Source organism: Ferrithrix thermotolerans DSM 19514, assembly GCF_900128965.1.
Taxonomy (GTDB): domain Bacteria; phylum Actinomycetota; class Acidimicrobiia; order Acidimicrobiales; family Acidimicrobiaceae; genus Ferrithrix; species Ferrithrix thermotolerans.
The window spans coordinates 1-57,671 of record NZ_FQUL01000011.1; the positions used below are offsets into that span (position 1 = coordinate 1).

The 57,671-nt window shown below is 50.7% G+C and carries 53 protein-coding genes and 1 other RNA gene; 29 read left to right on the plus strand and 25 right to left on the minus strand.

The features are described 5' to 3' along the window. Positions 1-374 precede the first annotated feature (374 nt). Positions 375-602, plus strand: a complete 228-nt coding sequence (locus BUA24_RS05000; protein ID WP_143146392.1) for a hypothetical protein — start codon at positions 375-377, stop codon at positions 600-602. A gap of 247 nt (positions 603-849) precedes the next feature. Here the strand turns inward: BUA24_RS05000 and BUA24_RS05005 are convergent, their stop codons facing one another. The 3 genes from BUA24_RS05005 to BUA24_RS05015 all read right to left on the minus strand — a co-directional run bounded on the left by BUA24_RS05005 (position 850) and on the right by BUA24_RS05015 (position 6,361). Then, positions 850-2,382, minus strand: coding sequence for a phytoene desaturase family protein (locus tag BUA24_RS05005; RefSeq protein ID WP_072789470.1), 1,533 nt, complete (start codon positions 2,380-2,382; stop codon positions 850-852). Positions 2,383-2,497: 115 nt separating this feature from the next. After that, positions 2,498-4,435 (minus strand): 1-deoxy-D-xylulose-5-phosphate synthase, encoded by a 1,938-nt coding sequence (dxs, locus tag BUA24_RS05010; protein WP_072789473.1) that lies wholly within the window; start codon positions 4,433-4,435, stop codon positions 2,498-2,500. Between the two features lie 96 nt (positions 4,436-4,531). After that, on the minus strand, positions 4,532-6,361 hold the full coding sequence (locus BUA24_RS05015) for a hypothetical protein (RefSeq protein WP_178138710.1): 1,830 nt from the start codon (positions 6,359-6,361) through the stop codon (positions 4,532-4,534). Between the two features lie 183 nt (positions 6,362-6,544). Between BUA24_RS05015 and BUA24_RS05020 the strand changes: the two genes are divergently transcribed. Continuing rightward, complete coding sequence (locus BUA24_RS05020) at positions 6,545-7,471, plus strand: NADP-dependent oxidoreductase (protein WP_072789479.1); 927 nt, start codon at positions 6,545-6,547, stop codon at positions 7,469-7,471. Between the two features lie 146 nt (positions 7,472-7,617). Here BUA24_RS05020 and BUA24_RS05025 read toward each other — a convergent pair whose 3' ends face one another. Beyond that, entirely contained in the window at positions 7,618-8,325 is a 708-nt protein-coding gene (locus tag BUA24_RS05025; RefSeq protein WP_072789481.1) for an SOS response-associated peptidase, read from the minus strand. Between the two features lie 806 nt (positions 8,326-9,131). Here BUA24_RS05025 and BUA24_RS05030 point away from each other — a divergent pair. Then, on the plus strand, positions 9,132-10,412 hold the full coding sequence (locus BUA24_RS05030; protein ID WP_072789484.1) for an MFS transporter: 1,281 nt from the start codon (positions 9,132-9,134) through the stop codon (positions 10,410-10,412). Here BUA24_RS05030 and BUA24_RS05035 read toward each other — a convergent pair. From BUA24_RS05035 to BUA24_RS05045, 3 genes are all read right to left on the minus strand, one after another. Beyond that, positions 10,402-11,652 carry an EAL domain-containing protein gene (locus tag BUA24_RS05035; protein WP_072789487.1) on the minus strand — a complete coding sequence of 417 codons (1,251 nt, stop codon included), beginning with the start codon at positions 11,650-11,652 and terminating at the stop codon, positions 10,402-10,404. The two genes, BUA24_RS05030 and BUA24_RS05035, sit on opposite strands and share 11 nt — an antisense overlap. Positions 11,653-11,886: 234 nt before the next feature. Beyond that, the gene (locus tag BUA24_RS05040) at positions 11,887-12,111 is read right to left on the minus strand and encodes a hypothetical protein (protein ID WP_072789490.1); all 225 of its coding nucleotides are present in this window, start codon (positions 12,109-12,111) and stop codon (positions 11,887-11,889) included. A gap of 17 nt (positions 12,112-12,128) precedes the next feature. Further along, complete coding sequence (locus tag BUA24_RS05045) at positions 12,129-12,884, minus strand: COG4280 domain-containing protein (protein ID WP_072789493.1); 756 nt, start codon at positions 12,882-12,884, stop codon at positions 12,129-12,131. A gap of 376 nt (positions 12,885-13,260) precedes the next feature. Between BUA24_RS05045 and BUA24_RS05050 the strand changes: the two genes are divergently transcribed. Continuing rightward, positions 13,261-14,964, plus strand: coding sequence for an Nramp family divalent metal transporter (locus tag BUA24_RS05050; RefSeq protein ID WP_084660213.1), 1,704 nt, complete (start codon positions 13,261-13,263; stop codon positions 14,962-14,964). Between the two features lie 118 nt (positions 14,965-15,082). Here BUA24_RS05050 and BUA24_RS05055 read toward each other — a convergent pair whose 3' ends face one another. The 3 genes from BUA24_RS05055 to BUA24_RS05065 form a co-directional block, all read right to left on the minus strand. Continuing rightward, entirely contained in the window at positions 15,083-16,372 is a 1,290-nt protein-coding gene (locus BUA24_RS05055) for a magnesium transporter MgtE N-terminal domain-containing protein (RefSeq protein WP_143146394.1), read from the minus strand. Between the two features lie 193 nt (positions 16,373-16,565). Then, on the minus strand, positions 16,566-17,075 hold the full coding sequence (locus BUA24_RS05060) for a methyltransferase family protein (RefSeq protein WP_072789499.1): 510 nt from the start codon (positions 17,073-17,075) through the stop codon (positions 16,566-16,568). A gap of 169 nt (positions 17,076-17,244) precedes the next feature. Continuing rightward, positions 17,245-18,276: a YncE family protein gene (locus BUA24_RS05065; protein WP_072789502.1), complete on the minus strand. Its 1,032-nt coding sequence runs from the start codon at positions 18,274-18,276 to the stop codon at positions 17,245-17,247. 303 nt (positions 18,277-18,579) lie between these two features. Here BUA24_RS05065 and BUA24_RS05070 point away from each other — a divergent pair, with 303 nt between their 5' ends. From BUA24_RS05070 to argF, 4 genes are all read left to right on the plus strand, one after another. Next, positions 18,580-18,816: a hypothetical protein gene (locus tag BUA24_RS05070; RefSeq protein ID WP_072789505.1), complete on the plus strand. Its 237-nt coding sequence runs from the start codon at positions 18,580-18,582 to the stop codon at positions 18,814-18,816. Positions 18,817-18,933: 117 nt separating this feature from the next. Then, positions 18,934-19,083 (plus strand): hypothetical protein, encoded by a 150-nt coding sequence (locus tag BUA24_RS12440; protein WP_178138711.1) that lies wholly within the window; start codon positions 18,934-18,936, stop codon positions 19,081-19,083. 977 nt (positions 19,084-20,060) lie between these two features. Then, positions 20,061-20,738 (plus strand): 7-cyano-7-deazaguanine synthase QueC, encoded by a 678-nt coding sequence (gene queC / locus BUA24_RS05080; protein WP_072789512.1) that lies wholly within the window; start codon positions 20,061-20,063, stop codon positions 20,736-20,738. Positions 20,739-20,818: 80 nt separating this feature from the next. Further along, on the plus strand, positions 20,819-21,817 hold the full coding sequence (gene argF, locus BUA24_RS05085; protein ID WP_072789515.1) for an ornithine carbamoyltransferase: 999 nt from the start codon (positions 20,819-20,821) through the stop codon (positions 21,815-21,817). An 11-nt stretch (positions 21,818-21,828) separates the two neighbouring features. Here argF and ygiD read toward each other — a convergent pair whose 3' ends face one another. From ygiD to rnpB, 3 genes are all read right to left on the minus strand, one after another. Next, the gene (ygiD, locus tag BUA24_RS05090; protein ID WP_218587409.1) at positions 21,829-22,614 is read right to left on the minus strand and encodes a 4,5-DOPA-extradiol-dioxygenase; all 786 of its coding nucleotides are present in this window, start codon (positions 22,612-22,614) and stop codon (positions 21,829-21,831) included. Position 22,615: 1 nt separating this feature from the next. After that, positions 22,616-23,152 carry a MarR family winged helix-turn-helix transcriptional regulator gene (locus tag BUA24_RS05095; RefSeq protein WP_072789517.1) on the minus strand — a complete coding sequence of 179 codons (537 nt, stop codon included), beginning with the start codon at positions 23,150-23,152 and terminating at the stop codon, positions 22,616-22,618. Between the two features lie 41 nt (positions 23,153-23,193). After that, positions 23,194-23,530: RNase P RNA component class A (rnpB, locus tag BUA24_RS05100), an RNA gene on the minus strand. Between the two features lie 124 nt (positions 23,531-23,654). On the opposite strand from rnpB, the gene BUA24_RS05105 reads away from it, so the two are divergent. The 3 genes from BUA24_RS05105 to BUA24_RS12445 all read left to right on the plus strand — a co-directional run bounded on the left by BUA24_RS05105 (position 23,655) and on the right by BUA24_RS12445 (position 25,391). Further along, positions 23,655-23,879, plus strand: coding sequence for a hypothetical protein (locus BUA24_RS05105; protein ID WP_072789520.1), 225 nt, complete (start codon positions 23,655-23,657; stop codon positions 23,877-23,879). Between the two features lie 280 nt (positions 23,880-24,159). Further along, positions 24,160-24,753, plus strand: a complete 594-nt coding sequence (locus tag BUA24_RS05110; RefSeq protein WP_072789523.1) for an RNA polymerase sigma factor — start codon at positions 24,160-24,162, stop codon at positions 24,751-24,753. Continuing rightward, entirely contained in the window at positions 24,750-25,391 is a 642-nt protein-coding gene (locus tag BUA24_RS12445) for a hypothetical protein (RefSeq protein ID WP_072789526.1), read from the plus strand. The genes BUA24_RS05110 and BUA24_RS12445 overlap by 4 nt, the downstream gene beginning before the upstream one ends. Before the next feature lie 303 nt (positions 25,392-25,694). Here the strand turns inward: BUA24_RS12445 and purE are convergent, their stop codons facing one another. Beyond that, on the minus strand, positions 25,695-26,174 hold the full coding sequence (gene purE, locus BUA24_RS05120; RefSeq protein WP_419187298.1) for a 5-(carboxyamino)imidazole ribonucleotide mutase: 480 nt from the start codon (positions 26,172-26,174) through the stop codon (positions 25,695-25,697). Beyond that, entirely contained in the window at positions 26,174-27,337 is a 1,164-nt protein-coding gene (gene purK / locus BUA24_RS05125) for a 5-(carboxyamino)imidazole ribonucleotide synthase (RefSeq protein ID WP_072789529.1), read from the minus strand. Before purK ends, purE begins: the two co-directional genes overlap by 1 nt. Positions 27,338-27,610: 273 nt before the next feature. On the opposite strand from purK, the gene BUA24_RS05130 reads away from it, so the two are divergent. Continuing rightward, entirely contained in the window at positions 27,611-28,018 is a 408-nt protein-coding gene (locus BUA24_RS05130; protein WP_084660215.1) for a DUF805 domain-containing protein, read from the plus strand. A gap of 80 nt (positions 28,019-28,098) precedes the next feature. Here the strand turns inward: BUA24_RS05130 and BUA24_RS05135 are convergent, their stop codons facing one another. Both BUA24_RS05135 and BUA24_RS05140 read right to left on the minus strand, forming a co-directional pair. Further along, positions 28,099-29,568: an FGGY family carbohydrate kinase gene (locus tag BUA24_RS05135; protein ID WP_072789532.1), complete on the minus strand. Its 1,470-nt coding sequence runs from the start codon at positions 29,566-29,568 to the stop codon at positions 28,099-28,101. Between the two features lie 44 nt (positions 29,569-29,612). Further along, positions 29,613-31,274, minus strand: a complete 1,662-nt coding sequence (locus tag BUA24_RS05140; RefSeq protein WP_072789535.1) for a glycerol-3-phosphate dehydrogenase/oxidase — start codon at positions 31,272-31,274, stop codon at positions 29,613-29,615. Positions 31,275-31,376: 102 nt separating this feature from the next. Between BUA24_RS05140 and BUA24_RS05145 the strand changes: the two genes are divergently transcribed. The 5 genes from BUA24_RS05145 (at position 31,377) to BUA24_RS05165 (ending at position 35,575) form a co-directional block, all read left to right on the plus strand. Further along, positions 31,377-31,811 carry a Fur family transcriptional regulator gene (locus BUA24_RS05145; protein WP_178138712.1) on the plus strand — a complete coding sequence of 145 codons (435 nt, stop codon included), beginning with the start codon at positions 31,377-31,379 and terminating at the stop codon, positions 31,809-31,811. Between the two features lie 66 nt (positions 31,812-31,877). Further along, on the plus strand, positions 31,878-32,297 hold the full coding sequence (locus tag BUA24_RS05150) for a rubrerythrin family protein (protein ID WP_072789541.1): 420 nt from the start codon (positions 31,878-31,880) through the stop codon (positions 32,295-32,297). An 87-nt stretch (positions 32,298-32,384) separates the two neighbouring features. Continuing rightward, complete coding sequence (locus BUA24_RS05155) at positions 32,385-33,677, plus strand: heterodisulfide reductase-related iron-sulfur binding cluster (RefSeq protein WP_072789543.1); 1,293 nt, start codon at positions 32,385-32,387, stop codon at positions 33,675-33,677. 60 nt (positions 33,678-33,737) lie between these two features. Next, positions 33,738-34,328 (plus strand): DUF3501 family protein, encoded by a 591-nt coding sequence (locus BUA24_RS05160; protein ID WP_072789546.1) that lies wholly within the window; start codon positions 33,738-33,740, stop codon positions 34,326-34,328. Positions 34,329-34,399: 71 nt separating this feature from the next. Then, positions 34,400-35,575, plus strand: a complete 1,176-nt coding sequence (locus BUA24_RS05165; RefSeq protein WP_072789549.1) for an acyl-CoA dehydrogenase family protein — start codon at positions 34,400-34,402, stop codon at positions 35,573-35,575. A gap of 95 nt (positions 35,576-35,670) precedes the next feature. Here the strand turns inward: BUA24_RS05165 and BUA24_RS05170 are convergent, their stop codons facing one another. Both BUA24_RS05170 and BUA24_RS12450 read right to left on the minus strand, forming a co-directional pair. Next, positions 35,671-37,068 (minus strand): MFS transporter, encoded by a 1,398-nt coding sequence (locus BUA24_RS05170; protein ID WP_072789551.1) that lies wholly within the window; start codon positions 37,066-37,068, stop codon positions 35,671-35,673. 700 nt (positions 37,069-37,768) lie between these two features. Further along, positions 37,769-37,924: a hypothetical protein gene (locus BUA24_RS12450; RefSeq protein WP_178138713.1), complete on the minus strand. Its 156-nt coding sequence runs from the start codon at positions 37,922-37,924 to the stop codon at positions 37,769-37,771. A 317-nt stretch (positions 37,925-38,241) separates the two neighbouring features. Here BUA24_RS12450 and trpD point away from each other — a divergent pair, with 317 nt between their 5' ends. Beyond that, positions 38,242-39,321, plus strand: coding sequence for an anthranilate phosphoribosyltransferase (gene trpD, locus BUA24_RS05180; RefSeq protein ID WP_178138714.1), 1,080 nt, complete (start codon positions 38,242-38,244; stop codon positions 39,319-39,321). Between the two features lie 119 nt (positions 39,322-39,440). Here the strand turns inward: trpD and BUA24_RS05185 are convergent, their stop codons facing one another. Together BUA24_RS05185 and BUA24_RS05190 are read right to left on the minus strand one after the other, a co-directional pair. Then, entirely contained in the window at positions 39,441-40,928 is a 1,488-nt protein-coding gene (locus BUA24_RS05185; protein ID WP_072789557.1) for an exonuclease domain-containing protein, read from the minus strand. Positions 40,929-41,179: 251 nt separating this feature from the next. Further along, positions 41,180-42,727 (minus strand): DUF885 family protein, encoded by a 1,548-nt coding sequence (locus BUA24_RS05190; RefSeq protein ID WP_072789560.1) that lies wholly within the window; start codon positions 42,725-42,727, stop codon positions 41,180-41,182. Between the two features lie 23 nt (positions 42,728-42,750). Here BUA24_RS05190 and BUA24_RS05195 point away from each other — a divergent pair, with 23 nt between their 5' ends. From BUA24_RS05195 to BUA24_RS05235, 9 genes are all read left to right on the plus strand, one after another. Next, entirely contained in the window at positions 42,751-42,954 is a 204-nt protein-coding gene (locus BUA24_RS05195) for a hypothetical protein (RefSeq protein WP_218587410.1), read from the plus strand. Positions 42,955-43,029: 75 nt separating this feature from the next. Next, on the plus strand, positions 43,030-43,836 hold the full coding sequence (locus tag BUA24_RS05200) for a ferredoxin reductase (protein WP_084660218.1): 807 nt from the start codon (positions 43,030-43,032) through the stop codon (positions 43,834-43,836). Between the two features lie 9 nt (positions 43,837-43,845). Beyond that, positions 43,846-44,118, plus strand: a complete 273-nt coding sequence (locus BUA24_RS05205) for a DUF4031 domain-containing protein (RefSeq protein WP_072789565.1) — start codon at positions 43,846-43,848, stop codon at positions 44,116-44,118. Positions 44,119-44,139: 21 nt separating this feature from the next. Then, positions 44,140-45,195, plus strand: a complete 1,056-nt coding sequence (queG, locus tag BUA24_RS05210; RefSeq protein WP_072789567.1) for a tRNA epoxyqueuosine(34) reductase QueG — start codon at positions 44,140-44,142, stop codon at positions 45,193-45,195. Between the two features lie 77 nt (positions 45,196-45,272). Beyond that, complete coding sequence (locus BUA24_RS05215; RefSeq protein WP_084660219.1) at positions 45,273-46,424, plus strand: glycosyltransferase family 4 protein; 1,152 nt, start codon at positions 45,273-45,275, stop codon at positions 46,422-46,424. A gap of 57 nt (positions 46,425-46,481) precedes the next feature. Then, positions 46,482-46,931, plus strand: a complete 450-nt coding sequence (locus tag BUA24_RS05220) for an SRPBCC family protein (RefSeq protein WP_072789570.1) — start codon at positions 46,482-46,484, stop codon at positions 46,929-46,931. A 26-nt stretch (positions 46,932-46,957) separates the two neighbouring features. Next, positions 46,958-47,794: an ROK family protein gene (locus BUA24_RS05225; RefSeq protein ID WP_072789573.1), complete on the plus strand. Its 837-nt coding sequence runs from the start codon at positions 46,958-46,960 to the stop codon at positions 47,792-47,794. A gap of 38 nt (positions 47,795-47,832) precedes the next feature. Then, positions 47,833-49,023 carry an aminotransferase class I/II-fold pyridoxal phosphate-dependent enzyme gene (locus BUA24_RS05230; protein WP_072789576.1) on the plus strand — a complete coding sequence of 397 codons (1,191 nt, stop codon included), beginning with the start codon at positions 47,833-47,835 and terminating at the stop codon, positions 49,021-49,023. A gap of 146 nt (positions 49,024-49,169) precedes the next feature. After that, positions 49,170-49,814 carry an ACT domain-containing protein gene (locus BUA24_RS05235; RefSeq protein ID WP_072789579.1) on the plus strand — a complete coding sequence of 215 codons (645 nt, stop codon included), beginning with the start codon at positions 49,170-49,172 and terminating at the stop codon, positions 49,812-49,814. 23 nt (positions 49,815-49,837) lie between these two features. On the opposite strand, the gene BUA24_RS05240 is transcribed toward BUA24_RS05235, so the two are convergent. Then, a complete protein-coding gene (locus BUA24_RS05240; protein WP_143146396.1) occupies positions 49,838-51,316 on the minus strand; it encodes an FGGY-family carbohydrate kinase in 1,479 nt (492 codons plus the stop codon). Between the two features lie 252 nt (positions 51,317-51,568). Between BUA24_RS05240 and BUA24_RS05245 the strand changes: the two genes are divergently transcribed. After that, positions 51,569-52,078: a GNAT family N-acetyltransferase gene (locus BUA24_RS05245; protein WP_143146399.1), complete on the plus strand. Its 510-nt coding sequence runs from the start codon at positions 51,569-51,571 to the stop codon at positions 52,076-52,078. Positions 52,079-52,119: 41 nt separating this feature from the next. Here BUA24_RS05245 and BUA24_RS05250 read toward each other — a convergent pair whose 3' ends face one another. Continuing rightward, entirely contained in the window at positions 52,120-53,031 is a 912-nt protein-coding gene (locus BUA24_RS05250; RefSeq protein ID WP_072789586.1) for an NAD-dependent epimerase/dehydratase family protein, read from the minus strand. A gap of 192 nt (positions 53,032-53,223) precedes the next feature. Between BUA24_RS05250 and BUA24_RS05255 the strand changes: the two genes are divergently transcribed. Next, positions 53,224-53,712, plus strand: a complete 489-nt coding sequence (locus tag BUA24_RS05255) for a GtrA family protein (protein WP_084660220.1) — start codon at positions 53,224-53,226, stop codon at positions 53,710-53,712. A gap of 366 nt (positions 53,713-54,078) precedes the next feature. Here BUA24_RS05255 and BUA24_RS05260 read toward each other — a convergent pair whose 3' ends face one another. Both BUA24_RS05260 and BUA24_RS05265 read right to left on the minus strand, forming a co-directional pair. Then, the gene (locus tag BUA24_RS05260; protein ID WP_072789590.1) at positions 54,079-56,796 is read right to left on the minus strand and encodes a glycosyltransferase family protein; all 2,718 of its coding nucleotides are present in this window, start codon (positions 56,794-56,796) and stop codon (positions 54,079-54,081) included. Then, positions 56,789-57,598, minus strand: a complete 810-nt coding sequence (locus BUA24_RS05265; protein WP_072789592.1) for a glycosyltransferase family 2 protein — start codon at positions 57,596-57,598, stop codon at positions 56,789-56,791. The genes BUA24_RS05260 and BUA24_RS05265 overlap by 8 nt, the downstream gene beginning before the upstream one ends. Between the last annotated feature and the right edge of the window lie 73 nt (positions 57,599-57,671).

Sequence of the window (57,671 nt, forward strand, 5' to 3'; positions counted from 1 at the left end):
CAAATCAATTCACTCGTGGAATTTGCACAACTATCGGGACACAACCAATCTTAAGGCTAAGAACCTCTTCATGCCCGTCGGTTAAGGCTGGTGCGATAACGCTAAGAGTAATGAACTGAAGCGTAGTTGGTGTGAGAGACTTCGTAACTGTGTTGGGCGTATAGGGTCTCTTAGGTTTGTTCTCGCCGGCTTTCTTCGCCGACATGGTCGCTTCGCCTTGAACATCGAAATGCGCAGAGCGGTTTATTTCGATGTGGGGTTTATCTGCTTTTGGGGCGAGAACTCGAGTATGTCGTTCAAGCGTTCGGTACCTCTTAGTTACAATTTGCTAGGATTTTCTTTAATTCATCTGTGTGTTTATGGCTAACAGCCCCATGGCTAAACCCTGTGTTGTAGATGGATCTTTGGTAACTAATCAGCCAGTACTGGAGAAGGGTTTTAGCGTAATTGTTGTGGTCTATCCTGTCGAGGACCGTCCTTATGGTTTACTTGATCGTCGAGCACCTCTTAGACGTGTATCGATGATGTTAGTAGCGCCCGCTCTTGGTTTGTATGAGGTTCAGATCTTCTCAAATTTTGCTCGCTGGGTGCTCAGGTTATAAAGCATCCTTTTCTTTGTCCAGTAGAAAATAGATTGAACTGTGAGCGTATTGAGGGATGAAAGGACTCAGCTTTCAAGATGATAATGGCGAGATCTTCGTCGGGCTTGTCTCATATGTAAGCTGTGCGAAACCTGGTTATCTACCTTTGCGTGTAGGAGATAGTGATCATTAGGCTTATGTTATCTATCCGCAGAATCATAAGGCTATGGATCGATGAAAGTACAGAAAGTGCGTATCTGTTGCCTTCCTAGCGTTTCTTTGAGTCCCTCAGCACTGCCAAAGCAGCCATCTTCCCTGGTGTTCCTGCGATTCCACCGGTAGGAGCTGTCCCTGCGCCTGAGATGTATAGTCCTGAAATCGGAGTCCTGTGTTGGCCGAGCGTGCGAGTGGGACGAAAAATGCCAAGCTGGCTCGGAGAAATGTCGATATGCATAGGATGGGCTCCGGGCCAGAGTCCATCTATGTACATCTCCTCGGGAAGATAAGTGTTTACATCGACGATAGTGTCGCTAAAGCCGGGAGCTCGACTCTCGATCGTTGAAATAGCTCGCTCGATAAACTGCTGTTTCTGGCCATGCCAGCCGTCTCGGACGATATAGGGGGCAGCCGGGCATGCGAGATAGATAGTGTGATGGTGACTAGGAGCAAGAGACGGGTCTAATGCAGAAGGGGTGAATATATAAAGGGGGAGTTTGCTAGGCATGTATCCGGCCTCTGCTTCCTTCCATGCTTGTGTAAGGTCGCTAAGGCTATCGACGTAGCTTTGAAGGCCATTCCAGTCTTCAACACGACCTTCTCTATACTGTGGTAGCCTGTCGACCGCTATGTGCAACAGGGACTGAACTACATTCCCTCTTTGAACGCCGCTCAGCTCAGCTCCAGATTTTCCCGACAGCGATGGTTTCAACAGCTCCAGTAGTGCCGTCTTTGGGTCTATGGCTGTTACGACAGTGCGGGCGTAGATCTTCTCGCCTGTCTCCAGCACCACCCCACGCACTTGAGAGCTGTCTCTCTCGATAGCAGCCACTCGTGCGGAGCATCTGAGAGTTCCTCCTAGTGTCTTGAGTCTTAGTACTAAAGCGTCGATAAGCGCCTGTGAACCGCCGATCGCATGCCATTGTCCGAATCGGTGGTAGGCGGCCTGCCAGAGAGCAAAGATAGCTCCTCCACTTACAGAAGGTCCGATTCCTCCGTGAGCTGCAAAGGCGGCTATTGGTCCCCTTGTGAGGTCACTTCTGAGATACTTCGTGAGTAAAGACTCGTAGGGCAAAGATAGATCGTAAATACTTTCAGCCAAGGAAGAACGTCTAAGCTGATTGATTGACTTGATGACTCGGTAGAGGTCTTTTAGCTGGGTTCCACCGCGCATGGCGGGCAGGATCAGCTCGATGTAGGGAAGGGCACGGTCCATGAACTCCTTATAGGCGTGAGCCTCAGCGATATCGACCTGAGCGATAGAGTCTACCGTCTTTTCGATTGAACGGTAGAAGCGAACGATCTCACCCGTCTCTCTTACTGCGACGGAGAAGGGATCCATCTCCATGTAGGTGAGCCCAGCGTCTCTTAGTCCGAGTTCAGAAGGGATTGAGGTCATGTTGATTATGTTGTGCGCTGCGGAATGAAGGTTAAATCGGTATCCCGGAATCCGCTCCTCTGTGCGGGAGCCGCCACCTGGGCGGTCTAGCGCCTCTAACACCGTCACTTGTCGTCCAGACATGGCTAGGTAGCACGCAGCGATCAGACCGTTATGACCGGCACCTATAACTAAGACGTCTTCCATGTGCAACTCCTCTATGGGCTATGTACCTCCCACGTAGGTTTTCGACGCAGATCGCATTGTGGATTAGAACTAGCTAGATCGATATTGGCGTTGTAGTCAGAGGGAATGCGGTCAGCTATAGCAGCGGGGGAAACTTCTCGGATGTGTGCTTCACTAAGGCGGACTCATAGGCGGCCCATATGGTATCTGCAATCCCGTTCTTGTCGAGTTTTAGAGCGCTAAGTATTCCCTCTGGGTCTCCTTGGGCGATAAATTCGACCGGTACTCCGTAGTTGAATACATCCACCTCAGGTGCGACCTCTCGCAGACTGTGGCCGATAAAGTCGCCTGCTCCTCCGTTTACGAACCCATCTTCAAAGGTGAGCACGAGGCGGTGGTTACTAAGGTCTTCGAGCAGATCTTGATCTAGTGGCCTAATGCATCGAGGATCCCACAGGGTAACCGACACGCCCTTAGATGCAAGATCTATTGCAGCCTGATATGCAGGTAGCACCATCTTGCCGACTCCGACGACTGCGATCTCACCCGACCCTGAAATGAGTTTGCGCGCACGCAGTCCTTCTCCTGATCCTGATGCAATCTGAAGCGGTCCGGGCGTCTTGGGAAACCTTATGGACGATGGTCCGGGCAGTGTTAGTGCCGTATCGATCATCCTTTCCAGCTCTTCAAGTGAGCTTGGGGCAAAGACACAGAGATCTGGAACAGACAGCATCTGCACTAGATCCAAAACTCCGTGGTGCGACGGACCGTCGTCCCCAGTGATGCCGGCACGGTCAATTACGAAACACACTGGGAGTCTGTGTAGAGCGACGTCAAGGTTGACTTGGTCGAAGGCACGAGACAGAAACGTCGAATATATTGCAACCACCGGCCTGAGCCCGCCCATCGCCATTCCAGCTGCACCTGTGACCGCGTGTTGTTCTGCGATTCCTACATCAAAGAATCTATCTGGGTAAGACTGTGAAAACGGCAAAAGACCTGTTGGAGCCGGCATCGCAGCGGTTATCGCAACCACCTCAGGACGACTCTCAGCGACCGCAAGAAGGTGCTTGGAGAAGGTTTCTGTGTAGGAGCCACATTGCTCTTCGTTACAGTTCCCTGATGGCTTGCGAACCTTTAGGTCATGGAGGCGGTTTATCTCGTCGTCCTCAGCGGGAGCGTAACCCCGACCTTTTTGGGTAAGGACGTGAACTACGATCGGACCTTGCCACTCTTTTGCTCCTTGTAGAGCGTACTCAAGCTCTGCTACATCGTGGCCATCGACCGGACCGGTATATCTAACTCCAAGTGCTTCGAAGAAAACCCGTGGCTCGATCGCCTCTCTAAGGGCTGCTGTGAATCCAGACCAGGATGTGGCAGCCAACCCTCCTACCGCCGGTATCTCAGATATGACCTTACCAAGGCGGTTTCTCGCCTGCATATAGGAGGGGTGAAGTCGAATCTTGGTGATTGACTGGGAGAGCCTCGAGATGGTGGGCGCGTACGATCGCCCATTATCGTTCCAAATAATTATGATGTTCGACTGAGCGTGACCTATATTGTTTAGCGCTTCATACGCCATTCCACCGGTCAGGGCACCGTCTCCCACAACTGCTACAACCCTGCGGTTGGGGTCTTTGGACTCAGCTCTTAGAGCCTCTCCGGTCATGGGTCCTCGCCCTAACTTCATGGAGGCAGCGAGTCCGTACGCATAGCTTAGCGCAGTCGAGGCATGTGAGTTTTCAATCCAGTCGTGTTCGGACTCAGCCCTCTTGGGATAGCCTGACAGACCATCTTGAGTTCTTAGGGTCTCGAACTCCGAGGCTCGTCCAGTTAGTAGCTTATGGATATAAGCCTGGTGGCCAGTGTCAAATAACAGTATGTCCTTGGGAGACTCAAAGACTCTGTGAAGGGCAACGGTTAGCTCTACTACTCCAAGATTTGAGCCGAGGTGACCTCCGTGGGTGGTTACGGTATCCACAAGGAACTCCCGGAGCTCCTGGCATAGTTCAGAGATCTGCTGATACTCTAAGTTCCTGATATCGGATGGGGACGATATCTTCTCAAGCCACATAAAAACTCCTACTGCCCGGAACTTTCCTTCAAAGCACTCCAAGGCTATATGGTTATCTTAACTCTTGGTGGCGCATTAGTGACAACCTAGACCTTACTAACCTCTACAGCTCAAGTTACTTGTCACGCCCAGACTGTATCCGATAGCGCCCAAGAAGCGTCTCCACGTAAAGCTAAAGTGCAACGAGTCGACACCAACTTTAGGGTTGTGCCATAGCGTTAGTCCACTTTGGCTCTTCGTGAGGCATCCCGACGAAGGGACGAGGAAAGGGGAGAAGTTTATAGATACCATGAGGGTCTTTGTACTATAGACCTTTGTGACTATGGTCTCTAAGCCTACCCTTACAACCTTTGTATTAGGACTTACTATAGGGAGGGGGTATGGCACCCTATAAATTGTGATGTCTTGGCTGCGATAGACCTCTTTGAGGGCTGACTCCTTAGAGGCGAGAAGAGTCGCTTCTTTCACGGCTGAGAAGTCATAAGGTCCCTTTGTAAGGACTACGTAAGCGGCTGACGTGTTGTGCAGCCAAGACAGATATTTCTTATCTGAAAGATTCGACCGATACAGCAGCTCGTTGTTGGGAAAGTCAGCCTGCCGGAACCATCCGCGAACGATCGGAATCTGTGCTGCTGGAAGAAAGTATGCCTCTGCGTGAGTTGGCGTGTCTACGACCTCGACCCTAAATCCTGGCTTTAGATGAGCCCGTAGAAAAGAGATGGCGGGTGACCAGTAAGAAGGTTGGCTCTGTCTATACGCCTGACCAGCGTCTAAGAGTGGTCCTGAGACCTCTGAGTAGGTCCAGTATGCCGAGAGCACCAACAACGCAATCGAACCCACAAGATACGGTCGTACAGTTCTATTCGTATAGGCGTTGTCTCGCAGGCGCACCTTTTTCATCACTTTGGTGGCGATGTAGAGTGAGACGGGCAGGGATATCTCTGAGAGTTTGTTCATATTGGCGCCAACGGGGGTTGGTATGACCATAAGAACGACCGAGATTGCGAGATATAGTGCGAATCCGACGGCTAGGGGATGAATGAAGGGGTGCTTGGATTTACTATCGTCCTGGAGTCCCTTTAGGGAAAGGACTATAGATAAAAGAGAGAAGACGATGATGATTGCGGCGTCAGAGGCAAAAAACGGATAGAAGTTAGAGCTCGCAAAGGCAAGCTCTAAGATGAACACGACTACTACCTGAACCTCCAAAACCACTATGTAATAGGAGCGTGTCAAGACCGCAGTTGCTGAAGCAAAGACGTTGGCCAAAGCCCTATTCCCCTCTTTTTTGCATGAGAAGGTTCTATGGATCTCGATGCTGAATACAGCTATAGCCAAGAATCCTGTCGCCAGAGGAGAGGAGGTTATGGACAGAGCCGTAGTGATGAGGTAAAGGACCCTTTTTTTACTGTAGTATGCAAAAAGTGATACCGCAGCGAATGCAACTCCACTGAGGTACGCGAGATCGCCGCTTTCGACCGAAAACGGCCAAATCACCAAGAAGGTCACAAAAAAGTACCGCTGGTCTTGAGAGTCTCCATTTGGCAACGAAAATAAAAACCCAACACTAAGTGTTACAAGAGTCACAAGGAACTCAGTGATCTTTAGCCCCAATATCTGACCGATAAGGTATGGGGTGATCGAGTAGTTTGCAAATAGATAGGTGCCTTCGTACCAGAAGTTGTTCCACAGTACTATACCATGGTGGCTCAATACGTCTAAGTAGTAGTAGTGAGCAAATACGTCCGTGCCCGGAGGGCCCTTGAATATAAGGACAAGCGTTTCTAGGATGCTGAACCCAAAGGAAAGTACCAACAACCGCAATGCTCTGTTTGATGGTGTTTGTGTCAGGGGTTTCATCTTATAGAGAGCTTTAAAAAAGGAGGTCTTATGCTCCACCTTTGACCTCCTAAATCGCTGTTTCAAGCCAATTGCGCACCTATTGTAACTGATTTGGAGTGACTTGAACCACCCATTAAGCCTACCTATATGGGCTAAGTGAGATGATTAGTATGTAAGAAGAAGGGGTTCTTTAGGTCGCTCCTCAATGATGTGGTTGTAACTTGTTCGATCTTTACTTAGTGAGCCAGTAGTTAGGAAGTGCTATCTATGCGCGCTGTCTTTTATGAAACCTTTGGTGATCCCGATGTGCTTCAGGTGGGTGAGATCGCTGATCCAAAGGTTGGACCCGATTCAGTGTTGGTTAAAGTACACGCTACTTCAGTCAACCCTGTGGATTGGAAGATAATGAAGGGTTATTTACAGTCTCGGATCGACTGTGTTTTACCTATAGTCCCCGGATGGGATCTTTCAGGAGTCGTACAAGAGGTTGGAGCATCTGTATACGAGTTTGAAGCCGGTGACGAGGTTTATGGCTACGTGCGTATGGACTACGTAAAGCACGGAACCTATGCATCTTACGCCTCTGTCCCGGTTAGGACCTTGGCCAAAAAGCCAAAGTCGCTCTCGTTTCTTGAAGCTGGAGTGTTTCCCTTAGCGGGCCTAACCGCCTATCAGGGTCTTGTCCGTCACCTCGCTCTAAGGCAAGGAGAGACGGTTTTGGTCTCCGGAGGAGCGGGTGGTGTTGGGGTATTTGCGATCCAGATCGCCCAAAAATTGGGGGCAAGAGTCGTTGCAACAGCATCAGAGCACAACTTCGATCTACTACGATCGCTTGGCGCAGCGCCTGTTCCTTATGGTGAGGAGTTTGTAGGAGCTATGGCAGATCTAGGGGTTGACAGGGTGGACGCATTCTTTGATCTTTATGGAGGTCAGGGTCTACAGGCTGGACTATCATTCTTGGGCGATAAGAGTAGGGTTGCATCTGTTGCAGACAGTTCCGTGCGAGAGCATGGGGGGCGTTATGTATTTGTTCGACCCTCTAAAGACGATCTTGACGCCCTATCTGTACTGAGTGAATCAGGGGACCTAAAGGCGTTAGTCTCGCATAACTTTCCTTTCGAGAAAAGCGCTGAAGCCTTTGAACTTTCGATGCAAGGGCACGTGTCGGGGAAAGTTGGAATCACCCTGGTCTAGAGCTTTGACCTATTGATGGGTGTTGAGTGCCGATCTCCCTCCACTTTGTCAGTCCTGGACCGTAAAGAGTAAGGAGTTTGGATGTCCAAGACCCAAGGTATCGTTTTGGTACGGTAGATGGCTCGCCTCACATCTCTAAGCCGCATCTAAAAGAGTCTGAGCTGTTCAGTGTACTCGCTGGTGCTAGCTTCGGCTAATGAGACCTCTCTGTCTCCTAAGTAGGACGAGGCTATCTGAGTGGGGTGTAACTTGACCTGATCGGATCTTATAAGCATGTTGGAGATATCCTTAGTCGATGTTTCTCTGGAGAGCCACATCCTTGTCTCTTGTTGGCTTAGATGCAGCGGCTGACGATGATGGATATGCGATACACTCTGCGATGCGTCAGTGGTAATCACTAATACGCCTTCACCGCCAGAAACCGCATCTCGAAGCAGTATGCCAGCCAACTTGGCGATTTGGTTACCTTGGGGATGTATGAGATAGGGAACTCTCTTTCCACCATGTAGTTCGCTCCACTCGTAGTAACCGCTGACCGGAACAATGCATCTTCTTGTCATCAGGGATTTATGGAACAGCGGCTTATCGAGCGCTGTCTCAGCTCTTGCGTTTATCAATAACTTTGGGCTGGAGTTCCCGCCTAGCTTTACTTTTGCGCCAAAACGAGCGATCGATGCTGATGCCTCTTTAGATGACGACTCAGTAGTAAAGACAACGCAGGGCTGCGTTGGACGAATCTGCTTCTCGGAGAGGTACTTATTAACTTCATTGATATTGGTCAACGACAAATCACTGATAAGGCCGGAGTCGACAAGCTCCTCTAGTTCAATTAGCTGCGCAAATCTTCCACACATGGTTCCACCTCGATCCCTAATACAAAGTAGCACACCCCTTTTGTTGCTGGGCGTATGTGAATTTAGAAGATCTGGTAGCGTAGATCCATAAACCAGACGCAAGCTTTGCTGCGTGATTTTCGCCAATCTTCGATCTTGAGCACGGTGTGCGTGGCCTCGTGCATAAAGATACCTCAACATATTTGCTAACAGCGTATTGGTCCTACTTGCGCCACCGTCAAAGCGGGAGTGGTGAGCGATCGATCGATCTTGCGTTACTAGCGTCTAGATACATCTGTGAAGCGTTTGTGATGTTAGGGACCTCATTGCCTGTATCGCCACGCGCTCTTAGTCCCGTTTTTGCTATGCGGAAGCGATTTGGCACCTCTCTTGGCCTGGTCTTAGGATCCATAGCGCTTTGAGCCTAGACGTGATAGTGAGAGCCGAAGCTATACTTAGCAGGACTTGGTCGGATGTGCGCTATTTATACGATCCCGTGATCCTTCAGCGAGAAACCGATGATCATCCGTGCTCGGGTTCTTGAGCCAAGAGGAGTTCGATTGGACTGAACTGTTGTGCAACTCTTCGAAGACACTGGTTTTTTGCTGGTGGTGGTCGTTGGTCGGCTCTGTCATGGAGTTCGAGGGAGTGCCTGCTCTCTGACTTGATCGGTTTGACTTTCGATTCATATTGAAGCTCTGTGGCGACAGACCTTGCTGAGTGCAGTAGATCACAGTAACTGTTTAATATCCATTAATTTGCTTGTAATATGAAACTAAAAATAGTTAGGCGTCGTTGGATCAGGTGCGGGAAAGGGAGGCTCAGACATGGAGGTCGCGCGTTCTCGACTAGGTATTAGCAAGACGTTCAGCTCCCTTGCGATTAGGAACTTTCGGCTTTACCTCTTTGGACAGATCGTTTCTACGACCGGTACTTGGATGCAGTCCGTAGCGATGGCTTGGTTGGTACTCAGACTTACTGGTAGTGGTGTAGATCTCGGTCTTGTTACAGCCGTTCAGTTTCTTCCCGTATTGGTGCTGGGGGGCTTTGCTGGGACTTTGGTAGACCGTTTTGACAAGAGAAAGATCTTGATCGTCACCCAGTCCTTATTTGCCTCTCAGGCTGCCCTGCTTTATATCCTCGTGACCCTTGGCGTTATCCGTGTGTGGATGGTGTTCGCCCTCTCTTTGTACTTTGGGTTGGTGAACGCGGTTGATCCCACAGCTCGTCAGAGCTTTGTTCAGCAGATGACAGGTCCTGACAACCTCCAAAACGCCGTTAGCTTGAACTCGGTAACGTTTAATGTCTCAAGAGCCTTTGGTCCAGCACTTGCCGGCGTTGTGATTGCATCGGTTGGCGTGGGTCCGGCCTTTGGATTAAACGCTCTCTCATACCTTGCGGTAATCGTTGCACTGATGATGATGCGAAGATCTGAGTTCTTCCCATTTCCTAAGGGTTCAAAGGCTAAGGGCCAGTTCAGGGAGGGTCTTGGGTACGTTAAGCGGTCTCCGATTCTCCTACTTACACTTCTTGGTGTTATGGTTGTCGGTACCTTTGCCTACAACTTCAACGTCTCTCTTCCCCTTTTGGCCAAGTTCACCTTTCACGGAGGTCCGGAGACCCTAGGACTTATGAGTTCGTTCATAGGAGCGGGAGCGGTTGTAGGGGGGCTCTGGGTTGCCTCAACTTCTCAGGTAACGCTGAAGAAGCTAGCGAAAATCGGGACTTTTTTCGCTGTGGCCCTTACTCTTTCGTCGATTATGCCAAGCCTGAAGGTCACGTTATTATTCTTGGCGGTCATGGGAGCATTCTCAATAGCGTTTATGTCCCTAGCCAACTCTCTTTTACAGCTCAACTCTCCAACGGAGATGAGAGGCAGGGTCATGGCTCTGTATTCAGTTGGATTTTTGGGAAGTACTCCTATCGGCTCTCCTATAACGGGATACGTAGCCCAACACTTAGGACCGAGAGTTGCTCTTCTAATGGGCGCTTCTTCAGTGGCACTGGTAGCTTTGCTACTCGGCGCCTACATATACGTAGAGAGGCGACCTAAAAGTAAGATCAACTCAGGTGGAGATGTGGCTTCAGCGGTTGCGCCTAGTGCCTGAGATGCCTTTGCTTCTCCGCAATCTCCTCGAGCCGCCTTGCTATCTCCGCGAAGAGGTCGGGGATCTCGATGACGCAGTCCCATTCCCCGGTGGGACCCAAGCACAAGGCTGGATCAAGGCGCGTCTCCTCGTTGCGCTGTAAGAGCCTTTTTGCAACCTGATGGGACTCTTCGTCTGGGCTTATCAGTGCTGAGACTGGGAACTGCTCCCACCTGTTATCCTTTGTTCTTCGATGCAGGCTGTGAGGTTGTCCTTCTTCGTCTACTGTTACCACGTATCTCGCTGAGGAGTCTATACCTTCCGTAGGGTTCAGCGATGGGCTCAGGGAAGCCCTCTTTGCGATGTTTCGTAACGATATATGGTTCGTTGAGTTATAGAGACTTCGACTGGTGGATGAGATGTAATTAGAAAGATCCGAACTCATTGGAGCAAGCTCGTCTTTGGGCTTCCCAAGAGCCCATCCTTGACCGAGCGGCACATTTAGATCGATTAACTGCGTGATCTCGGCTTGAGTCTCTATTCCTACTGCCAGCACCCATCCGCCTATGTCGTCGACGACCTCACTTACCATCTTTACTAGTGCCACTTTGATGGGGTCTTTATCTATTCCGCTAACTAGTGATCGAGTCAACTTTACGATCTCAGGCTTTAGGGCCTCTAATGTCTTCAGTCCTTTATAGTCCACTCCTGTATCGTCGAGGGCTACGATTGCTCCGTGGGACCGCAGCTCCGTGAGGGCAGATGCGACATCGGGTAGTAGATCTTCGGGTATCTGTCCGGTGAGTTCGATAGCGATTCTTGTCAAGTCGCCATCTAGCGACTCACGGACCTGGCTTGATAGCAGTGCCTTAGGTGTGACATTGATCGATAGAAAGTTAGAGGAAGGAAGTTCCATAATCTTCTTCCTAGCCTGCAGGACCGCCGTTGCCTCTAAAGCAGAGGACATCCCGGAGTGATCTGCCGCCCTGAATAGTTCTTCGTAGCTTATCGAGCTGCAGCTGGGGAAGCGTGAAAGAGCTTCATAGCCAACGATTTCGCCCTGAAGTAGATCTACTATCGGCTGCAAGTGAATAATGAGCAAAGAGGGTTCGGCAACTACATCAAAAACACTTAGACCACAGGGCCACTTTTGTCTTGGTAGATGGGTGTTATCTGTGCGATCCGTGGACCCCAAGGTGGCTGGGCTATCGGCTGGTACCTGGCCTGTCACGGTAGCGTCGTCGTGGCAGTGGTTAGTCAAGAAGGTTACTCCCCATATTCAGTCTTTTCGGATCTGGGGGTGTAAACCTTTAGCGTTGTTATCTGTCGAATCAAATCAGAAAACAATCAAGGAAGGTTACTAACTCTCATACAGACGGGTTAGTCGAGCGCTCTGGACCTCTTAGGAGCCGTCTCCATGGCGATGGACGTAGAGGTGGGAGAATGCATGGCATATCAAGGTCACTCCTAGCCTTTTATCTGAGACGCAATTGGACTAAGAAGAGGCCTTTTTAAGCTCATGTCTTAGGGAGAAAAATAGGGTAATCACCACGACCAAGGGAGGGATTAGATAAGGGGCGCTTATGCCCCCTTCGTGTAATGCTACGAGTCCAATTACTAAAGTTGCCACGCCAGCGCTTAGCCCCGGCGTTTCTCCAACTAAGAGGTCCCAAAAGAAGCTGGCTATTGACTTGAGTATCTTAGAAACCGTTTCGATCATATTTTGTTCCAATCACCTTAAGATGCTGAACTCCTTCTATTTGCTTCTGTGACCTGGGCGCTCTTTAGGTATTGAACCAAGAGATAGCTGACCGCGGCGTAAAGTGCGATTAGTCCCACGATAGAGAGATCCGATAGCGGCCAGTGTACATGCAGACCTTCGCCAGACCAGAAAGTACCGAAGGAGATGAGCATGACTCCAACGGCCATCTTCATTTTGTTCTCAGGCACCGAGGAAAGCTGTCTTGACAGGGCCGCTCCGACGCCAAAGACGATGACAGCGGTTAGCACCGCAGTCACAGAAGAGACGAGGAGATGGCCAGAGGTTGTCCCAAGGGTCAGCACAATGATAACAACCTCTAGACCCTCTAGAAACATCCCCTTGAACGCTACTGCAAATCCTACCGAGTCGACGACCTTGCCGCTATTTTGTGTCTGCGACATCTCCTTCACCTCTCGCTCAAAGATTGCGTCTTCATCGTGAAGAGCCTTGAGACCAGAGGACCTAAGGATCGCCTTTCGGACCCACTGGAGACCAAAGATCAAGGTAACAACTCCTACGATGGTTCTCAGTGTGTCGATAGGTAGGACGTGAAGCAGTGCAGGTCCAAGAATCGCGACGATGACGGCAAGCACTAATAAAGCAGTCGCTGCTGCACTGATCGAGGTCTTCCATCCCTTAGTCGTTGCGACTGCTAGAAGTATCGTGAAAGCCTCGACCATCTCAACTGCGCTCGCAAGAGCAACTGCAACTATTACAACAGAAGTACTCATCGGTGTACGATCCTTATCGCCCCTTTTGACTCAGCTTCAACCTTGACGATCAAAAACTGTGATCGTCTCGACGTAGATTTTCAACCTCGACATTGACCTTCAACTAGTCGTCAGTATATCGTTGAGGCGTGAACCCTCAAGAGGTTCAACGCTTAACACTTGGTGAACTGTGGCTCTTAGCGGTTGTTGTGCTAGTACTATGTATTAGGCTTTGTGTGTCACAGGTCGAAAATTTTGTCGTCTATTCGGAGGCTGGTAAACATTTTACCCTCAAGTAGCTGGGTCCAATGGACCCTAAGAAGTAGTTTCGTTCGCAGCTAAGGCGAGTTTCATACTCTCCTTCTGCGCAAAGATCTGATTGGTGGAAGGAGGCAATATGAAGTTTGACCGCAGCGGGGTTAGTACTTCCTCGGGAACAAAGGAAGCGGCACAGGGGAAGCTGGACGATTCGGCGGTTTTGGACTCCGCACATGTTGGTGACATAATTGGTGCCTTTGGGACGGTAAAGGTCGACGACACAAGGTCCTCAAGGTCTAAAGGGTGGCGCAGGCTCTTCACCTTGCTGGCGATTATGGGTCCGGGACTTGTGGTTATGGTCGGTGACAACGATGCAGGTGGTGTTGCTACATATGCGCAGGCGGGTCAGAACTACGGTCCGCACCTGCTATGGACACTTTTACTACTGATACCGGTGCTTTACGTCAACCAAGAGATGGTAGTTCGTCTCGGGGCTGTCACTGGAGTGGGTCACGCCAGACTTATATTCAACAGATTTGGTAAGTTCTGGGGTGCATTCAGTGTTATCGATCTATTTATCTTGAACGCACTTACGATTGTGACGGAGTTTATCGGAGTTGACCAGGCCTTTAGGTACTTTGGTCTTCCCTCTTACCTTGGGATTCCGGTCGCTGCAGTCTTACTGTTTCTATTTGCTTCAGGAGGAAGTTTCAGGCGATGGGAGCGCTGGATGTATCTTCTGATAGCCTTCAACCTTGCAGTTATTCCAATGGCTATCTTTGTTCATCCAAACTACGGTCAGGTCGTGAGCAATACCATCATTCCATCGTTCCCTGGAGGGATAAACGCCTCCTTGTTGTTGCTGATCATAGCGATTGTGGGTACAACGGTTGCTCCTTGGCAGCTTTTCTTTCAGCAGTCAAACGTAATAGACAAGCGGATCACGCCAAGGTGGATACCCTATGAAAGGATAGATACCGCAGTTGGCGTGGTCCTTACGGAGATCGGTGCGGCGGCCCTACTAATCGTGCCAGCGTATGCTCTTGCTCATACTCATGCGTTTGGAAACTTTACCTCTGCTCTTGGTACAGCTGTAAGTCTGAGGGCGCATGCGGGATCTGTAATAGGGGACCTCTTTGCCCTGGTACTCTTAGATGCCTCGCTAATAGGCGCCTCAGCTGTAACGCTCTCTACAACTTATGCTCTAGGCGACGTATTCAATATACGGCACTCTTTGCATTGGAGTCCGAGAAGAGCTCCGGCCTTTTATCTCTTTTACGCAGCACTTTTGGTGGTTAGTGCAGTAATAGTTCTAATCCCACACTCGCCCTTGGGTCTTATCACCACCGGAGTCCAGGCTCTCGCTGGTATATTGCTGCCTTCTGCGACGGTGTTTTTAGTTCTCCTATGCAACGACAGGGTCGTACTGGGACCCTGGGTTAACTCAGTCGCCCGAAACATCGTTAGTGGCGTAATAGTGTGGATACTCGTTCTTCTATCTCTAGCCCTCACAGCGGCAACGGTATTTCCTAATCTGACCGGTACCCAGCTTGTGCAAGGACTAGGAGTTGGAGCTCTTGTTGGAGCCCTTGGAGGCGTAGTCCTGCTTGTAAGGGGACGTTTAGAGTCAGCTACATACGATAGGACTACACCTTCTATGAAGATGGATCGAGCTGCCGTTTTGAAAGAGCGCGAGAACTGGCGCATGCCCAAGTTAGACAAACTCGCAAGAGCCGAGATGAGTATAGGAAGAAAGCTGGGGCTTGGCACCCTAAGGGCCTACTTGGTTCTGGCCTTTGTGATGGTAATCGTAAAGGTAGTGCAGCTAGCCTCCGGTCATTGATAGAGGTTATGGGAGACCTATAAAGCACTTACGTTATTGGTGTTGAACTACTAATAGAAAAACTACACGACTAAAGGAAAGTTAGTCGTGTAGTTTTTACCCCTCTGAAATGGATGTTTTACTTGTTCCAAGGTAGTTTGAAGTGAAATCCAGAGCTTCGCTCCAAGGCATCGACTACGTCGTCTGCAAGAACCCGTCCTATTGGAAAACCTTCTTCATCCACGACGACCAAAGAGCTTGATCGAGCCTCTATTAGCGTCTTTACTACCTCACGTAAGGGGGCTTCTGCGTCTATATACAATGGATCGTGTTCTCCAAGTAGGCTGCCGACCGCTTGCGATGAATCGGCGATAAAGAGGTCGAATAGGTGGACGTCGCCGAGGTACTTTCCGTTTTCGTCTACGACGACGGTAGCGTCGATGTCGGTGGAGTGATCCTTGGCTGCCCGCATCTTTTCAGCTACTTCACTTATTGTATCTTGCGGACTGGATATAACAAGCACGGTAGTCATAAATCCCCCCGCCATAGTCTCGGGGTACTCTAGTGACTCCTCGAGAGCCTCGGAGACCTCTGGTGGAAGCTTTGCAAGTATCTCATCTGCCTCAGCGCGACCTAAGTCTCGCAAAGCGTCTACCGCCTCATCAGGTTCCATCTTTTCGATTAGCTTTGCTGCTACCTCAGGAGGCGTGTCCACCATGAGATCCTCTACCTCTTCTGGCTCCATCTCCTCTACAGCGTCTGCTAGATCAGAGAGGTCCATAGAGGCCGTGAACTCATCACGTGCTTCATCGTCTAATTCCTGGAGCAGGTCTGCCAGCTCCCCGGGTCTTAGCCTACGCAAACCTTCGTGTAGCTCCTTGAGCTTGAGTTCTGAGTCGGCCTCTCCAAATGGTTGTACCAAAGACCAGTCGATGAGACCTGAGTCAACCTTGCTCAAGGCCTTTAGACCACGACGCTTCTCTGGTCCAGAGACCCCGACCAGGTACATCGTCTGTCCGATCCAGGCTAGGTATAGCTCTTTGGCGATTACCACAGATGCGCCTTGCACATCGACTATCTGGCGTCCAATTACATCTGCCTCTAGTCTGAGTTCCCCTCGCCTACGCTCCCACTTGCCGGGACCTGCGCCTAGATATCTGATCGTTCTTGTGGACGCTTGGAACACCTCTATCTTGGATGCAGGAACCAAAAGCTCACTTTCACTGTTTTGATCTTTGATTACCATACCCTTTACGTCAGGGTAGATGGCGTCCCCGCTCCACTTCACGACGACATCGATTACACGCCCTAAGGAGTGGCCAGATGCATCACTTACAGACTTTGTAAGTATTACATTTAGAGGAATAAGAGAAGACCTGACCGCCAGACGGTCCAAAAGGGTTATCCTTCTGATTCTTCGGATACTCACGTTAGAACTCGCTTTCCGCCACCGACCCTTTTATGTCGTGACGACTTGTTAGCGTCACCATAGACGCTTCCCTTATCTAAGTTGTGTGGAGCCTATATCACCTAAGTATACAACTTGCAAGGTTCTGGGTCTTGAGTTTTGCCGTTCACCATGGGCAAGACAAAGTCTTTATAGAGGTGGAGACAGAGCAGTCCTATACTTTGGAAGAAATGGGGGATCCGATCCAGCGTGCGGTTTTATCTCGATATTCGATGTAACTGTTGACAAATTGCTCTGTCAGATACCGCTCTTCGCCCGGAACAATAACTCTATCGACGTAGATCCATCCAGCTGCCGTCGCAACCATACCAGCGATGGATCTGTTAGCAAAAGAACGCCCTAGGGCCGCAAGTAGAGAACCTAAGTATATGGGATTTCTAGAAGCAACGAAGGGACCCGAGGTCACAACTTTAGACTTTTGGTTCTTTGGATTTGGACTTTGACCCTCTTTGATCATATACACGGCCGCAGTAGCTGAGACGGTGAACCCGGTAAGGGAAAGGAAACTTCCGATAGCTTTCATGGCGGCGCAACCACTAGCGTCTTTGCGTTTTCTTCGATATTTGCTAAACGATACTCCCAGTTCAGAGAGTGACATCAACAGTATTGGAGGAGGGATGTGTACTTTGCTAGCAAACCCGATGATACCATTTGAGTCTTTCATATGATATCAGGCTATCGGACTTTTTGAGTGGGCGCTTATCTCGGGAACGCCTGACGGTCGTTTCTACATAAAGGTTTGAGGAAGAACTAAGGCCAGAGCTAGGTCTGGCCTTAGTTCTTGTGATGACGAGATTTATCTCCCTCGTGGCACCTGCAAATTGGATATTTGATTACTTGGGCTGGATCTTGATGACCGTGATGGTAGCAGATCCCTGGTTAGCGACGTACGCGTAACCTGTCTTCTTGTCGATGCCTACCCCTTGGGGCTGAATTCCAGTTGGCAAAGTAGCCAATACCGAGTTGTCTTTCGTGTCGATCACTGTTACCTGGTTTGATCCGCTGTCGTTGACGAATAGGGTCTTTGTTTTCGAGTCAAGGGCGAGACCGTGCGGAGAAGAACCGACAGGAATATTTTGTACTACGCTTGATCCCTTTACAACTGCGACGCTGTTAGCACCTGCAAGGCCGACGTAAACCGTTGCGTTATGCGGATCTGCCAGGGCCCACCAAGGATTTGCGCCTACTACAGTCGTAGAGACCACTTGATCCGTCTTGGCGTCAATGGCGGTGATCGAGTCTCCTGCGGGGTTTACTGCACCTGTAGGTGAGATTCCTGTATTTGCCGAGTAAACCATCTGATTAGCAGGATCGTAAGATACTCCCCAAGGATTAGGTCCGACGTTGATTTGGTCGGTTACCATGTTGTCCTTCATGTTAACCACGTCGATTTGGTTGGTGCCGATGTTGGATACAAATACCTCGTGAAGCGAGTTTGAAAGCGCTAGTCCGTGAGGATGTCCGCCTACGTTGACTCGAGCCTCTAGGGCGTATGTCCTTGCGTTGATAACGTCGAGGAGACCTCTGGCTATGTCGGTAACGTAGACGGTCTGCGTTGCTTGATCCACCATTACCGTGTGTACAACGCCACCTAAGTAGATGGTGTCAACTACCTTGCCGTCCTGAGGGTCGATTACTGTTAGTGTTCCTTGTGCTAGGTGGCTGACGAAGAGGCGGTTGGTTCTTTGATCTACGCCTATGAAGTGAGGTGTGGGTGCCCCAGCGCTGATAGTCTTAATTACTTCAACCTTGGGCTGGTTGTGTCTGAGGGGAGATGCGAATGCTGGTGCCTCCATGAACGCCGAGGCTGCTGCGACGGCTAGCGTCATCGACGCAGCGAACGAAAATACCTTTTTGGCTCCCATATTGTTCCTAAACCTTTCTGTTTACTTTTAAAGTTGTACGGACAAGTTATTGGGTTGATCCTTAATGCTTCGTGAAACTGGCTGACTTCTATGTCAGAAGGTCGTTGTTTGATGCCAACTGGACACAAAGGGCAAGAACTACCTTGGTGCATACCGAAGCATCTACGACTGTCATAGGCGTTACTTTGTAGATAAAGATGCCAGATCACCGTTATTGGGGATGGCTTGGTAAATGGATAGAGATGCAGAACTGCGTGATTTTACAGAAACCATGAACAAGGTCTTTGCACTTGCACTGTCCATGTGTCAGACGATGACAAAGACCTACTGACGAGAGTGCTTTTTGGGTTTTTAGAGTCGGACTTTGCAGCGACCCTAGTGGTAGCACCGTCTCACCCTAGTTTTAGGCTACTTGACGTCCAAGGGTTCTTCGATGCATTTGAGGCGGACCCAGAGGTAACACTTGAGTGGACAGCTGTGCAATCGAGGAGATCCGGTACCTTCTATACCTTTCACGCTCAAAGGAGAAAAGGCAGCTAAGGTAGGCCCAGTCACCTACGTGCATAGATCCGCCTCTTCAAGTACTTATAGACGTGGTGTGGACTATGGGGTCTTTATGTTGCAGGGGGAGGAGTCTTGGTTTGCAGAGGGGTTACGTTGGGACCAGCAAATGCAGCGGGTGTTCTTGGAGCTCTTTTTGCCCAGCCAGTCGGCGGCTTTGGATCTGATGAGACGCTTCAAAAGTTACCTGCGCTTCGAAAGTGTGATGCAATAGGGCGTGCTAACCTTTGGCGATTACGAGGCTAACCCGGTTGGTCTGCGGTCGTTACTCAAGAGACCTGTTCTTGACCGCAGTGATCTGATACTCCCGAAGGAGGTCTTTGAAGCACTCGATCGGTTCGTCCCTTTAGCCCAGGCTCTGGAGCAGAGGTTGAGAGACTCGGGTCAGCATCTAAAGAGTGGAGTTCTTCTCTATTGCCCTCTCGGAACTGGAAAGCCCCTTATCGTTAGGTAGCTAATCAGCCAGCTTCAAGAAGCACCGTCTCTATCCTCTCGGGGAGACAGTTGCATATGGTATCTCAGATCTCGCGGCTGGCTTGCGATCTACAACTGTCGTTAGTTATTGTAAACGATGTCGATCTGATCACAACCGTTGGAGAGCTCTCAACTGGTGCTAGTCCTATGCTGTTTGAGCTTATGAACCTGATAGACGGCGTAGATCTTGAAGCAACATTGCCTTCATTCTAAGTACCAACAAAGTCGATACCCTCGGGGGGCACTGGCGGATCGAACTGGGAGGATCGATCTGGCTCCTTAGACATAAAGCAATCACTGCGGGGTCGTGTAGAGCTGCTCGGGCTTTGTGGGAGAGATGTCGGACTCTGATCTATCTCAGAAGAGGCAGAGCCGTTACTAAAACTTACCGAAGGCGTAAGTGGGTCTCACATGAGGCAACTACTTAGGCGCGCTGTGATAACACTTGCCTCGGAGGATTAAGGGGTTACGAGAGTCGGTGTCCCTGAACTTATCGACGTAGCGCGTAAGGGGAGTGAAGAACGCGAGGGACTGATAGACAGACCACTTGGTGGATCGAAGATCTGAACGATCCGGTAGGAGCGTCATAGTAGATTTCTCGTATGCAGAGTGTTGTGTCGAACGCATTGGGATGGCGGATTCCTTATCTATGGCGTTGATCTCCCCTTTGCGCTAGGGTTCCTCGCCGTTTGTTTTTAGGCTGGTAGCGTTCAAATGTGGTCTTAGTGGCCCCTCTAAGAAGGTGGTTTATGTCAAAGGCAGTCGTATTGCTTAGTGGTGGACTTGACTCAGCGACCGTAATGGCCCTCGTGGGGAGCGAGGGGTACGAGATCTACGCCCTGAGCTTTGACTATGGTCAGCGCCACCGGGTCGAGATCGAAAGTGCTAGAAAGCTTGCGCAGAGTTACGGGGCTCTCCATGTGGTTGTTCCGCTTCCATCTGTTTCGTTTCAGGGATCGTCTCTTACCACAAAGGAGCTTAGTGTTCCAAAGAGAGAGAAATTAGGGGAGGGGATTCCCAACACCTACGTCCCAGCTCGCAACACAGTGTTTCTTTCATTTGCTCTTGGCTTTGGTGAGACTGTTGGCGCGTTTGATATCTTTATTGGAGCCAACTCCATAGATTACTCAGGCTATCCAGACTGCAGATATGAGTACCTAACAGCCTATGAACAGATGGCGAATTTAGCACTAAAGGAGACAGTCGAGGGACGTGCCAAGGTGAAGATTCATGCCCCTCTCCTGTCACTAACTAAAGCAGAGATAGTTGCACTCGGACTTTCTCTTGGAGTTGACTACTCGATAACCCATAGCTGCTACGATCCTGATGAAGAAGGAAGAGCCTGTGCGAGATGTGACTCCTGTGCAATTAGGCTTAGAGCCTTCGCCGAGAATAACGTTGTAGACCCGGCGCCTTATAGATACTAACCTCTGACCCATGGGGAGTTATTTGTGGAGCCCGATGGCGTTATCGTTAGATCTCTTTAGATAGCAGGAGAAGACAAAGGGTGGACTTTCAACGCTGGAAGGGTAAGAGTTACCTCGCAGAAAAAGACTTTGACGCTACGTCTTTGCTCGAGATTGTGGACCTAGCCAAATCCCTCAGAGCCAAGACCTCCTCTGAGAGGACCAAGCACTTAGAGGGTAAAAGGATCGCCCTTGTCTTTGAGAAGGACTCAACCAGAACTCGATGCGCATTTGAGGTCGCTGCTTATAGACAGGGAGCCCTTACAACCTATCTAGGACCGACCGGTTCGCACCTTGGACGAGAGGAATCAGTAGCTGATACCGCCAAGGTGCTCGGGCGGATGTACGATGCCATCGCGTATCGTGGCTTTGCGCAGGAGACTGTGGAGACTCTCGCACAACACAGTGGTATGCCCGTGTATAACGCTCTAACCGACCAGTGGCACCCCACCCAGTCGCTAGCAGACGTGATGACTATGACCGATCACGTCACTAAGGCTCTCTCAGAGATCTCGTTTTGTTTCGTGGGTGACGGAAGGAACAACGTCGCAAGATCCCTTTTAATCACAGGGGCGTTGTTGGGTATGGACGTCCGAATCTGCTCACCGAGTGCACTTTGGCCCGATTCAAAGACGGTGGCTCAAGCCGAAGAGTTTGCCCGTTCGTGTGGAGCAAGGGTACTGGTTAGTGACAACCCCGAGGAGGCCCTCTTAGGTGTGGACTTTATCTACAGTGACGTGTGGCTCTCAATGGGAGAACCGAAGGAGCTTATGCACTCCAGAGTAGAGATGCTTGCGCCCTATCAGGTAAACAAGGAACTTTTGGAACTGGTTGGACATGGCAACTGGCGCTTTATGCACTGCCTTCCAGCGCTTCACGATAGATCGACTGAAGCTGGGAGTGAGCTTGGGCGTCTGTATGGAGACAGTGCATTTGAGGTAACAGATGAGATCTTCAACTCTGAGAGATCGATAGTCTTTGAACAGGCAGAGAACCGCTTATACACGATAGAGGCCCTCATGGTGGCGACCCTGTCGTAGGGTACAGCCCCTCAGGAGTACGAAACAGACAACATGGAGATGCCAGCTCCGCCAAAGCCCGTGGTGGGAAAGCTCAGGTCGTCTTCTTGGTCCTTGGCGCCTAAGACATAAAGGAGTGGCAGGTAGTGATCCGGAGTAGGGATCGAGAGTTCTGCCTCCTTCCCAAGTCGATCGAAGTTGATAAGAGAGCTGAAGCGCTCTTGAGCTAACAGATCTCTTACCATGGCATCGAACGTCACGTTCCAGCTCTCTGGTGGTCCGCCAAGGCCGTGCTCTGACTGAAACGTTGCGGCGAGATTGTGAACCACGTTTCCGCTTCCAAGAATGAAGACACCCTGCTCTCGGAGCGGAGCAAGGGCCTTCCCAATCTCAAAGTGCTGTTTTGGAGTGAGGGTGGCGTCTATGGAGAGCTGGACAACGGGGACGTTGGCCTCAGGGAACATCTGCATAAGCAAAGACCAGGTTCCATGATCCAACCCCCAGCTCTGATCCATTACTACCGGTCTTTGTGGAAGAAGGTCTGCGACAGCCTTAGCCAACTCTGGATCTCCCTTTGCTGGATAGCTAACCTCATAGAGTCGATCTGGGAAACCTCCAAAGTCGTAGATGGTTCTAGGTGCGCTCATCGCCGTTACGCCTGTACCTCTTGTGTACCAGTGAGCCGAAATACAAAGGATCTGCCTCACCTCTCGACCTAGAGACTCTGAGTACTTTTGCCAGCTCTTTGTGAAGTCGTTTTCTTCGATTGCGTTCATAGGTGAGCCGTGTCCGAAAAATGCTACCGGCAACTTTGTCACTTTAGGTTGCGTCCTTTCTGGGTTGCTCTTTGTCTTTGTGTCCTTTTTGTAACTTCAAAGCCCGGTCTCCCTCGCACTGAGGCGTCGAGCTGAACTGCTCCAAGAGCTTTTCGGATATCTTATGTAGTGCTTCTAGCTCAGTAGGGCTGAGCTGATCTATTAGTACCTCCCTTACAGTCTTTACATGCGAGGGTGCGATCTCATGTAACAGTCTTTCCCCCTCCTTTGTAAGAACTACATTGAGGCCTCTGGCATCGTCTTTGCAAGGAACCTTGTCGATAAGCCCTTTCTTTGAGAGGTTGCTAATCTTGTAGGTCAAAGCAGACTTGTTTATGATCGTGAGCTGTGCGAGGCGCCCCATTCTCATGGTGTGGTCCTCCGCTTGGGATAGCCGTACGAGTATTTCGTACTCCGAGTGCGAGAAGTCAAAGTCATGGCGGAGTTGCGAATCGACGCGTTGTTCGATCAGCTGAGACGCTGCCAAGAAGTTTGTCCAAGTCAGAAGCTGTTCCTGGCTAAGCCAGAGTCTTTCAGTCATTATTATCTATAATATACTAATATGTTCAAATTTGAACTAATTGTTCGAGCTGACCTATAGGCGGGGTTCTGTCCGGTCTACGACCTGGGTAGCCATCCATCTATGCAGTCCACCTGAGGCTGTAACCTAAGGTTACGAGCGGGCCGCTCATGCCTCGTCTTGACCTTGCTCCGGATGGGGTTTGCCGAGCCAGGGGAGTTACCTCCTCTGCTGGTGTGCTCTTACCACACCGTTTCACCCTTACCAGCTTTTATAGCTGGCGGTCTGTTCTCTGTTGCACTTTCCTGCGAGTCACCTCGACTAGCCGCTAGCTAGCATCCTGCCCTGTGGAGCCCCGACCTTCCTCAGAGATTCCTCCGCGGCTACCCGGTCAGCTCGAACAGTTATACTTTAGCGACTGCTGGGTAAGAGTTCGTCAAGTTGGACGGTGTCGACGTCGATGCTATAGTTTTGTCTGTAGGATCAGTTTTCGTTACAGGTTGGAACTGGGAGTTTATCTGAGATGGCAGGACAGCAAGGTCAAACGCAGGCGAAGAACGGTCCGTCGAGGTCTATGACGATATTCTTATTCTTCCTAGCTGTGGTGTTTTTCGTTGTTGTGGGTGGGGTGATAGTGCAAAACTCCTCACTTGGAGAAAGATCGTGGCAGCAACCCGCCGTTGGAGCATCCTACAACGGTTACTCAGGAGCACCGGTAGGGTCTTCGATCTACCAGTCGAACCCCTAGTCTCACTTAATTCAAGTATCTCCAAACCCTAGTCGTTCTTGTTGAGGAACAACTAATCAGCGCGTTTTCCATCTCTGTTGTCGCCTCGGTTGTTCCATCTGTGCTAAGGACGTGCATCTAGCGATTTATGTAGTGAAAGCATCTCTGATGGTAAGCATGTAGGGGAATCAAAAAGCAATTAGGACACCATTAGTGAAATTAGTAGCACCATTTGTCGCAATTTCTGTGCATAGTCGGTTCTTTCCGGATAAAGTGGAGGAGTTGGGTGAAAGGTGACTAGGTGACGTCTGCGGATCAGGTTGTCGAGTTTGATCTGTGTCTTGCGAGTGCGAGAGAAGGAGACTCTGACGCCTTTGGTCTGCTTTGGAAGAGGTTCCATACCAAACTTACAGCCTATGCGAGACGTCTGGATCCAATCGACTATGACGATATTGTCTCTGAAACCTGGATAGGGGTCCATAGTGCAGTTGCAAGGTTTTACGGTTCCGAAGAGGACTTCGAAGCCTTTCTGCGTTCTATCTGCCGTCGTCGTGCTGTTGACTCTTGGCGCAGAAAGAGACGGATAGGCTGGGAGGAGCTTGCGGAGGACAGACCTCAAAGTGCAGAACCCACCCCCGAAGAGGCCATATCTTCACTGGAAGATCTTCGCTACGTAAAAGAACTCATAGGTCGCCTCCCTAAGCGGCAGCGTGCAATTGTGACCTGTAGATACCTCTACCAGCTGTCATATGCGGAGGCAGCGGTATTTTGTGGTAGCAAGGAGGGCTCTCTGCGAATCGCAAACCATCGGGCTCTTGAGAATCTGGCAAGGTATGCAGATCAAGTATTCGATCCAGATGGAGTTGGATCGTCGATACGTGGCGGTCGAGGATGAAGGAAGAGAGCGTAACGCCGTCGCAAACGGTTTTGCCTGGTTCTGAGACCGAGATCGCGGTGGTGGGGGCGCTAAAGGCACCGGAGAACAAGGATTCTAGCCATCTCGCAAAGGTTCGTACATGGGCTAAAAGATCGAGTTCTACTAACCCGGCGTTAGATCTTCTAAAGACCGCAGTAGTGCTATTTTTTGCGCTTTTTGTGGGGACCACGGCGGCAAAGTCGCTCAAATTGACGCTTTTTGGATCGAAGGTGACTCATGTTCCGGTCTCGGTGGTTATTGAGCGAATAGGTGTTGGAACTAGGACCGAAGTTGAGCGAATCCGCGAGAACGAGGCGTACCAACACCAACACAGATCGAAGATGGTCCAAGTGCCAAGCACTCTTCCGGTTACGGGACTCTCAACTACATCTACTACGGCGGTTACTTCAGGATCGACCTACGTGTCTGGCTCTTCTACCTCTGCGTCGTCCTCTACGACGACGGTTTCAACCACGACATCGGTCACGTCAACAACTGAAAAGGTGATACCGCCTAAGTCGCCCAAGGAACCAAAGCCAGCAAAGGTGATACCGCCTAAGTCGCCCAAGGAACCAAAGCCAGCAAAAGTGATACCGCCTAAGTCGCCAAAGCAGTAGGTTCTCGGACCTTTGATAGTTGTTAGTGGAATATAAAGAGACTTTCCCGCCGTCCAAAGTTGAAAAGATGCAGTTCTATCGCCAAGTCCAGCACGACTTTCTTGGTGGGGAGTGATCTTCTAAAGTTTTCTCTGGACTTTTCCGTAACGTTTTTACCTTTGCGCACGATAGTTATGGTGTAGGCGTTGATACTCAAAGTCTGCACGGTAGGGATTTCAAACGTATCTCGATACCACGACTCGACATCGTAGAGCGAGGGGATTCTCCTCGCTCTACCGCTTTTTAGGACTTATACACCATCTCCTACCTCGGCAGTGTCTTGGCTCTTGAAAGATCGGCGATCTCGATCTGATACTGCCTCATAGACTCCTTCAAGGACGGATTAGCTATAGCCAGTATCCTAAGCGCCAACAAGGCGGCGTTTGTTGCGTTGTTGATTCCTACCGTAGCTACGGGAACTCCGGCAGGCATCTGCACTATGGAGAGAAGTGAGTCTAAGCCTTCCAGTGTCTTTGCTCGAACCGGTACTCCTATGACTGGTAACGTAGTAGCTGAGGCAACCATCCCAGGTAGGTGTGCCGCACCTCCGGCACCAGCTACTATGACCTCAAACCCCTCATCGGATGCAGATGCTGCAAAGGCTAACATATCGTGCGGAGTTCTATGGGCGGAGAGAACCTTCGCAAGGTAACCAACCCCGAAGCGTTCAAAGGTGTTAAGCGCTGGAGCCATAACCTCGTAGTCGGAGTCTGAACCCATGACTACTGCAACTTTTTGGTTGATCACCCTATCTCCTTTACAAACGCCTTACTGGCTGCTGCTCTTGCTGTCTCTCGTGCAGTCTCTAGAGATCGTCCGAGGACTGTGATGTGCCCTACTTTTCTACGCGCTCTGACAGTTTTGGAGTAGAGGTGGACTTTGATGCTAGGGTCGGACAACAAGGCGTCTCTATCTATGTGCCACCTGCCGCTCTCTATGGGACCTATCAAGTTGACCATCACGGCATCACTAAGGAGTTCTGTAGATCCAAGCGGTAGGTTCAGTACGGCCCTAAGGTGATTTTCAAACTGCGAAGTGACACAGGCATCCGCCGTGAGGTGGGCGCTATTGTGAACTCTGGGAGCTAGTTCATTTACAAGTAGCTCGCCGTCTTTTGTGACGAAGAACTCCACAGCCTGGATCCCAACGGACCGGGTGAGGCGGGCGATGGTTTTTGCGATCTCTATCGCTTTAGCCTTTAGATCTTGATCGGGTATTTCCTCGGTGGACACCTCAACACAGATTCCATCGCTCTGTCGGGTGATAAGTGGGGGATAGGTCAGTATTTCGCCTTCTAAGGGCGAGACGGTGACTATGGCGAACTCATAGTCGATGTCGAGTCTTGGTTCCATGACGTAAGGAGTGTCAAAGGGCTCCTTACCGAGTTGCGCCTCGGCGTCTGCGACCGAGTCAGCAAAGATCACTCCTCTTCCGTCGTATCCATAACGTGTGGCTTTTAGGACAAAAGGTGGCCTGATTGCATTGGCGAACCCCTCGACCTCTGCCATTGAGTGACATGTCAGATGAGGAGGTACCGGCAGAGCTGCAGCGGACAACTCCTTTCGCTGGACATCTTTGTCCGAGGCGACCCTAAAGGTGTGAGATCCAGGACGCATTACGCACCCACGGTTCTCAAGTTCGTCGATTATTCGGTATTCGATCAATTCGTGCTCAAAGGTAACTACGTCGCATTTGCGCGCGAACTGGTACAGAGCCGATGGAGAGTAATCCGACACCACTTCGTAGCTGCATATTAGTGACTTTAGGGACTCGTCTTTCTCTAACGCAAGTACGTGTAGCTCAACGTCTAAGGAGATAGACGCCTGAACCAACATACGGGCCAGCTGACCACCCCCGACGACTCCCACCTTTGGCCGTTTCCCTGTAGTCCTCCAGTTTTCAGTCATGTTCCTCCAGCCGTCCAACATGTGAGATTCTACATGGCAAGTCCGATAGACGACCAGATACCCATATCAAAGGTTGACGACGCGTTAGGTCAGGGGACCTTGAACACTTCGCTATCTACTGAGGGAAATTCTCCATTGGCTACCTCGATAGCACCCCTAATGCTTTGTAGATAAGGCAAACCTTCAATGGTGGCAGTATAGGGTGTTTTTCCCACAGGAGTTACTCAGGATTTATAGTACGATGGAGGCGTCGATTTTGGAAGGGGAGGTTCTGTGGGATATGTAAGTGGTGTTGGTGGAGGCGGTGGTGTTTCCTCGGGATCACCTACGGTGCTTCAAGCCTATCTTTCTATGTGGAAGAACTTTGCTGACTTTCGATCAAGGACAACAAGAGCCACTTACTGGAAGGCTGCTGCGGTGAACATTGTTATTTACTTCGTTTTGTACGCAGTTACTCTCTCATCTAACTCCACGGGAGCGATCTCGATAGTATCGATATATTCACTTGCTGCCTTGGTTCCTGGACTGGCGATAGCGGTGAGGCGCCTGCATGACTCCAACCACTCTGGGGCTTGGATCTTTTTGGCCGTGATTCCCATTGTAGGGTCCTTGGCGGTTCTCGTCTTTATGCTGTTACCTTCCAGTCAGGAGGATAATCGCTACGGATCCGCCTTTGTCTGATGGATGTTGTTGGCAAAGAGGTTGTCAAAAGAGACCGATAGTAGGCGTGAGGACTTTGCCGTGGGGTCCTCTAGAGGTGCTTAGCTAAAACGGATTGCACTTAGAGCGGGTATCTGTTGCTTAGAGAGTTCTTTGGCGCGAGCCCATTGGGCTCTGAGCTCATCGATATCCGCTGAAGCGGTAACGACACTAGTAGGGATAAAGGTCTCACCGACAAGGTCCTTTCGGGGATATGAAGTGGGCTTGTCAAAGACGCCTTCTGTCGCATGTTGTGCGAGCGTTCCAGCACCTAAAGAGGTGGCTTCCAACTGTTTGGATCTTCGTACCTCTACTTCGCTGAAGGCGGAGGTGTATCTGAGCAGTAGGTCGCTTTGTGCCATCTTTCCATCGACCATTAGACTCGTGATCTCAATGGACGTGTCGTTTTGAACTGCCTTTACGATATCTGCCACACTATGGGCTACGCCCTGTAATACGGCGTCGGCCAACTCAGCAACACCTGTCACCCTTTTGACTCCAAAAAACGTTCCTCTGGCGCCAAAGTCCCATTCAGGCGTGGCGAGCCCCCCAAGAGCAGGTACAAAGATACATCCATGGTTAGGGGACGCCGATCTAGCCAGATCGTTTATCGCACTAGGAGGGCTGTTCTTTAGAAAAGTGGAACAGAACCACTGAATCGCTGAACCACCAGAGAGCAGTACACCCTCTGCGCCCCAGCCGATCTGCTCCTTCTCTTTGATCGTTGGGATCCGATAGCTCCCCCAGGCCCCCCTTCGTTCAAAAGATGGAGGCGTAACTCCTAAGTTGAGATCGACCATCACTCCAGTGCCCAAGGTAGCCTTTGCTTGACCCGAGCGATAACAACCCTGGCCGAAGAGCGAGGCCTGTTGATCCCCTATGAGGCATAGAAGCGGCAGATTCTCTGACAGGTGTCTTGTAACCCCTAACTCACCGACGGAAGGAGTTATCTCGGGTAAAAGCTCTCGTTCGATCCCTAAGGCTGCAAGCCTTTTTTCGTCGTAGTTAGAAAGATCAGATAACGTAAGACCGGACATAGCAGCGTTGGTGATGTCAGTGATATGACCAACTCCAAGATAGTTTGCGATCCAACTGTCTAACGTTCCAAGGCGGAGGTACCTGCGATCTCCCTTGTCGATCTTTGAAAGGAGATGAGAGTATTTGGTAGCACTTTCGTTTGGGGCTATCGGCACTCCCTGTGCACCAAGAGCCAGACATTGGGTTGCTGTTCGAAGATCCTGCCATGAGATGGCGGGGGCAAGCGCTCTACGCTCCGAAGCGTCCCAGATCACAGAGGTTGCTCTCTGTGTGGTAATAGCCAGAGCTTCAGCCGGTTCTTTCGAGTGCGCCAAAGCTGCTTCAATCACCTCTAAAGATGTAGCTGCGATAGAGTTCGCGTCGTACTCTACGACCGTCACTCCTTCTTTGTGAACGGGAAAGGCCTTGGAAGCAACCGTCTCTATCTCACCTGTCCTAGCCAGCGTTGAGGCCCTAACCGATGATGAACCCACGTCAAGGACTACGACTGACACCTCTTTGAGCCACCCTTCTCTTTAGACCTACAGGTCATCAAAGGCTACTTTGGAACCTTAGTAGACGGCGCCTTGACCATCTGATCGACCTGGAGGTTGAACTCTGCTTCGTTTATCGACAAAGATCTCATAATCTCTTTCTTGGACGCTTTAGCTAAGGAAACCGCAAGGTCCATGTCTAAGGTAGCTATCCGGGACCGTCTTAGAAAGAGATCCGACACCGTACGTGCACCTTCAAACTTTGTCATGTACTGGATCTCACCAAGGTATATTTCATCTGCCTCAAGCAGGTCAGGACTGTGCAAGTTCCAACTATTTACAATCACCTCAGCAACTTTAGGTGCCTCTGCGCCATAGCGTGCGATTAGGTGCTCTCCGAGACGGATGCGCTCTGTTGTCGACGACGTTGCCTGTGCGAGGAGACGATCGATGTTTCGTCTGAGTTCACTTTCTTGATGAGGGAGGTAGGAGCCGATAAGGGATAGCCGCTTTGTCTGAGACTTGGCTTTTACGCCCAATATCTCACATAGCGCATCGGTAACTTGGGTCGCCATTGCCCTGTAGGTCGTCAGTTTTCCTCCTGCGACGAATACGACGTTATTTCGCACCGATATTGCGTGCTTTCGAGAGACCTCTTCAGGATTGTCTGTCCCCCTCTCCATGACAAGGGGCCTTAGCCCAGACCAACCTCCTGTTATATCGGCGGGAGCGAGATCTGCCTCAAAGACCTCATTTAGTCCTTCAAGAAGGTAGGCGACGTCCTCGCTGGTAATGTCTGGAGAGGCCAGGTCGCCGTCGTATCGTGTATCTGTAGTTCCAAAGTAGCTGTAGCGTCCCCAAGGCACGACGAAGACACGTCGCTTGTCGGAAGGAACGTCGATAGCTGCAGCGGAGTTAAGCGGTAGTTTTTCTCTTGGAACACTTAGGTGTATACCTTTGGCGGGCAGGATATCAAAGTTGGGCTGTGACTTAAATAGAGGCGAAAGTAGCTGATTGCCAACTCCTGCGGCTACCGCCACAGCTTTAGCTTTCACCTCGAAGGTCTCTGGTTTTCCAAGTGTGCTCCTAAGCGTTAGACCTACCGTTCCAGCTTTGTCTTTAACCTCTGTTACCTCTGAATAGGTAAGCACCCTTGCGCCGTACGCTCGATGCGCGGTCAAAACAGTGGAGTTGGTTAGGCGAGCGTCGTCGGTAAGTGAGTCGGGGTAAAGAAGTCCTCCGTGGAGCTTCTCTTGCCTTATGAGAGGTAGATTCCTTACCACCTCCTTTGTGCTAAGGACGCTGTGAGCCTTTGCAGACCTTAAGGATCCTGCGAGATCGTAACCCCAAAGAGTTGCAGAGTAAAGGTGTCGTTTGGCAAATGCGAAGTATCTGGATCTTGAGACTATAGGTATCGTAAAGCCAAGTGGCCTAACGAGGTGAGGGGCGATCTTCTGTAGTATTGAGCGCTCCCGCAACGCCTCTGCCACAAGGGTAACCTCTCCGCTTTCGAGATATCTGAGGCCGCCGTGGATTAGCCTTGAAGAGGAAGACGATGTGGCGGATGCTACGTCGCCTCGGTCGATCAGAACTACACTTAGACCTCTTGATGCTGCATCGAGAGCTATCCCAGCACCGGTCGATCCAGCGCCAATGACCGCTACGTCGAATACCTGAGAGAGATTTGCGTCCTGTCTTTGGAGGTCGTAGTGTGTGAATCTGTCCACAGGATAAATCTACCTCAAGTAGGCGGCGCCGGTGCGTAGGAGTTCTGTATCTTATCGTAAATAATTGTCAAATAGTAATTGATTACTACTATGATTACTCTCGTGAGAAGTCCCGACGAGTTATCAGAGCTCTTTCGATCCACTGGTCGAAAGGTAACGCCGCAACGGCGAAGGATATTTGAGATCTTGGAGGGGAACTCCTCACACCCCACTGCAGAGAGCATCTACTTCGAGTTGGCCAAGGATATGCCTACAGTCTCGCTAAAGACCGTGTATCTGACCTTGAGAGAGCTCGAGGAGGTCGGTGAGATCCAGTCTCTGGATCTAGGGATGGGATCGTCTCGCTTCGACCCCAACGTCGATGAAGAGCACCACCACCTGGTGTGTATTCGATGCGGAGAGGTGCGAGACATCTACTTAACGCTCGGTCAGGGACTGCAGAGGCAAGTACCTCAGGATCAGTTTGCCGTGACAAAGGCAGAGGTCGTCTTTAGGGGGTTGTGTGCTAACTGCAGGGCATCGTCTGAGGCAGAGTAGTGCGTTGGTGGGTCTAAGTGATAAGGTGCGTTTGGTATGAAGAGATCTGATCCAAAGGAGAGATAAATGGCTGAACTAAAGAACTCTAAGACATTCGAAAATCTAAAGGAGGCCTTTGCGGGCGAGAGCCAGGCAAATCGCCGCTATCTTTACTTTGCACAGAAAGCCGATGTAGAGGGATACCCCGACGTAGCGGCGCTTTTTCGTTCGGTTGCAGAGGGCGAGACTGGTCACGCCTTTGGACACTTTGACTTTCTTGCAGAGGTAGGCGATCCGGTAACGGGGGCTCCAGTTGGAACCACCGAGGACAACCTAAAGTCAGCTATCGAGGGTGAGACCTACGAGTACACCGAGATGTATCCGGGTTTTGCCAAGACCGCACGTGAAGAGGGTTTTGACGAGATAGCAGACTGGTTAGAGACACTGGCGAGAGCAGAAAAGAGCCATGCGGGCCGTTTCACCCAAGGGCTAGAGTCGATCAGCTAAGTTCCCAGTACATTTGCTAAAGATCTGTAGTGAGGTGGACCGGGGAATCATCCCGGGCCACCTCTATCAATAGATAGCGAGGATGTAATGACAACCACCTACGATCCCTACAACCCAAAGTATCTGCTCGAAAGCGACTTGAGAGAAGAGCTCACAAGGGTCTTCGATCTATGTCACGGATGCCGAATGTGTCTTCACTACTGCGGCTCGTTCCCCTTGTTGTTTGACTACATTGACGCCCACGACGGGGATGCCGAGAAGTTATCTTCTGCGGAACAAGATGCAGTTGTCGATGAATGCTTTCAATGTAAGATCTGTTACGTCAAGTGCCCCTACATCCCTCCGCACGAGTGGGATCTTGACTTTCCAAGGCTCATGATGCGGGCTAATGCGGTAAAGACTTACAACAAGAAGAAGCCCCTTATCGAGTACGTTACAGACCAGGCGCTAGCGCGTACCGATCTTGTCGGCACAGTCTCTTCGGCACTGGCTCCAATAGCAAACAAGGCTATCGCCGATAATCAAGGCCCTATCCGAAAAACCATGGATACCTTGGCGGGGATCTCTTCAAAGAGACTGTTGCCTCCCTATGCGAAGGTACGTTTTCGTCACTGGTTCAAGAAGCGGATACGCCCCTTTGTGGAGAATCGAAGAGCCAAGGTTAGTGTCTATCCAACCTGTTTTATCGACTACATGGCTCCAGAGATCGGCAAGGATCTTGTAAGGGTATACGAGCACAACGGAATCGAGTGCTCGCTTCCTGACGGAGTGAGCTGTTGCGGTGCGCCATGGTTGCATGAGGGAAATGTAGAGAAGTTCGAGCAGGTAGCTATGAAAAACGTGAAGGCTCTAGCAAAGGCTGTGGACGAGGGAAAAGATGTCGTGATAGCCCAACCTACGTGTGCTTACGTCGTAAAGAAAGACTATCCAATCTACGTGAAAGACGAAGATGCCAAGAGGGTGAGCGAACGTACGTACGACGCGTCTGAGTATCTATTTCGGATACACAAGCAGTTGGGAGGATTGAAAGACGACTTCTCTGGAGAGATTCCGCAGGAGATAACGTATCATTCGGCTTGCCACCTACAGGCGCAGAACGCAGGAATCAAGGGAAGGGACCTCATTAAGCTGCTTGGGACCAAGGTAAATCTGGTGGCCAAGTGCTCAGGCATCGACGGCACGTGGGGGTACCGAAAGGAGAACTACGACTCTTCGAAGAAGATTTCTGCGGCACTTGGTGTAGCGCTGGAAAAGACGGGCTGTGAAACCTTTGTCGGTGACTGTCACCTCGCCAATACGGCGATTTACGAGGAGACTCTTCACAAGGTGGAACACCCTCTTTCCGTGTTGGCAAGGGCATATGGCATACCACGGGAGTAACGAACTGACTTAGAGTCAGGCGATGAGCTATGAAACGGATTTGATATAGAAAGGCAGTAGATGTCTAAGGGTTTAATTGGAGTTGACGAGATAGAGGATCTTAGATCCTATGAACGTCACAGGGAAGTAACGAAGGCTGAGATGATTGCCTATCGGCGTATGCGACGGGTGACTCTGGGAGAGATCATGTCTTTCACTTTTGAAAACAAAAAGACAGTTCTCTATCAGATCCAAGAGATGGCTAGGGCAGAGAGGATGCTGTCAGATACCCAGATACAGGCGGAGATAGACGCTTATGAGAGCCTGATACCTAGGGAAGGTCAGTTGGTCGGGACTCTGTTCATAGAGCTCACAAACAAATCCGAGCTTATGTACTGGCTTCCCACCCTGACGGGCATAGAGCGTAAGTTGTCGATTGTTACAGAGGCGGGTTCGTTCACCTCCTACCCCGAAGAGGGACACGCAGAGCAGCTTACCAGGGGCGACATCACGCCTTCGGTACACTATCTCGTCTTTGATCTAAGCGACAAAGCCCAAAAGGTGTTTCTTGGCTCCGATGTATACCTAAAGGTGGAGCATGAGAACTACGCAGCTGAGGCGCTTTTGTCAGAGGAGGTCAAGGAGTCTATAGTTGCCGATTGGAATGGGTGATCTGGTCTGTGGAGCGGAGTTTGACTATCATGGGCTTGTTGGTTGAGATAGCCTAAAGAAGAAGGTGTGAGTTGGACTTTGACTTGAGCGAGGAGTTGCAGGAGCTGCAGCTTACCGTTAGGAAGATAGCAAGGGAGAAGGTCGCCCCAAGGGCTCGAGAGATCGACTCCACCGGTGAGTATCCGCAAGACATCTTCGAGGTCTTCCGTGACGCCCAGTTGCTCGGACTATGCATACCAGCGGAGTACGGAGGCTCTGGTGCTGGCATCTTGGGGTTGACCATCGCAATCGAAGAGGTAGCCAAGTACTCAAACACCGCCGCTCTCATGCTACTGCTCACCAGGCTCCCAACTGGACCTGTGATGATAGCGGGCTCTGAGGAGCAAAGACACAGGTATCTTACCCCCATCGCTGAAGGATATCAGAGGGCGTCATTTGCCCTATCTGAACCGCAGGCAGGCTCTGACGTAGCTGGAATGCGGACGAGAGCCGTTCCTGATCCTGAGGTTCCGGGAGGATGGATATTGTCTGGTACAAAATGCTGGATCTCAGGAGTAGTTCAGGCAGACTGGTACACCGTGTTTGCAAAGACCGGTGATCCGTCATCGAGAGACCACTCGGCGATCACGGCCTTTATCGTCGATCGCAACCTAGAAGGGGTGAGTGTCCCAAGAGTAGATAAGAAGATGGGCGTACATGGAGTAGATACTGGGGAGCTCCACCTAGATGGTGTTCGGGTGCCTCCCGAAAACGTAATAGGCGAGGTCGGAGGTTTTCGCCTGGCGATGCTAGGACTGAACTCCATGCGCCCCATCGTGGCTGCAAGAGGTATCGGTTTGGCTGAGGGAGCGCTTATGTACGCCGCTGAGTACGTAAAGGCTCGGGAGGCATTTGGAAAGACGATCGCAGATTTCCAGGGTATCCAGTGGGAGATTGCCAAGATAGCTACGGAGATCGAGGCCGCCCGCCTGCTAACCTATAGGGCTGCGTGGCTTGCCGATCAGGGCAAGTTTACCAAAGAGTGGGTTCCTTATCTCTCGATGTCCAAGTACTATGCCACTGAGATGGCGGTGAGAGCATCTTCGTTGGCTGTGCAACTACTTGGTGCTGCGGGATACATGGAAGATCATCCAACGGAACTTTATTATCGAGATGCAAAACAGCTCACGATCGTCGAAGGAAGTACCCAGGTGCAGTTGGGTCTTATAGGAAAAGCGGTCCTCGGCCACGATATTTGGTGGGACTAGTTCCGGCTTGGAGTCGACTGCAATTGTTAGATGAGGCGGATCAAGCAAAGAGCTTCTATCTTCCCTCTTTGAATGGTCCGCCTCTTCGTGGTGGGTTACGGCTCCACGAAAGAGGGTAAGTAGTCTCCTTCGAGGACAATTACGTCGGATGAACTCTCTTCTAGAGAAAGCCCTTTCGTCTCAGGGATCAGGACTATCGTAAGTACTGCGGCAAGACCAGCTGTGGCTGCGAGGAAGTAGATAGCGAAGGACTCCCCGTAGGCTTTGAATAGAGCAGGGAAGACAAAGGCTGCTATCATGGCTCCGACTCTGCCGCCTGCTACTGTGAGACCTTGCACGAAGCCGCGTGCCTTCGTGGGTGACAACTCCACTCCTAAGATACCCGATGCACTTACTGATCCGGGTCCAACTTGAGAGAAGAAGTTCTGTAGTCCATAAAGGATGAGTCCGGTCGTGGGAACCATAGCAGCGACGGAGCCCGAATATAGTCCAAAGGCAATTAGGGCACCGGCCATCCCGATGAACCCCAGCACCTGAATGGGTCTTCTTCCAACTCTGTCAAGTAGTGAAAGTCCTATCACCGCACCTGGAATGGTAAAGAGGGCGGTGTTTAGTAGGCTAAAGCTGACTGCGCTGAGCCCCAATCCCTTGGCGATGAGCGATGGACCGAACAAGATACCCGAGTACGCAACTATGTCAAAGAGGAACCACAACAGCACGGGTCCTATTACTCTCTTGGGATCTTTCTTGATGTAGTGCCATGCAGAGTTCGGATCCTTTATCGCTTTAGGATCGATAGGAGCTATCTCTTTTTCGTCGATCTCAGATATGATCCGAGCCGCAGTTGCAGTGTCGCCTTCTACTCGGGCAAGATACCGTGTGGTCTCAGGCATCTTTCGTCGTAGGTAGATAACCGACGCAGGGAATATGGCGCTAGCGCCGAGAACAACCCTCCATACAAGATCCGGCGAGGCGCCAAGAGTTGTCAGTCCGAGATCTAACAAGGCGGAGACGGCTGCACCGGTTACCCAAGTGACCCCAAATCCAAAAGCCATGGATTTGCCTCGGTCTTTTGCGTTGGCGTGCTCCCCCATGATCATTGGGGACAAAGTGTAATCAGCTCCGACGCCTAGGCCTAGTATAAACCTAACGATGATGAGCGTCATAACGTTAGGTACAAACGCCTGTGCCAGGCCAGCTATGGCCATAAGCCCTACGTCTATACCGTAGTATCGTTTTCTGCCTTTATTGGCGAGTTGTCCAAATACTAAGGCTCCGATCGTTGCTCCAGCTAGCGCTGAACCTGCAAGCAGTGAGGACTCCAATGTGTCGAGTGCTTTGATCCCAAAGCTCGCCAGTACAAGTGGAAGTACCACACTTATAGAAGAGAGATCGTAGCCGTCTGCGAAAACCCCCATTCCGGTAGTAAGGACCGACCGAAGATGAAATTTCGAGAACTTAGCTTGATCCTGAGGTGAGAAAAAAGTGGTCAATATGCTCCTCCGTCTTCGATAGCGACTTCAAAGAGAAGGATAAAGAGGGTACTAAAACTCACTCAAAACACGCATAAAATTATTGTCGAATTTGAACTTAATGGTTGTTTGAGTTGCAGAGTAAGCGTTTCCAAAGACTTTGAGACGTAAATAGACTTCGACTTTGCGTTTCAGCCAGACGACCCTAAGTTACGATTGCACTCACGGTGATGGTACTCGAAGATCTGATTGGATCGCTTTGATCCTCTCGCAACTTAGCCCTACCTGTCTTCTCGGACCGACAGCGTTTGTGAGTGTCTTTGTCCGCTTACAAAGAAGCGGTGGGTCGCTCATGAGTCCCCTTTGTGCGAGTAAGAGTTTTTGGACCTTTAGAGGTGAGTTCTAGAAGTTGTTGTTCCGCAACCGGGAAGCATCCCAGGCGTCGACACTCACCTTTATCATGCGCTCATGCTGGCGTCACCTCTCATGTTCATGTCCATGTACAAGCCACTGCCCTTTGTCCCTAGAATGCCAGCTACAGAACCGTTCGTCATCGTGGCTATCTCCATAGAAGGGGAAGTGACACATAGAGACCTGGTAATCTTCGATCTGGGCTTCTTCCTGGCAGCCATGGACCAACAGTCCAGCTTCTTTTTTAGGAGCGCAGCGCCACTTGTCGACCCTATCTTTCTTTTTTGACCTTAGGCCTTCCGAGCAACGATCATGGTTGCCCGGGGATCAAATACTCTCTACCGGCCCAGACGTCGATTAGTGCGAGCGATCTCTCTATGGATCCAAGGGCTAAGTAATCGAGCATGTAGGCGTCATCGTCGTCTTCTACGACTCTGCTCCACATCTCTGAGATCTCCGGCTTCATGTCCTCTACGTTGCTGTAGGGGCGAGCGGTCTATCTGACTATGTTCTCGTGACCGATGTGTAAGTCCGAGGGCCACCATCTTGTAGCTAGATACTCAAAGTGTAACGAGGTGCGGCCACCCCAACGTCTAACAACGATAGTGTCTTGAGATCTGAATTGGTCTTTCTCAAAGCCATCGTCGCTTGGTGTGCCAACCACTCTTAGTTTTATCTCGCTTTATCTGCTCTGCTCTGAGTTTGCTACTTATCCCGATGCCTAAGGTGAGAGGTGAGCAACCTATGCGCCTAAGAAGTTGCATCGGCAGCTATTTTTTTGTTATGGAAACAACCGACAGTTCGGCGTCTGGCATCGTCACTTGGCAGACGATCCTCTCCAAACTCTCTGATCGGAAAGATCTAGATAAGACGGAAGCGCAGTGGGCTATGGAAGATATGCTCGCCGGTCGCACGTCTCATACGATTATGGCCGCCTTCCTTTTGGGACTTCGAGCCAAAGGTGAGTCTCCACTTGAGATGAGCAGCTTTGCGACTGTGATGTCAAGGTACAAGACCGAGGTAGTACTAGGTGCCGCAGCTGTGGACACCTGTGGAACAGGTGGCGATAAGAGACACACCGTAAACGTCTCTACTGGCTCTGCGATCTTGGTGGCTGGAGCAGGAGGGAAGGTTTGTAAACATGGGGGTCGGGCGTCGTCATCTAAGAGTGGATCGGCGGATATCCTAGAGGCACTGGGGGTCGATATAGATATGTCACCAGAGGTGGTTGCTCGGTGCGTGGAGTCCGCTGGAATTGGCTTTTGCTTTGCACCACGGTACCATCCCGCTATGGCTCATGTGGCTCCGGTAAGGAGGGAGCTGAAGGTTCCCACGGTCTTCAACTTTCTGGGACCACTAGTAAATCCGGCTAACACCCCTTACCAACTAGTTGGGGTATCCGACCCAAAGATGGTGGATGCTGTTGCTCAAGTTCTTTCGAGTTTAGGGTCCAAGGGATCCATGGTCGTTTTCGGAGCAGATGGACTCGACGAGATCTCTCTCACCTCTGTCTCCTATGTGACCGAGATCGTCTGTAACGAGGGCGGTTTCGCTGAGGAGAAGAGATACCAACTGGATCCGAGAGACTTCGGCTTCAAACTATGCCAGATTGAAGACTTGGTGGGGGGTACCCCTAACGAGAACGCCGCTGAGCTAATAGACGTTTTGGAAGGAAGGCTTCAAGGTCCCAAATTAGATATCTTGGTGCTCAATGCAGGAGCAGCTCTTTATATATCAAAGCAATCAGAGTCCATAGCGGATGGTATCGAGATGGCATATGAGTCCGTGAGGTCTGGTGCGGCGCTAAATGCCCTAAACGATCTAGTTAGCATCTCTAACGAAGAGGTGAAGACCGGTACGTAAGCACATCTGGTCAACTAGCTCAGTCACGAACCACATACAGTTAGTTACTTATCAAAGTGCTTATCTTGCCCCAAGGCAGCGTTACGGGAGTCGGAAGGGTCTCGTTGGACCGTATTTCTTCAGGATAAACGTGCCACAAACAACTCCCCAAGTCTGTGGATCTCAGACGCAAGGGAAAGGTCTGACAGATGGGTTAGGGGGTTGAGGCCGCCCCTTAGTACTCTGTTGGCTACGAGAGCCGACTCGAATAACTCTGTGTCTGTGGATCTATTTGCCCATTGGTACCAACAACTGTCACCTTGGATATCAAGTAACCCCTCTTGGATCGTTACTCTCTGATGGCTTTGGCTCTCCAACAACTGCAGAGCTTCTCTGTCTCTGATCTCCCTTGCTAGCAGAGTGACTGACAGTTTCATTAGTAGCCTCTTGGCGTCGTCTCTCGTAACCGCTGCTTTTTCAAACTCCTTCTCATTCGACATCGACACCATCTTGTTATGAAAGATGTGGTAGATCCTTTGATAGACCTCCGGATCTCTATCTACAAGGAGAACCTCGCCAGCTGAGTCTTTTAGGGACTCTATAGCTCTAAGGGCAGAGTGGGCGGAGAATTTAGAGAGAAACGGTCCGAGCAAATGGTTGGGTCTCGCTAACAAGTGGTCCTTAGCTGCTGAGGACGGGAGTAAACTCCGATGCCTTGTATCGATCCACCAAAGCTCTTGATTTTTATGCTGATGGTTAAATCTCGGAGCTAAACCCTGGATTAGCCGCCTCTCAAGCGCCTCAGCTTCGATGAGGGTAGGCGTCACCGAGTAGTCGATCCTTGAAAGCTGGTGCAGAAGAACTGGTATCTTACGACGCTGTTCGGAGGAGAAGTAACTTCTTACCCTTGTCTTTAGGTCTGTGGCCTTACCTACATAAAGGGGCTTTGATTCCTGATCCAAAAAGAGGTATACCCCACTTTTATGCGGTAAAGTCTTCGATAGCGTCGTTTTTTTGGCGAGTTGACCGCTGTTTAGAGTTGTTATAGTCCGCAGATCTTCTAAGTGCGTAGCTCCAAGTTGTCCCGCTCGCTCTATTAGTGCATGTAGCAGCTCCACGGTGGCCAAGACGTCGTCCATCGCTCGGTGGCTCGGACGGTACCTAGCAGAGATGTACTGTGACAAGGTGCCAAGGCGAAAGTCATGTACCTCACCCAATAACAGCCTGCGGCTTAACGTCAGCGTGTCAAGCGGTGTGGCCGTCAACGGCTCCATTCCGATCCTCACGCATGCGGCGTTAATGTAGCGCAGATCAAATTTCACGTTGTGTCCCACTGGTACTGTGCCTCGAACAAACTCTGCGAACTGTGGAATTACCTCGTTTTCCAACGGAGCCTCCTCGACCATGTGATTTTGAATTCCGGTCAAGGCTACGATCCGGGGAGGTATTGCATTTTTTGGCCTCATGAGAGTGTGGAACCGATCCTCGAGATGTCCGTAGCGGACCTTGACCGCAGCGATCTCTGTTATAGACGGTTCTTCGGGTCCGCTCCCGTTAGTCTCCACGTCCAACACGCAAAAGGTTAGTTGAGAGAGCTGAGTTAGCTCGTAGTCAAGCTCTAACTGCATAGATCGAGCTTATACTGGAGATGAAACGATAGTACATGTGTTCTAAGTCTTTACTTTTGCTACCCTTTACCTAAATTAGCCTTATGTGAGGTGTAAAGGGGTAGAAGTAGTAATGCTTTGGGAGTTTTGACGATGCCTATCGATCGAGGCGACCCTATAGAGGTTGTACTTCGGATGCAATTGTCGTAGAGTGTGATTTTCAGATCGACTGGGCGTGTTAATCGTATGCAACTTTGTCTAGTCTGTGGAGCTTACTTGGCAGATTGAGATATGTAAAGCTCTGTTATCTTTTCTACAAGACCCAAAGAGGGCGAGCCATATCGGAGAAGGGCGTCGTGAAAGTCTCCTAAAGAAAAAGTGCCACCCATCAGGGCCTTTGCTCTGTCTCTCTCTTTGGCTATCACCTTTTTGCCCAGGCTGTATCTGGCGTAAGTAGGGTCAAATAGCGCCCGCTCGGCTTCAGAGTAAGCAGCAGGCCCCTTTAGATGAGCTAGATCTTCAAAGACGCGCGCTGCATCTGCCACAGTCACTCCCTCTGCGTGTTGCATGAAGGTAGATAGAACCCGTGCGATCCGCACCAATGCCTCGACTGCCACACCGATTTGAAAGCGTGGATCGTCGCTCATAAAACCCTCCTCAAGCATGAGTTCCTCGCCGTAGTGTGCCCACCCCTCAACGAAGGCGTTGGAGAGAAGGGTCTTGGTTACCTCAGACTTCGAACTCCTAAGCCTCTGGCCATGAGCAAAGTGACCAGGTATAGCTTCATGTACGGTAATAGCTGGGAGTGTTGTGAAAGAAAATACGGACATCCACTGAGCTTCTTGCTCTTTAGTGAACTCCTCACTTGGAGGTGTGATGTAGTACATCGCTGGCGCACTTTGCTCATAGGGTGCGTTCCAAGACATCATCGCCATCGCCCATCTTCTTGAGAGAGGAGCAGGTCCTACCTTACATATGCCGCCAACGTCTTTGAGTAACCCTCTTTGTTCAACAAAGCTTCGAGCCGTTGAGATCGTCTCACGCGCTAAGGTATAGACTTGGTGCATCTCAGGGTACTCCATGAGGAGGTCTCTAACTGTCAACTCAGGGTCTTTACGCAGAGACCTAAGGCGAAGCAGTCCGTCCTCAAGCATCTCCCCAAGACGCTTCGCTTCGGACTCTGCCCACGATATCACCTCGGAGGAGGAGAACGAGACCCCGTCGTAGACCCCTAAGTATCTCTCAAGACTTTGCCTTCCAAGAGCGGGAGGTACGTCGTTTTTGTTTGGGTCTTCAAAGTCCATGAGATGGGCCTTTAGGCGTGCAATAGCAGCGGTGGATCTGAGCTTTATCTCTTCAGGTATCGGTTCTTGTGCCACAGACCTCTCGAGGTTTCTAAGCGTGGAGAGAGCTGCCGATGCCATAGGGGCAGAGACCCGATCTAGGGTAGCAACTGCAGTATCCACAAGGCCCGGCCATAGATCTAAGTGTTTAACCTTCGATTCGGTCCGTTGTTCAACAGGAGCGTACTCCCTGTCGTAACAAGACACATCGAGGTTATCTATGTGAACGAAAGGGTTGGATCTGTGGACAGAAAGATCTCTGTATTCGAATCGAAGGCCTTCCTCATAGTTGCCTAATTGGGCACTTTCGATCTCATCTAGATCTGGCGTATCTCCGGTTCCTAAGGTAAGTAGCATTTTATCGACCGAGGATGGACTAAGGTCCACGGCTACTGCGTCATATAGATCGTGAAGTCCCGCCATCTCGCGAAGTGTCGGGACTATGAACTGGTGCACATTGGACAGCCGTAGGGTCATACTTTAAAGGTATCGTAACTATCGTGGAAACTCGACGCTATAGATGCACAAACTGTGGGAACGTTACCAGATTTGATGTAACAACCGATGTCGTCTCCAAATCCTTTTACCACTTCAGCGTGGGCGGTGAGTTAGGAATTGAGGGTGAGGAAGTTATAAGGAAGGAGATCCTAGAGGTCTCTTGCAGATGGTGTGAGTCGCCAAAGTGGGTCACAGAACTCGGCTAGTTGATCGAGAGCTTTAGGTGACAGATGTCGAAGCTGAACAGCTCGTAGTCACCTATTGCAGTTATGCTTTAATCTGTGGTCAATGAACAAAGTCGTAATGAGGTCGAGCTGAAAGTGGAAGATCCCGTGCGGAGAGGCCAATCTGGTAGTGTACGGGCCAAGCCTCCCGTGTGGCAAAAGGGCAAGGTCGTTGGGATCATAGTTGAGACTCCGGAGACCAACACCCTTCAGATCGAGGTGCCTGATCCAACGCCGTTTCTCCCGGGTCAGTACTATAACATCCGTATCCCAATCGAAGGCCGACCCAGACCTATCCAGAGGGCTTACTCTATCGGCTCATCTCCTTTCCCCAACTACTCCGTGGTAGACGTTGGTATCAGGGAAACCCCAGGTGGTCTCGTGTCCCCAAGGCTGGTACGAGAGAGCTTCGTTGGTCAGGAACTAGAGGTAAGAGGGCCCTACGGTGCATTTACCTGGACAGAGCAGGACGGTGGTCCTGTGTTGCTGATTGGAGCAGGCTCGGGTGTGGTTCCTTTGATGGCGATGATCCGTTACCAGGTTTCAAAGGGCCTCTCGACACCGATGCATCTTCTGTTCTCCTCCAAGGGATACGAATATGTAATCTATAGGGATGATCTAGAGCGTCTGGAGAGCGAGAACGGCTGGCTTACGGTCTCCCACGCCTTTACCCGAGCCCCCGGAGACGAGAGGTGCAGATACCACAGACGCATCGATAAAGAGATGATCTCTGAGGTGTTTCACGAGATAGATCCAAAGGTTGCCTACCTCTGTGGGCCTCCGGAGATGGTTGAGGAGAGCGAGAAGGTTCTACTGGGTCTGGGCATGCCTGAAGAGGCCGTAAAGACCGAGAAGTACGACTGAGGCCATGGCGTGATCCTAATAGACCGTCCTCTTTGGTACAAAGACGGCGAAAGATGGTCGCATCTAGTGAGCAACGTATCCCTCGAGGAGCTTCATAGCTTTGTAGACCTGTTGGGAGTTCCCCGAAAGGCGTTTCAGGGTGACCACTACGATATTCCTGAAAGACTGCTCGCAAGATCGATCGAACTCGGGGCTGTGCTTGTAGACCCCCGAAGACTTCTTTCAGAGCTAAAAGCTGCGGGTCTGCGTAGACCTTCGAGTCCAAATCGGCCCTTACGGTGACAATGGGTCTATTTTAGTTTGATGGATTTATCAGGACCGATCGGTCTCGCTAATTCTCTTGACGCTCTCTCGGAGAGGTTACTAGGTAATCTTCGCAGCGCCGGTGCAGTTGCAGCGGGGATCACCTCCGCCGAGGGCTTTGAGGGTGACCTGACCTTCCTCCAAAGACAGCGTGCAAGCGGAGAGAACGACACAATGGCTTTCACCTATCGCAACCCTTACAGATCCACCCATATAAGGGTGACTTACCCCTATGCAAAAAGTATCGTTGTAGCAGCTCATCGCTATGAAAAACCTTTGGAGCCAGAGGTTGACTATGTTGCAGCTTACTCTTTGTCGGACTACTACGCAGAGCTCAGATCCATGCTCTATGATGCATCCCGGTTGCTCAAAGACAACGGATATCGGGCTCAGGTTGTTATGGACTCTAACGCTCTGGTGGACAAGGCCGCTGCCAGGAGAGCCGGATTGGGTTGGGTAGGGAAGAACTCGCTGGTTCTTATCCCAAAGGTCGGATCCAACGTCGTGCTCGGCTCTATTGTGACCGACGCCGAACTATGTTTTACCGACTCCCCCGTGAGGTCTCTATGCGGTAGTTGCACGCGCTGCCAGGACAACTGTCCAACAGGAGCTTTACAGCAGGCTGGAGTTGTAGATGTCTCTAGGTGCCTGGCATGGCTTTTGCAACGCGAGGGGTCGTTCCCTCTCACTTATCGCGAGACGGTTGGCACTCAGATATATGGATGCGACCGATGTCAGACGGTATGCCCTGTCGGTGGGCGGGCTCGGAGAGACTCAAAGAGTCAACTTGAGCCAGCGGAAAGCTCCTTTGAGCCGAAGACACTTCTCGTTCTAACCGACGAAGAGCTGCTAAGACGTTGCGAGAGGTTCTATGTGCCGTCTCGATCGGCTAACCATATTAGGAGAAACGCTCTGTTAGCCCTAGGAAATAAACGTCCCATTACAGACCAAGAGGTCGAACTGCTGCGTCGATACTCGAGATCTCCGGATCCGGTCTTGGCCGAACAGGCGTTGTGGTCGCTTGCGCGACATGGGCTTGCTCTATCATATACATAGCGTCTCGAACTAGATAGTTTTTAGGCTCTCTTGCACTCAAGCACAAGGAGAGCCAGTTTCAAAGTAAACTCCGCAAAGTGAAGATAAGGCACGTTCTTCTTACAAATGACTTTCCCCCCAAGAGAGGCGGCATACAGAACTATCACTACGAGCTCTGGCGACGACTTGACCCAGATACCTTCACGGTCATATGTCCAGCAAGCGGAGATGCGGAAAAAGACCGGGAGTTCGATGACAAAGTAGGCTTTAGAGTTGTAAGACTAAAGGGTCCCCTCCTTCCAACAAGATCACTTGTTTCACTTGTAGAAGAGGAGGTCGCTAAAATCGGCGCTTCTCTTGTCGTAATCGAACCAGCTTTTTTGCTCGGCAGGGTCGGGTGGTCTCTCTCTGTTCCCTATGCGGTCATTGTCTTTGGGGCGGAGTACGTGATACCTGCGGCTATCCCAACACTAAGAACGCAACTTCGTCGGACGATTGAAAGGTCCACGCTCGTGATTGCTGGCGGCGGTTATCCGGCTAACGAGGTGATTCGATCGCTAGCCGGGCGGGGACTCGACCTGTCTAGAAAGGTGAAAACTATTCGTCCGGGCGTAGATCATGACTACTTCCGTGAGCCGACCGAGGCTGAAAGATGCGAGGCTCGAAAGTACTTCTCGGTGGATATGTCTCGTAATGTCGTGGTCTTTGTCTCTAGGCTGGTGCCAAGAAAGGGAGCAGACACCCTGATAAAGGCGGTGGCTCTTATGGAGCCAGAGATTCGTCCTCTGATTATGCTTGGAGGCACGGGGAGAGACGAAGCCAGACTTAGGTCCCTAGCGAGAAAGCTCGACGTCGAGGTGCGCTTTCAGGGCGGACTCTCTAAGTCTGAACTGCGCAGGCTGTATTGGTGCGGAGATGTCTTTGCGATGCTGACGCGCTCTAGGTGGTTGGGTCTCGAACAGGAAGGTTTCGGCATAGTGTTCCTCGAGGCAGCCGCAACGGGTCTTGCGGTTTTAGCTGGTAAAAGCGGAGGGTCTTATGAGGCCGTGCTGCACGGTGAATCTGGATTCTTGGTGGATCCACCAGAGAGCGCTGCGCTCCTTGAAGAGGGGCTGAGACGTCTGCTTGAAGACAGGACTTTGAGAAAGACCTTTGGGGAGAGGGGCAGAAGGTATGTCGTAGAGTGCTGTGACTACGACCACTTATCGACACAGCTGAGGGAAGCTCTTGAGTTAGCGGTGCTAAGCTAAGCTGTATTCGTAGTCTCAAACCGTTACGTTGCGGTTGAGGGAGAGCTAGGAGCGGATGTGGAGATAGCCTCTGAAACCATCGTTGTCAAGGCAACGCCTAGTGAATGCTATGCAGTTGTGACGGACTTCGAGTCGTATCCTCTTTGGGCATCTGACATAAAGGCGGTAGAGGTAGTTAGAAGGGATGACTCTAGCCGACCTCTTGAGGTGACGTATCGGGCTACGGCGTTTGGGCGAAGCGCCTCATACACACTGTCATACGACTATACCAAGGCTCCCTACGAGCTGAGCTGGGTGCTAAAGACCGGAGACATCGTTTCGAAGCTTGATGGGTCCTACAGCCTTAGTGAGTCTGAAGAGAACTTCACCCAGGTGACCTATCAGTTAAGTGCCGAACTCATCGTTCCTTTCCCAGGATTTGTTATGAGAAGGGCGGAGTCTAAGATCATCCACGCTGCGCTTGAAGATCTAAGGCAGAGGGTGGAGTCAAACATCGCTGCCAAGTAACTCGAAGAAAGTTGTAACCGCAAGCTTTGGCTGACACCGATCCATATTTTCTCGGACTTGACATAGGGGGAACGAAGCTATCTGCGTCCGTGATCCTAGACAATGGAGAGGTGTTGAACCTTGGTTATCTTCCTCTCACATCTTTAGATCAACTAGGTGATAGCGCCAACCGCTTGCTCGACAGCTTCAGCATTCAAGGAGCCCAAAGGGTTGGCGTGGCGGTAGCTGCGTGGGTAAGCTCAAGGTCAAAGTCCCCCGTATTTTCTCCGCATCGCCCAGAGTTGATCAGGACTGACTTTGTTAAGCTGCTAGGTCTTGAAGGTCCTAGTCGCATAGTGGTAGATAACGATGCCAACTGCGCAGCCTTCTCTGAGTTGGATCTGTTAGGGGACTCGACGACAGCTGTAGTGAACTTTGGTACTGGGATAGGCATGGCGATAGTTCAAGACGGTGAGCTACTAAGGGGATCGGAAGGCTTCGCTGGCGAGCTGGGTCACTGTTATGCAGGAGGCGTGGTTATCTGCGAGTGTGGAGCGCGAGGGTGTCTGGAGTCTGAGCTAAGGGCTTGTTTCGTAACTTCTGCTGACACTTTGGACGTAGCACAGACGAAGATGTCTCGCTATGTAGAACTTGGAGCCATGGGTCTAAGTTGGGTGATTCGGATTCTAAATCCAAGGGAGATCGTCGTAGGAGGAGGTGTGCCCCTTTTTTGGGAGAACTTCGTGGGCGATCTTATAGGGGCGCTGCCCAGCTATATCCCAGCCTCCCAGTCCTTTACATTGCCGTTGGTTCGTCCATCTCTTCACAAAGAGTACTCAGGGTCGGTAGGGGCTGCACTTATGGCGAGGAGTAATCTTCAATAGATGAGACAAGGTATCTCTTTGCAATGTAGCATCTGTCTGTGCAGTTTCGCAGGATAGAGTCCATTCCCCCTTATGTGTTTTCTGTGGTTGACGGGAAAAAGAGAGAGGCTCGGCGACTAGGGAGAGACGTTATCGATCTTGGATTCGGCAACCCCGACATCCCATCTCCCGACGTGGCGGTCGACAAACTGGCGGAGGCTGCGAGAAATCCAAGGAACCACCGTTACTCGGTATCGAGAGGCATTCCGAATCTGAGGGCTGCGATAGCCGATAGATATAAGGCCCTTTACGGGTGCGATCTTGACCCAGATACCGAGGTTGTGGCGACTATTGGTGCTAAGGAGGGTCTAAGCCACCTGATGTGGGTTCTACTTGGTTCGGGCGATGTGGCTCTGGTGCCCTCTCCAAGTTATCCGATACACATATGGGCACCACTGTTTGCAGGAGCTGAGGTGGTGCAGGTTCCTCTCGGAGTCTCTCTATCTGGCGAGCTGTCCCCAGAGGAGGAGTTTTTTGACAGACTAATAGAGAGCTACGAGGCCTCTTGGCCCAGGCCAAGGGTGGTGATCGTCTCCTTTCCGCATAACCCTACTACCACCTGTGTAGACCTTGCGTGGATGACAAGGCTAGTCGAGTTTGCAAAAGAGAGAGACGTCGTCTTGGTGCACGACTTTGCTTACTCCGATACCTATTTCGATGGGCTGAAGCCCCCCTCTATCTTGCAGGTGCCTGGTGCAAAGGACGTCGCCGTTGAGCTGTACACCCTCACCAAGTCTTTCTCAATGGCGGGCTGGAGAGTTGGATTTATGGTAGGCAACGCCGAGATATGTCAAGCACTAGCAAAGATGAAGAGCTATTTGGACTACGGAACCTTCCAGCCTATTCAGATAGCTGCAACGGTGACATTGAAAGAGGCACAGGACTATCCCGATGAGGTAAGACGGATCTACACACAGAGACGAGACGCCTTATGTGACGGACTGGACCGGATCGGATGGCACATCGATAGACCCAAGGGAACGATGTTTGTGTGGGCTGAGATACCGAAGCGTTATGAACATATGAGTTCATTAGAGTTCGCCTCCTTTATGATCGACGAAGCTGATGTGGCTGTATCTCCAGGTGTTGGCTTTGGCCCTGGCGGTGATCGGCACGTGAGGTTTGCACTAATTGAAAACGAGCAGAGAATTGCGCAGGCTGTTCGCAACCTAAAGCGCCTGGCGCTTTAGTGAAGCTCTGTGTTTTTTCTACATTGAGCTATCCGATCTTTAACTCAGGCTTAACGACTAGACGTACCTCCTTTCTTACCGTTGCTGTATGATCTGCCGATAGTTCTAAAAAGATCTTAGAGAGCACCTGCGCACAGGGAGGTACTTTGAAAAGGTTTCGCCTGCGACTATGGCTTGATGACAGACCCGGGGCTTTGGGTGCAGTTGCTTCAAGGATTGGGTCTGTGAAGGGGGATCTGGTTGGAATAGAGATCCTTGAACGCGGAGGCGGTAGGGTAGTCGACGATCTTATCGTCGAGCTTGAGTCTGACTCTTTGATAGAACTCATGATCAAAGAGATCTTAGAGGTCGACGGAGTCGCTGTTGAATATGTAAAAGATGCCTCTGTGTTAGAGGGAGAGGGAGCTCTCATCGCCCTGCGTTTTGGCGCCGAGCTTGGGAGCTATCGCTCCTTCGATGAAAAGACCGAGGCTTTGGTTAAGTTTTTGCACGATACCCTTGATGCAACGTGGACAGCGGCGATCGACATCGAAAGCGGTCACTTCGTCTGCATCGAGGGCGAACCCCCAAAGGCTGAGTGGTTGGTAGCCTTCGTCAAGGGAGCGACCTACGAGGAGGCGACTGGAGATTCGTCAAAGGCAATGGCTCCCAAAGAACTTACATGTGCGACTATCAACGGTAGTAAAAGAGCGATCGTCCTTATGCGGACGGACCATGCGTTTAGAGACGCCGAGAGGCAACAAATCCGGTATCTTTCAGCTATTCTTAGTTCCTATCTTCGGATGGGATGACAGATACATGAGACATCTTTGGCCTATGGTCGTGTTGCGTACGCGATCGTACGCTTTACTCGTTCGCTCCACAGTCCGTAGCGCTGCTTCATCTGTGTATTTGACACCGTAGGTCGAAACTCGGTATCAACTTGGTTGTGCCGAGCGGCTTCATCGAGGTCTGAGGCGAGACCCAAAGAGTAGGAGGCTCCGGCGAACGCACCGTAAGCTGTCGACTCTCGTAGTTGAGATCTTTGAAGAGTAACTCCTATCGAGTCTGCCTGCAGCTGACATAAAAGAGATGAGCGAGTTAGACCCCCGTCCACTCTTAGCGTTTCAATCTCAGCGCCCCCCAACTCTTTCATGGCGGCTAATAACTCCGTTATCGAGTTCACCACGCCTTCTACGACAGAGAGCACGATATCCTTTCTTGTTGTGGAGTGAGATAGTCCAAAGATCGCCGCCTGGGTGTTCGATACCATATGAGGTGATCCAATTCCATCAAAGGCCGGTATGAACACCGGCGAACCGGCTGAAAAAGATGGCTTTCCCATGGTGTCGATCTCGTCGTAGTTCTCTATAAGACCAGCGTTTTCTTTCAGCCAGGTTAGGACAGACCCTGCGGAGAACGACGCTCCTTCCAGTGCGTAGCATGTACCCAAAGACTCGCCCGAGTAGGCGATAGTTCCTAAAACTCCCCGAGAAGGTGGAACAACTCTTGAAGCTCCGGTGCTGATCATCGCAAACGCTCCGGTTCCATAGGTAATCTTTCCTCTTCGCGATCCAGTCGCAGATTGCCCGATGAGCGATGCCTGTTGATCTCCTAATATGGCAGCGATAGGGACGCCGTCGATAGAGGGAAGAACGTCACCGGAGATCGATATGTCCATAGGGAAAGATGAAACAACCTCAGGCATAGACAGTGAAGTGGCATGAAATAGCTCCAGCAATTCAGGAGAAAAGGTTAGAGATCTTGTGTCGAACATAAGTGTTCTCGAAGCATTAGATGGGTCGGTCACGAACCTTTTCCCACCTGTTAGAGCGCTACATATAATAGTGTCGACGGTAGCAAAACGAGATCCATCTAATGGGTCTCTTGTATCCATTGCCATGGCTAGGACCTTAGAGCCAGAGAAGTAGGGATCTAGTGGCAAGCCCGTCCTTTGAAGCGTCTCCGATTCAAAACCTTTATCTCTTAGATCCTCGCAAAGCCTTTCAGTTGAGCGGTCTTGCCAGGAAATAAGAGGTGTTATCGGCGATCCGTGTCTATCGAGCAGTGCGAACGACTCCCGCTGGTTAGTTATGGCTACGGCCAATGGACTTGACTCCTGCTGCGCAACGCTCTCGTCGATGCATTGCAAAACCTTATCTACAAGGACCTTGGGATCTTGACACAAGACGTTTTTAGCGTTGTAGTAAAAGTCCAAGGGGCGTTGCGAGATGTAAAGGACGTTTCCGTCAAGGTCAAATGCGACGGCACGCACAGATGAGGTTCCGGCATCGAGTGCAAGGATGTAGTCCATCACTTCAACATAGCAGCTGTTCCTCTGTCGTAGGAGAGGCCGAAGGAGGAACAGCTATCTTGTGATCGAGTGGACTCAAACCTTGAGCTAAGCTAAGTGCAGTCGACGTCTCCGCCTGTTCCTTGTGCAAGTTATCTATCTCTTCATGCCGAAGTGGGTTTCTAAGTGGTAAGTGGAGAGATCTTAGGCGAGTACTTTAGGGGGTACTTTTGAGCTTGGAGACTTGAGCTAAGGGAAGGTTCGGTGGAAGTGATGCTATGGGGATCAAAGGTGGTGCCTCGTGCGATTGAAAGTGGCGACTTTGAGCGTCTCCGGGAGTTTCAAAACGACCTAGAGATTGAAGTTCCAAGGGGTGGAGAACCTCACCGTCTGCGCTCTAGGACCGAGATAGCTTCGTATTTTGAGCCTCTCAACGAGATAGGCAGTGCGTTTAACTTCGCAACCGCTCCAAAGGATAATCTAGAGACGGCGATCGGTCACTGTGGACTGTTTAATCTTTCTAACAGCTCCAGAACCGCCGAACTTGGGATAACGTTTGGAGATAGATCTTGCTGGGGGAGGGGTTATGGACGCGACAGCGTGGGGGTATTGGTGGACTATGCATTTCGTATCCACAACCTACGAAAGATTACTCTGTGGGTACACTCTGACAATGAGCGTGCAAGACGTAGCTACGAGGCGGCTGGTTTTGAGCAGGAGGCGATCGGTAAGGATCATATGTGGAGCTCTGGAGGTTACGCTGACCTTGTAGCGATGTCCTGATTCAGATCCTCGATCGATGTCTTGATCCGATACTCGTCGTCCTAGCGCTTTACCTTTCGTGTGGCTATGAAGTCATCCCAGGTGCGGCTAAGCCCCTCCTCTAGGGAAACTGAGGCCTTCAGACCAAGTCGATCCGCCTTTTCGAGGCTTATCTTTACTCCCAACATCTCACCTTTTTGTGGAGGTATATGAGGTGGGGACAGTTCCCGACCAACGACCTTGGATACCATAGCTACCACCTCGGTCACGGTGTATGAGACGCCAAAACCGAACGATACTGTCCCAGTTACTCGCTGTTCTGCGAGCTTGATGAAGGCTCCAACGACGTCATCGATGTATACATAGTCCCTGAATTGGTCTCCTTCGCCGTATATGCGGAAGTCGCTCTCTCCTACCGCATAACGCATCAGACGTGGCACAATAGAGTCTTTGTTCCACATAGAGGGACCGTACACGTTGGTGAGGCGAATGTTTGCAGTAGCAATGTCGTAGGAGTGGTGGTAACCGGAGGCTAACATCTCGGCTGCTGCCTTGGTGGCTCCGTACGGGGTTAGAGGATTTAGCCCAAGGGCCTCTGTGATCTCGCCTTCGGTGTAGTTGCCAACGACAGCGTTTGAAGATGCACTTACTACCGCCGGTACGTTACGCTTCCTGGCGTACTCGAGAACCTGAAAAGTACCGGTGACGTTTGAGTAGAAGGCGTCTACGGGGTCGGTTATGGACTTTAGTACCGAGGTTCTTGCCGCTAGGTGAAGAATTGCGTCAAAGGCGACCTCGGGCACCTGCCGCCAAGTCGATTCATCTTCTATATTTCCCTTTATGTATTCATCGAACTCGACTTTGGGAGGGTTTTGGTCGATGTTAACGACGTAGGTTCCTCTTTCCTTGAGGTGTTTAGCGATCTGGCCCCCGATGAACCCAGAACCTCCTGTTACAATGACTCTACCTAACAATGTTAACTCCCAACGTAACCCTTATGTCACGTATCAGGATAGGAGTAGCTTTGAAGGTGAAGTATCGGTAAATTGTTATGGTATCGTTAAGGTTACCGCCGAGTAGGGACTGCTTATTCAGGGATACTAGATTTATACCGATAAGATGTTGGCGCCAAATAGCCTGCGCCCCTTGGAGTTTGGTGGTGTTCTTTGACGATAACACAAAGTGTTGGCAAGTTGCATTGGATCTGGAACTCCGTTTTAGGGAAAAGGTTGCTCAAATACGCAGCAGGTTCAGGAATATCAGCTGTAATCTCGCAGATCGCATTTATCGTGAGCTTTGGAATACTGCACCTCTTTGGCTCCAGGGGCTCATCGATACTCGCCACTCTCATAGGAGCCGTTCCCTCCTACTTCTTGAATCGGAACTGGGCTTGGCAGAAGCGTAGCCCCTCTTCCTTTGGCAGGGAGGTAGTGCCCTATTTTGTTATGGCAATCCTAGGGCTTGTGTTTTCGACCTGGAGCGCAGATTTTGCTAACACTCATGCGAGCATCGTGGGTTCCTCTCATACGCTGAGGGTCCTGTTTGTATCAGCGGCGTACTTCGGAGCCTTTGCAGTTCTTTGGGTAGCTAAGTTTGCTTTCTTGAACAAGTTTCTCTTCGGCGACGACAGCTCATCCGCCTTTGTGGTTGACTAGGTCACAAAGGGGTTCTTAATTCCTGAAGGTTCTTCGCCGAGGGATAAGTTATCCCTCGTGCTGCAAATAGGTGAAGGATATGTAGCCAGAGCGATCTTTGCCTTAGGAGGAGGGGAGGGCACCGAAAATGTTCTCTCTCCTAATCATCTGTTTCGACAACAAGCTTATCGAAATCTGCACCATCGACAAATCAATTGTCTCGAGCTCTACTGTCTAAGGCAGTTACCTACTTACGACCTTAGATGTTAATCTTCGACCTAAGGTTTGAGAAAGTTTCCATAGATGTATCCGTCTTTGTTTCGGACTTAGTTGGGTTGTATCTGGTCGTAAGGCTCTCATATTTTTGATATCTTCTCGGGCGAGTATCTAAGTTTTAGTTGTTTGGAAAGGGGTTCCTCCTTCACTCATTGTAGGTTTGAGTCGATCTACTCGTGAAGTGAGACTTAGGAATAACAAGGCGACTGTAAGTGCCAGACCCACGCCGAACAGTGTCTCTGCGGTCGTCAGACCAGGGGGAGTGTAAGAGAGTGTCACCGTTGTTGCCCCCGGTGGAACTGTAACTGTCTGCAGTGATCGATACTGTCCTACCTTCAGTGTATGTATCTTTCCAGCTGAGGAGTAATATGCCTTCCAGCCAGATGTGTATGCTTGGCTTACGACCGCTGTAAAGGCCGCTTTGGAGACGGCATCAAAGGTGATGGAGCCGTCTAGGCTCTGCCTGACCGACGTGATCCTCGCTCCTTTAGGAGCCATGATGAGACTTCTGTGGGGGTGGCGGTAGGTAAAGATCGATAGCCCGTTCGGTCCTGGCGTATAAGAGTAGAGCATCGGAGTAACTACGTGAGATAGCCATCCGTTCAGTTCAAACAAGTTCTCTCCTGAGTCAATCACCACTTTTGAGTACGGTGAGCCATTTACTGTTTCTAACTTGCCACAGGTCTGAAGCCTAATTTCGTAAGCAGGTTGCGTAACAAAGGGAGTTTCGAAGAAAACGTAACCTCCTTCGACTACCCTTTGGCTAAGTTGTTGAGTTCCCCATACTCCGATTGCTTCTGCACCTTTTATGCAAGATGCGGTGGTATGCAGTGGAACTTTGATACCTACGTAAGTTACGACCGTTGGAGAGCCTAGGTAGAAACTTGAAGTCTCCTCCTTCTCCCCTGAAGTCTTGGCGATCGCTTGTAAGTTGGAACCCACATATGTTATCGGCGGCTGTCCGTTGGTCGGATTGTTTGGCTTTGGCAGCCTTGACAAGAAGTACTTCGAGCCGGAGGTCAGTCTTGTTATGTTTAGATCCCTAACTCCAAAGCTGTCGAGTATGTAAGGGTTGATTGAGCCCTGTAGTTTGGAGTTAGTGACGTTGTTGTAGCCAGCGATGCCCAAAGAGGCATACCCTTGGGCTGAGAGCTGTCTTTGAAGGTAGTTAAGGTCAGGAAGTCCGACTTTCAGAAGGTTTGAGTAGTAAAAGAGGTAAGGGTCGAATATCACGCTCCGTTCATCTCCAGGTAGGTGTGGTGTATATTTCGTGAACTCCGCATGGTTTCCATACGGACCGCTTTGGGGAATCTGACCGATCAGTGTCTGTCCTGCGTAAGAAATGATTTGAAACGCAGTAACGAAAAGTGCTATTCGAAAGGTATCTCTAGCAAGAGTTACCCTGTCTGTGTAGATCGAGACGACAAGCGCAACTAGAGCGATGATCGATAAGGTAGCACCGACAGTTACCAAGACTTGTAGCCCGCCAAGCTGTACTGGGTAAGGGGCGGGAACGTCAAGTGCCCGAAACAAGGTCAAAGGCGAAACCAAAAGGGCTAGAGCCAAGGTCGCAGATAGTAACGAGATTACAGACACTAGCGCTAGGAGAACCCTTGGCTTTACCTTTATTGGTACTCCCACGAGTGCCTTCGATGCGAGTTTGTCAAAAGATGCCCCGAAGGACAGAGTCAGAATAAGGTCGACTGCGTACATGTTCCTAGATGGAAGTCTCTGAAGGTTGTAAAGAGGTACGTGGGCCATGATGAACTCAAATGGCGGAAGGTAGGTGCCCAGGGCTAGTACTACAGCCACGGCCAATGCAGCCAGGAAGGCTCTGCGAAGCTCGTTAGATATGCTGCCCAGCTTGGCGCTGAACAATGTTGTAGCACCAACAACGGTTACGATGGGGGGAAGATATGTCGAGATCTCTGCGAGGTTGTAACTGGAGAAGTAGCTAACGACACCCAGCGAGCCGTAGTTACCAAAGAGAAACGGCGATATGAAGGTTGGTAAGAAGTACGGACTGTAAGGCCCAGCCTCGAAGAAGTTGGAAGCAGTCTTTGCTCTATTGGAGAGAGCTTCAAAGAGTAGTCCTGGAATCCACTGGATCGATGACAGAAGCAGAGCCAAGACTCCGGCCGTGGCAAATAGGGCTACGGTCCTAGCCTTATCTCTATCTGAAAGGAGAAGAACGAAGCTCACCACAGCGCACATAATTAGACCGTCGATCATGGCCTCAGGAGCTCCGGCTAGCACCACTAAAGAGAAGGAGATGCCGAAGAAAGCCGCCTCTCGCATGCGTAAAGAGATGGTTTGTTGCTTGAAGAAGCGCAAAACAAAGTACAGCATCCATATCGAACCAGCAATGCCTTCAATCATGTCGATGTGGACGCTCTGGGATGCAAACTGTCCGGTGAAGGTAAATACAAGTGCACTCAAAACAGAGGCAGTCTTCGATCCCCCGAGCTGCCGTACCGTCAGATAAACACCCGTTGAGGCTAGGAAAAAGGTTAGAGCAACGTTGAGGCTCATAGCTAAAGAGGGTGGGAGGAAGATAAAGAGCCATGTGAGGGGAAAGAAGACTCCAGCGTTGAATCCAGCTAGGAGAGGCTCGCCCGCCCAGTTGAATTTGTCCCAGGTCGGTAGATGACCTTTTGCTAGGATCGCTCCTGCCATGGCCCGAAGGGGAAGGTTTTGGTTGAGGTTGTCCCCATATATGAGAGGGTCGCCGAGCGCTAAGGGTATCAGGTAGATAGCAAGATCAACTGTGAATATCCAGACAAGAGGTGACGAAAGTACCCGTGAGGGTGTACTGATTGTCTTAGCCACGAACTACGAAGCGCTCTCTTATCCATGTTGAAAAGACAACTCGTGCGTAGTTCAATCCGTACTTCAGATTGTTACCCTTCTTCGACTTTCCGGTGTGTCGTTTTGACATAACGACCGGATGCTCAGTTACGGTTGCTCCTGCGTAGATTGCAGATATGAGAAGCTCTGAAGACTGATACTGAGGCTCCTCGAGACGGATCCGATCGAGCAGTTCGGTCCTTAAGACTCTGATACCAGATGAGGTGTCTGTGACTGGGTACTTGGTTAGAAACGAGATAAGACGGGCAAAGACCTTTACACCTAGATCTCTTATAGGGTCACCAACCTCTGAATGGCCCAGAACCCTGGAACCTTGGACAAAGTCCGAACTTTTGTCTCGCACCATCTTTACCATCAGCTCAAGGTCGGAAGGGTTCCACTGTCCATCGGCGTCTACTACCGCTACTATTGGAATATTATTCAGACAGGCGACCTTGTAACCGAGCTTTAGGGCCGCTCCTTGTCCTCGGTTGATCGGAGCGGCACAGACTAGTAGTCCGGCTTCCTTCGCCATCTCGACGGTGTTGTCCGTTGATCCGTCCGAGACTACTACGGTCTGGGCCTTTAGGTCACCTATGGACGAGGAGATGACACTGGCTACCTTGGCGATGTTCCGTTCTTCGTTGTAGGCCGGAATCAGCACTAAGACCGATACCTCTTCAAGAGCTTTGGGATTATCAGACATGAATTCAGCAAGGGTTTCTCTATCGATCGGATCGGTACCTAAGCGAGCCTCGGTGCTTACGGGCAAAGGGGACGACATCTCTATAGGGCTCTCTTTTTGTAGCTATCGTGAACTAATTGAATATTTTACAAAAACCAACTTCATATAGAGT

What these genes read in the sequence shown, in the direction of transcription:
- BUA24_RS05000 (WP_143146392.1), top strand. Translation starts at nt 375, where the DNA reads ATGGCTAAACCCTGTGTTGTAGATGGATCTTTGGTAACTAATCAGCCA.
- BUA24_RS05005 (WP_072789470.1), bottom strand. Translation starts at nt 2,382, where the DNA reads ATGGAAGACGTCTTAGTTATAGGTGCCGGTCATAACGGTCTGATCGCT.
- dxs (WP_072789473.1), bottom strand. Translation starts at nt 4,435, where the DNA reads ATGTGGCTTGAGAAGATATCGTCCCCATCCGATATCAGGAACTTAGAG.
- BUA24_RS05020 (WP_072789479.1), top strand. Translation starts at nt 6,545, where the DNA reads ATGCGCGCTGTCTTTTATGAAACCTTTGGTGATCCCGATGTGCTTCAG.
- BUA24_RS05025 (WP_072789481.1), bottom strand. Translation starts at nt 8,325, where the DNA reads ATGTGTGGAAGATTTGCGCAGCTAATTGAACTAGAGGAGCTTGTCGAC.
- BUA24_RS05030 (WP_072789484.1), top strand. Translation starts at nt 9,132, where the DNA reads ATGGAGGTCGCGCGTTCTCGACTAGGTATTAGCAAGACGTTCAGCTCC.
- BUA24_RS05040 (WP_072789490.1), bottom strand. Translation starts at nt 12,111, where the DNA reads ATGATCGAAACGGTTTCTAAGATACTCAAGTCAATAGCCAGCTTCTTT.
- BUA24_RS05045 (WP_072789493.1), bottom strand. Translation starts at nt 12,884, where the DNA reads ATGAGTACTTCTGTTGTAATAGTTGCAGTTGCTCTTGCGAGCGCAGTT.
- BUA24_RS05050 (WP_084660213.1), top strand. Translation starts at nt 13,261, where the DNA reads ATGAAGTTTGACCGCAGCGGGGTTAGTACTTCCTCGGGAACAAAGGAA.
- BUA24_RS05060 (WP_072789499.1), bottom strand. Translation starts at nt 17,075, where the DNA reads ATGAAAGACTCAAATGGTATCATCGGGTTTGCTAGCAAAGTACACATC.
- BUA24_RS05065 (WP_072789502.1), bottom strand. Translation starts at nt 18,276, where the DNA reads ATGGGAGCCAAAAAGGTATTTTCGTTCGCTGCGTCGATGACGCTAGCC.
- queC (WP_072789512.1), top strand. Translation starts at nt 20,061, where the DNA reads ATGTCAAAGGCAGTCGTATTGCTTAGTGGTGGACTTGACTCAGCGACC.
- BUA24_RS05095 (WP_072789517.1), bottom strand. Translation starts at nt 23,152, where the DNA reads ATGACTGAAAGACTCTGGCTTAGCCAGGAACAGCTTCTGACTTGGACA.
- BUA24_RS05105 (WP_072789520.1), top strand. Translation starts at nt 23,655, where the DNA reads ATGGCAGGACAGCAAGGTCAAACGCAGGCGAAGAACGGTCCGTCGAGG.
- BUA24_RS12445 (WP_072789526.1), top strand. Translation starts at nt 24,750, where the DNA reads ATGAAGGAAGAGAGCGTAACGCCGTCGCAAACGGTTTTGCCTGGTTCT.
- purK (WP_072789529.1), bottom strand. Translation starts at nt 27,337, where the DNA reads ATGACTGAAAACTGGAGGACTACAGGGAAACGGCCAAAGGTGGGAGTC.
- BUA24_RS05150 (WP_072789541.1), top strand. Translation starts at nt 31,878, where the DNA reads ATGGCTGAACTAAAGAACTCTAAGACATTCGAAAATCTAAAGGAGGCC.
- BUA24_RS05155 (WP_072789543.1), top strand. Translation starts at nt 32,385, where the DNA reads ATGACAACCACCTACGATCCCTACAACCCAAAGTATCTGCTCGAAAGC.
- BUA24_RS05160 (WP_072789546.1), top strand. Translation starts at nt 33,738, where the DNA reads ATGTCTAAGGGTTTAATTGGAGTTGACGAGATAGAGGATCTTAGATCC.
- BUA24_RS12450 (WP_178138713.1), bottom strand. Translation starts at nt 37,924, where the DNA reads ATGAAGCCGGAGATCTCAGAGATGTGGAGCAGAGTCGTAGAAGACGAC.
- trpD (WP_178138714.1), top strand. Translation starts at nt 38,242, where the DNA reads ATGGAAACAACCGACAGTTCGGCGTCTGGCATCGTCACTTGGCAGACG.
- BUA24_RS05185 (WP_072789557.1), bottom strand. Translation starts at nt 40,928, where the DNA reads ATGCAGTTAGAGCTTGACTACGAGCTAACTCAGCTCTCTCAACTAACC.
- BUA24_RS05190 (WP_072789560.1), bottom strand. Translation starts at nt 42,727, where the DNA reads ATGACCCTACGGCTGTCCAATGTGCACCAGTTCATAGTCCCGACACTT.
- queG (WP_072789567.1), top strand. Translation starts at nt 44,140, where the DNA reads ATGGATTTATCAGGACCGATCGGTCTCGCTAATTCTCTTGACGCTCTC.
- BUA24_RS05240 (WP_143146396.1), bottom strand. Translation starts at nt 51,316, where the DNA reads ATGGACTACATCCTTGCACTCGATGCCGGAACCTCATCTGTGCGTGCC.
- BUA24_RS05245 (WP_143146399.1), top strand. Translation starts at nt 51,569, where the DNA reads ATGCTATGGGGATCAAAGGTGGTGCCTCGTGCGATTGAAAGTGGCGAC.
- BUA24_RS05265 (WP_072789592.1), bottom strand. Translation starts at nt 57,598, where the DNA reads ATGTCGTCCCCTTTGCCCGTAAGCACCGAGGCTCGCTTAGGTACCGAT.